Raw genomic sequence first — 50,082 nt, forward strand, 5'->3', positions numbered from 1 at the left:
GGCCGGGTGCGACGGTCATCGACGTCGGCATCAACCGCGTGCCGGCTCCCGAAAGAGGCGAGGGCAAGACCCGGCTGGTCGGCGACGTCGCCTTCGCTGAGGTCTCCGAAGTCGCCAGCACCATCACTCCCGTTCCCGGCGGCGTCGGGCCGATGACCATCGCCATGCTGATGGCCAATACCGTCATCGCCGCTCATCGCGCCGCCGGGCAGACCCCGCCGAAGTTTTGATTGGAATGCCGCCGGGCGGGCTTGCCATGGCGCGAAAGGCTTATATACTCAGGAAATAAATATTCCGTAGAAGAAATAAGAGGGAACGGAAATGGCTCTATCATGGCGTTTCTCCGTGTTAGCGGATCGGCATCGCGCTCTGGGATCGAAGCTTGAGGACTGGAGCGGCATGGGAACCGCCTGGACCTACGACAAGGACATGTCGGAAGAGCATGTCGCGGTCCGCACCAAGGCCGGCATCATGGATGTATCGGGCCTGAAGAAGGTGCATCTGGTCGGCCCGCACGCCATCGCCGTTCTCGACGCCATGACCACCCGCGACCTGACCAAGATCTACCCCGGCCGCTCGGTCTATGCGACCATGCTGAACGAGCGCGGCCATTTCACCGACGATTGCATCGTCTATCGCACCGGCCCGAACGCCTGGATGCTGGTACACGGCTCCGGTTCCGGCCACGAGGAGATCGTCAGGCAGGCGGCAGGCCGAAATTGCGCCGTGCTCTTCGACGACGACCTGCATGACCTGTCGCTGCAGGGTCCGCTGGCGGTCGACTATCTCGCCAAATACGTGCCGGGTATCCGCGATCTCAAATATTTCCACCACATGCAGACGACACTGTTCGGCGCACCGGTGATGATTTCGCGTACCGGCTATACCGGCGAACGCGGCTACGAGATCTTCGTGCGCGGCCAGGACGCCGTCATGGTCTGGGACCGGATCGTCGAGGAAGGCAAGGAAATGGGTATCCTCCCCTGCTGCTTCTCCGTACTCGACATGCTGCGCGTCGAAAGCTACCTGCTGTTCTACCCCTACGACAATTCGCAGATGTATCCCTTCGCCGATCAGCCGCCCGGCGACAGCCTGTGGGAACTCGGCCTCGACTTCACCGTCAGCCCCGGCAAGACGGGCTTCCGCGGTGCGGAGGAACATGCCCGCCTCAAGGGCAAGGAACGCTTCAAGATCTTCGGCATGCTGATCGATGCCGATGGACCCGCCGATCTCGGCGACGAGGTTTTTGCCGACGGCAAGAAGGTTGGCGTCATTACCTGCCCGAGCTATTCATCGCTGACGAAGAAATCCATGGCGATTGCCCGTCTCGACGTTGACAAGGCGGTGCATGGGACGAAACTCGAAGTCCGCGGCAAGACCGTGAAGGCAAGCGCCACCGCCCACACGCTCCCCTTCGACGACCCGGAGAAGAAGAAGAGGACTGCCGTAGGTTAAGGAGCACGCGAATGCTCGTTGCAGGCATCAAGAGCCGACCAGTCTATACGGGCCTGACCATCCAGCCGAACGCCCGGCGGCACATTTTCGCGCTCGAAGGGGAGGGTGCCAAGGCTCTCCTCGACCAGCGGGCAGCACTCGACGAAACCGCCCTCTCCCGCAGCGAAATCCTCTATGTCGCCCGCGGCTCGCAAGGCTCCGGCCTGGACGAGACACTGCGCCACCTCGGCGCCGACATGTTCTTCACGGCGCCGACGATCGCAACACTGCTCTTCCGATTGAAGGGCTCGCTTGCCACCGCCCATATGGGCACCCGGCTTTATATAGCGGGCACGGAAGGCTTCATCGGCCAGGCAATGCTGGTGGCGCTCGATTACGGCATGGACCACGCCTCCGTCATCACCGAACACCGCGGGTCGCTCGCCAGGCGCGTGCAATGCGTCCATTGCAAGGGCACGACCGACGACGTCACCGCCAGTCCCTTTACCTGCAGCCATTGCGGATTGACGCTTCTGGTGCGCGATCATTATTCGCGCCGGCTCGCCGCCTTCCAGGGCGTCAATATCGATGCGGAAGAACCGGGCAGCGCGCCCCACCCCGAGGAGTTGTTTCTTTGAGCGGCGGCACAGAAATTCCCGTCCGCGTGGCGCGGATCACCCCGATCGCCGAACGCGTCAAGCGTTTCCGCTTCGAGCGCCTCGACGGCAAGCCGATGCCTTATTTTTCCGGCGGCGCGCATATCATCGTCTCGATGAACGATGGCGGCCATATGCGCCGCAACGCCTATTCGCTGATGTCGCCCCCGCATGATTGCGCAGCCTATGAGATCAGCGTGCTGCATGTCGAGGATTCACGCGGCGGCTCCACCTTCATGCATGAGAAGGTCAGCGAAGGCGACGAGTTGAAGGTCAGCTACCCCGTCAACCTCTTCCAGCCGGACTGGCGCGGGCGCAAGCATCTTCTGATCGCCGGCGGCATCGGCATTACCCCCTTCATCGCGATGATGGAGCAGTTCTCACGCGAGGGCGCCAATTTCGAGCTGCATTATGCCATCCGCACGCACGACCGCGGCGCCTATTGGCGGGAACTGCTGGAGCGCTACGGTTCCCATCGCATCAAGATCCATTGCGACGCCGAAGGTGCGGCCATCCCGCTGGCGCGCCTGCTCGACAGCCAGCCGCTCGGCACGCATCTTTATGTCTGCGGCCCCACAGGGATGATCGATGGCGTGTTGAAAACCGGCGTCAATGCCGGATGGCCGGAACAGAACCTGCATTCGGAACGGTTCCTGTCGTCGCTGCCCGGCAAGCCTTTCACGATGGAACTGATCCGCTCCGGCAAGACCGTGAAGGTCGGCCATCACGAAAGCATGCTGGAGGCGATCGAAGCGGCGGGCGTCGACGCACCCTTCCTCTGTCGCGGCGGCGCCTGCGGTCAATGCGAGACGGGGGTCGTTACCTGCGACGGCAAGCTGCTGCACAATGACGTCTATCTGACGAGCGAAGAAAAGGCATCCGGCCGCAAGGTGATGATCTGTGTTTCCCGCTTCGAGGGAAACAGGCTGCATCTCGATCTCTGACGGCATCGGATCAAGCGGAACAAGGAGACCGAACATGGCAATCGCCTTCAAGCAGGAAACCTTCCGGAATGATTTCAGCTACGGCAACAGCCCCGAAAACATACGGCGCTTCCCGTTTCCCTTCGAGCGCGACGAATACATGTATTCCGTCAACATGGAGCCGCATGTGCGCGGCCGGGCGGGCACCGTCTTCGAAAACCTGATCGACGTCGACGAACATTATGTCGCCGAGATGCACGACCGGGCACTGGTTTTGAAGGAGGATCCGCTCCGCTATCAGGCGCTGCCGCACATGATGAGCGCGCAATGGGATACGCTGGAACTGCTGATGGAAGAGCAGGCGGCGGGCAATCCAGACCATTTCACGCTGATCCGCAATGGCGACCAGTGGCGCTGGATCAACCGCCCGCTCGGCATCGACGACAGCTTCACCTTCGGCGACACCTCGACGCTGCCCTATCAGCCCTTCGAATACATCACCCGCCAGGCCCAGGGCGACTTCTGCATCGTCGACCAGCGCGACGGCAATCTGTGGATGGATGCCGGCATGGTAACGACGCAGGCCGACTGGTCGCTCGATTTCGATATCGGCATGAATTTCATGGAATGGCATGGGCCGGTGCCGCTCGCCCATCAGATCGGCGTCTTCGACCGGGCGCTGAAATTCCTGTTGAACCTGCAGCAAGGCAAGCCGACACGGCGGTTCAACTGGACGATGACGATCAATCCGCGGCTCGATACCAGCCCCGAGAATTATCACAAATGGGGTCCGGACCGCACCACGGTGACATCGGGCAATGTCGGCGAGAAGGTGTATCTGCGCGTCGAGCTGCAGAGCCTCTGGCGCCTGCCGCGCTCCAACGCCATCTTGTTCGTCATCCGTTGCTACCTGATGAATATGGAAGAGCTCATCACCGTGCCGAAGTGGGCGCGCCGCTTCCCGCGCGTGCTGAAGACACTGCCGCCCGAGCTCATCGATTATAAGGGCCTCACCCGTTTCCGCGAGACGACGATCGACTGGCTATCCAAATATGACGATGGAACTCCGACCAGCCCCGGCATTTTTCCCGACTGACGCACCGCGATGCACACCAGCACCGCGCATCTTTCAAGCGCGAAAGACACCGTAACACTTTGAAATTTCGTCCTTAAATCGATACCGCATAATCAAGAGGGGAATGCTTCATGACAAGAGTAGCCGTCATCGGTGCCGGTCCTTCCGGTCTGGCGCAGCTGCGCGCCTTTCAATCGGCTGCCCAGAAGGGCGCCGAGATCCCGGAGATCGTCTGCTTCGAAAAGCAGTCGGACTGGGGCGGGCTCTGGAACTATACCTGGCGCACCGGCCTCGACGAATATGGCGAGCCGGTCCATGGCAGCATGTATCGTTACCTCTGGTCGAACGGTCCGAAGGAATGCCTCGAATTCGCCGACTATTCCTTCGAGGAGCATTTCGGCAAGCCGATCGCTTCCTATCCGCCGCGCGCCGTGCTCTGGGACTATATCAAGGGCCGCGTCGAGAAGGCGAATGTCCGCCATTGGGTGCGCTTCAGCACGCCGGTGCGTATGGTCCGCTTCGACGAAGCGACGAAGAAATTCACGGTGACGGCGCATAACCGCGTCGAGGACCGGATGTATGACGAGGAATTCGACTATGTCGTCGTCGCATCAGGTCACTTCTCGACACCGAACGTGCCCTATTTCGAGGGTGTGAAGACCTTCAACGGCCGCGTCCTGCATGCTCACGATTTCCGCGACGCGCTGGAGTTCAAGGGCAAGGATATTCTGCTCGTCGGCCGCAGCTATTCGGCCGAAGACATCGGCTCGCAATGCTGGAAATATGGCGCGAAATCGGTGACGACGAGCTACCGCTCGAAGCCGATGGGCTTCAAATGGCCGGAGAATTTCGAAGAACGGCCGCTGCTGACGAAGCTCGAAAACCGCACGGCGCATTTCCTCGACGGCTCGACCAAGGACGTCGATGCGGTCATCCTCTGCACCGGCTACCAGCACCATTTCCCCTTCCTGCCGGATGATCTCCGGCTGAAGACCGCAAACCGCCTCTGGGCCGACAGCCTCTACAAGGGGGTGATCTTCGATAAGAACCCGCAGCTCTTTTATATCGGGATGCAGGATCAGTTCTATACGTTCAACATGTTCGACGTGCAGGCCTGGTGGGCCCGCGATGTGATGATGGGCCGCATCACCCTGCCGCCGGAAGAGGAGCTGAAAGCCAATTTCGATATGTGGCGGGCCCGCGAGGAGACGCTCGAGGATGCCGAACAGATGATCTGGTATCAGGGCGATTATGTGAAGGAACTGCTTGCCGAGACCGATTATCCCTCCTTCGACATCGAGGGCACCAACCGGACCTTCATGGAGTGGGAACATCATAAGGCCCATAATATCATGGGCTTCCGCGACCATGCCTATCGATCGCTGATGACCGGCACCATGTCGCCGAAACACCACACGCCCTGGGTCGAGGCGCTCGACGATTCCAAGGAGGAATATCTGCGCAACTGACCAGACGGCGAGTGCTTTGCCGGGCGAAGGTATTCGTACACTTTCGTCCGGCATAGTATGACCGGCGCCTTTTGAAACGAGCCGATATGAATCCATCCGCAACTCTTCTCTTCTTATGTGGCCTTCATGGATTTCCAAACGAGCATTCTCGGACGCATGAACGGCTTTCTCTATCGCTGCCGTGCCGATGAAAACTACACGATGCTTGAGATGACCGACGGCATCGAGCGCATCTTCGGTTATCCCCCCGACGAAATCGTCGGCAACTGCACGCGAACCTTCACCTCGATCATGTACGAGGAAGACGTGCCTTTGATGGACGAAATCGTCGGCCGGGCGCTGGACAAGCGCGTGGACTGGACGATGGAATATCGCATCCGCCATGCGATGGGTCATCTGATCTGGGTGACAGAGACCGGCGGCGGCATCTGGGACCAGAAGGGCGAGCTTCTCTACCTCGAAGGCAGCATCATCAACATCGAATCGCTTTATCAGCGAATCGACGAACGAACCGCCGACATGCGCGTCACCGCCTCGAAGACCAACGAGATCCTGCAATCGCTGCGCTATCTGAAGCTGCTTGCCGTCAATGCCGGCATTGAGGCCGCCCGCGCCGGCACCGCCGGATCGGGCTTTGCCGTGCTTGCCGCCGAGATGCGCACGCTCGCCAACTCCTCCGAGGAGGCCGCGCGCGCCATTTCCGAGGCGCAACGCAAGGCGGAAGGCTGACGGTTTGCCCGGCCCACAAAATAATTGGCGCCGAGGTCGAAGGCTGGATCGTTAACCGTCCTATGCCTTTGTGATATTTATAAATACTTTCAATGATTTGCTGCATTTTTCGGGTGAAAAATCCTATCTCATTGTGGGGAATGTTAAGGCCGCGTTAACTTTTTGTTAACCATAGCCGCGCTAGACATGGTCAACGATTTCTTCACATAGATGACCAAAGTGCTAACAGACGCTCGCTCTATCCGCATCAAGGGCCGCTCTTTCCTCGCGGTCATGCTGTCCCCGGATCTTCCCATCGATGATTGGTTGATCCGGCTGGACGATCTGGCTGCACGTTCGGCAGGCTTCTTCCTCGGACGGCCTGTCGTGCTCGACCTGACGGACCTGCAAATCGACCGGCCGCAGCTGAAGGACCTGATTGCCGAACTTGCCAAGCGCAATGTCAGCATCATGGGCATCGAGGGCGCACGGCCTTCCATGCTCGGAACGGGCATGCCTCCGGCGCTCAAAGGCGGCCGCTCGGCTTCCGACATCGAGGTTCAGGCGAATGAGCCTGCCGACCCGGTTGGGAAACAAGCAGCGGCAGAACCCCGTCCGGCAATGCAATCGATCGTCATCCGGGAACCGGTGCGCTCCGGGCAATCGGTGATCTTCCCGGAAGGCGACGTCACGGTCATCGGATCGGTCGCCTCCGGCGCGGAGGTCATTGCGGGAGGATCGGTCCATATCTACGGGGCGCTGCGCGGTCGCGCCATGGCGGGATCCATCGGCAACGCATCGGCGCGGATTTTCTGCCGCAAGCTCGAGGCCGAGCTGGTTGCAATCGACGGCATCTACAAAATGGCCGAGGACATGGCCTCCGATCTTCGCGGACAGGCTGTTCAGCTTTGGCTGGAAGACGACGCGATCATGGCCGAGAAACTGATCTGACGACAGCGCCGCGCGTTTTCATCAGATGCGCAAAGGACGCTGAGACACTTCGAATTACTGCGGCAAAGGAGAGAGACATGGGGAAAGTGATCGTCGTCACGTCAGGCAAGGGCGGGGTCGGAAAGACGACCTCGACCGCCGCATTGGGAGCGGCGCTGGCGCAACGCAATGAAAAAGTCGTCGTCGTCGATTTCGACGTCGGCTTGCGCAATCTCGACCTGGTCATGGGCGCCGAGCGCCGGGTCGTCTACGACCTGATCAATGTCATCCAGGGCGACGCCAAGCTTACCCAGGCGCTGATCCGCGACAAACGGCTGGAGACGCTGTTCCTGCTGCCGGCCTCGCAGACGCGCGACAAGGACAATCTGACGGCCGAGGGCGTGGAACGGGTCATCACCGACCTGAAGCGCTATTTCGACTGGATCATCTGCGACAGCCCCGCCGGGATCGAGCGCGGCGCAACGCTTGCCATGCGCCATGCCGATGTTGCCGTTGTCGTCACCAACCCGGAAGTCTCGTCGGTACGCGATTCCGATCGCATCATCGGCCTGCTGGATGCCAAGACCGCCAAGGCCGAACGCGGCGAGCGGATGGAAAAGCACCTGCTTCTCACCCGCTACGATGCCAACCGCGCCGAGCGTGGCGACATGCTCAAGGTCGACGACGTCCTGGAAATCCTGTCCATCCCGCTGCTCGGCATCGTGCCGGAAAGCATGGATGTCCTGCGGGCGTCCAACATCGGAGCTCCGGTCACGCTGGCAGAAAGCCGCAGCCCGGCTGCAATGGCCTATTTCGATGCCGCCCGCCGGCTCGCCGGCGAGTTGGTGCCGATGGCGATCCCTGAGGAAAAGCGCAATATTTTCGGCAAGATCTTCGGACGGAGGGCGGCATGAATATTTTCCGTCTTTTCAACAAGCAGAGAACCGCACCGGCCGCTCGCGAACGCCTGCAGGTGCTTCTTGCCCACGAGCGCTCTTCAGCCGGGTCGGACCTGGTCACGCTGCTGCGCGAGGAAATTCTCGCGGTAATCGCCAAGCATGTACAGCTCGACCACGACAAGGTGCAGGTGACGATCGATCGCAACGAATACGTCTCGACGCTCGAGATCGATGTCGAAATCCCGTTGAATGCAGCCGTGCAGGCCGCTTGAATGAGGGCGCTGCCTGTTGTTACGACAGGCAGCGCTGACAATCACGACTTTCTGGCTTTTCGATTGGCGTAACGCAGGTCGCGTGCGGCCTTTCGGGCGGCTTCGTCGGCAATGACGCGAGCGATCCGGTCTTTGTCAGCCGCTTCGCGCGCATCGGCGTCGGCACGGGCTTCGGCCTCGGCGGCCGCCTGACGTTCAGCTTCTGCGGCTTGAGCCCGCTCCAGTTCCTCACGCTTTACCCGCTCCCGCTCGGCGCGCCGTTCTTCCCGGGCTTCGGCGACGGCTTGACGCTCCGCCTGCTTTGCGAGCCGCGTGGGTTCTGCCGCATCCTTGGCGGTACGAAACGCATTGAGGAGAGCCGCCTTGGCTTCGGAAGCGGCGCTGCGACGATCGGAGAGCTCGTTGTTTCTGGCGTGTTTCAAATCTCTTACCTGACTGTTTAGACTGCGACGTTAGAGCATGACGCCGAAACCGGTGAGGCTTTTCGGATGACCCTATGCTCTATTTCTCGATTTGGATCCGGACAGTATTATGCCAATCCGGCGTGAAATCATCTAGATCTTGAATCACATTTTCTTTTTTCGCTTCACAGCCGGGGTTGCGGCCGCCATCGAGCGATCCTGCAATTCCTTGGCTTCACGGGCTTCGCGCAATCTCAAGGTCTTTTCCTCGCGGGCGCGCACGGTCTGATCGATCTCTTCCACCGCGCGGCTACGCGCCAAGAATTGCGATTGTGCGTTTCCGAAAGCGATCTCCGCCTGCTGGCGTGATTTGCTGTGTGTATCTGACATATTCGTCCTGGATTTCATTTAAGCGCCGCACGTCACTTTAAGCAAAGGACGGTGGAACGCTTGGAATTGCTGCGTCATTCCTTAAACCGATTCCGATTTAAGGAATGATGCAGTGTTCGCTCAGCGAACGCAACAAAAAGGCCAGGCAACTTGCCTGACCTCGCCGTTATCACGCTTTCAACAGTGCCAGTACATCCGTGGTCAAAGGAAAGCAGATGTCAATTTAAGCAGCTTGAAGATTGCAAGCGGACATTTTGCCCGACTTGTTATCGCGCTCAAGCTCGTAGCCGATCTTCTGGCCTTCGACGATTTCGCGCATGCCGGCGCGCTCGACGGCCGAGATGTGAACGAAGGCGTCAGCGCCGCCGTCGTCAGGCTGAATGAAGCCGAAGCCCTTGGTGGAATTGAACCATTTAACTGTGCCAGTGGTCATAACAAACCCTTTCATAGCAATTGACAGGCCGCACGTGCGAGATGCACGACGGATGATAATCTCGATTTTGAAGAGGGAAGTTCGTCCAGGGCACGTTGTCGGCGTGCGATAACAAAAGTCAAACAAGCAATATCGACAAAGCGGATATAATCATTGAACTCGAATTTGTCAACTTTTAGTTCTTTGAAACTCGCTATTCTCTAGATGGTTGTATCTCGACGGCATTACACATCGCCGCAGAGCCGGCTCTTCTCCTGTGGTATCGGGCCGCACGCTTACGCAAAGGCCGGTCGGGCCGATGTTGGGCAGCAGAGAGCCGCTGCCCAACTCGGAGGAATGATGATCAAAGTTTGATGCAGCTACCGTCCGGAAAACTGGATCTGTGGGATCGGCTGACCGTTCCTTATAGCGGCAGTTGCAGCGGCCATTCCCTCCGCGCCATCCTTGGTGTCGAGGATGCCAGCGGTGACTTGGAGGGTAATGACGTCTGCGGCCGACACACCGCCCGACGACCAGGCCCGGATAAGCGAGCGCATCTTCCCGTAGGCGAGGGTCGGTCCGTTCGCGAGGCGCTGCAGGAGATCGTCCGTGACCTTTTCCAGTTCGGCGTCAGGAGCCAGGTGGGTTGCGACACCCAGATCCAACGCGGCCTTGCCGGATATCATCTCCGAGAGCAGGACCAGGCGCGTGGCGCGCGCACTGCCGACGCGATCGGCAAGTCGCTGCACTCCGCCGGTCATGGGAACCCCCCCGACCATTCCCTCCGGGAAGAAAAGGTGTGCCGACTCTGCCGCCACGAGAAAATCGCATGCGAGAAGCAGTTCAAAACCGCCGCCCAGCGCCATTCCGCTTACAGAGGCAACCGTCGGTATCGGCAATTCCTCAATCGCGCGCAACGAAGCCAAAACATCGGCGGCGAACGCTTCCAGGAATTTCGATCCCTTGCCTCCAATGTCACCCGGGTTATCCGCAATGGCGAAGCTGCCGGACGCGGACGTCACGTGAAGAACGCGGATGTCGCTCTCGTATGCCTGGCGCACGCCAGCCCTCAGCGAAGAGGGATAATCGGCTCCCGGCTCGCTGGCCGCGTCGCCGAGCAAGATCAGCTTGCCCACCATACCATGCTGCTCGAAACAGAACGAACTCATGTCTTATCTCCTGATTTACTGACACTTATAGCCAGGCAGGCAGAACGCCTGCTACAAAACAGCTGGGTACCGCACACCACACTTGGCGTCGGCTACCGAGCCAGTTATGTTACGTAGATTACAGAATGGTGGTTGGCAATGGCCCGTCCTCGCGCGTTCGAAGAAAGTGAAGTGCTGGATCGCGCGGCGGACGTGTTCGGCCGCCATGGCTATGACGGCTCAACCATGGCGGAGCTGACGGCCGCGATGGGCCTGAACTCACCCAGCATCTACGCCGCCTTCGGAAGCAAGCGCGGGCTCTTCGACGCCGTTCTCAGGCGCTGCGGCGCTCGCGAGGACGAGCACTGGGCATGGGCGCTCGCCGCGCCGACGGCCGAAGGGGTCGTCAAACGCTTGCTGACGACCGCGCCGGAGCAGACGTCGAGCCGCGTTCTCGTCCATGCGGGCCTGGCGATGGGCGCAGAGAATGCAGACATCCCGCCTGCGCTGCTGCATCGCCGCCAATCGGCAGAGCTGAAACTGCGAGACCGGTTCGAAGAAGCGAAGCGGGCGGGCAACCTCCCGGCAGAGGCTGACGCCTCACGGTTGGCGAGCTACGCAACGGCGGTGCTCGGCGGCCTCGCCATTAAGGCCGCCGGCGGGGCACCGCACGGCGACCTGCGAGAGGCTGCCGAGCAGGCCGTAGCGGCGTGGCGGGCAATCAGTGACGTCGCAGCCGCCACGAATATGGGGACAGGGGGATCGCCGCCGGCGGGGGAGCGAAGCCGCGACCCACGAAGGTTTAGCGCAGATGCGGCACTCGATGCTGCCATGAAGGTCTTCTGGACCAGAGGTTTCACCGGCGCGTCGCTCAGTGATCTCACCGAGGCGATGGGGATCACCCGCCCTAGTCTCTATGCCGCATTCGGCAACAAGGAAGCCCTCTTTTTCAAAGCTCTCGACCTCTACCAGTCTCTTCGGAAAGACTACATGACCGAGGCGCTCCAGACCCCGACGGCGCGGGGCGTTTTCGAAGCACTTCTCAGGGGAGCGCTACGCGACCAACTGGACGAGGAGCAACCGCGCGGCTGCCTGATGGTTCTTAACGCGATGCAGGGAGGTGACGAGGCTCAGGCGATCCGCAACGAGGTCCTCAGGCGCCAGGCCATCGGGCGCGAACTGCTCGCCGCAAGGTTTGAGCGGGCCAAAAGCGAGGGCGACCTGTTGCCGACGGTCAATGTCGACGGTCTAGTGCGCTTCGTCCAATCCCTGATGCACGGCATTCTCACGCAGGGAGGGGCCGGCGCAAGCCCAAGCGAGCTGGAGGCGCTCGTTGAGAGCAGCCTGACCATGTGGACAGCGTCCGCAGATTTATCGCTCGGTAAAGATTAGGCAATCGAAGGGCTGCCGGTATCTTTACCGATCGGTAGGAGGCCTAGGTGGACACATCATCGCGGTCTCAGGACCCAATCTGCGACACCAGCCTCGAATGCATGCATTACGAGCGCGGGCGTGTCTTCTGCGGGTCGTAGTGCGAAAGCGGCACGATTGTCGCCGGCAGGCGTTTCTGGTGGCCGTCGAGCTTGCCGATTTCGACCTCGGTGCCGGGACTTGCATGCGTGACGTCGATGCGGGCGAGCGCGATCGTCTTGCCGAGGATCGGCGAGCGGGTGGCGCTGGTGACGACGCCGACCTGGGCGCGGCCGATATGAACGCAATCGCCGTGGCCGACGGCCTCGTTGGCTTTGACGTCGAGGCCGACGAGCAGATGGCGCGGGTGTTCCTTGCGCCGGATCAGCGCGTCGCGGCCGATGAAATCGTCCTGTTTGGATTTCAGCGGCACGGTGAAGCCGATGCCGGCCTCGAACGGGTCCGTCTGGTCGGTGAATTCGTGATGGGCGAAGATCAGGCCCGCCTCGATGCGGACCATGTCGAGCGCCTCCAGCCCCATCGGCTTCAACCCGTGCGGCTGCCCCGCCTCCCAGACCGCGTCGAACACCGTCAACGCATCCTTCGGATGGCAGAAGATTTCGTAGCCGAGCTCGCCGGTATAACCCGTGCGCGAGACGACGACCGGGGCGCCCTCGAAACCGCCGATGCGGCCGACAGTGAAGCGGAACCATTCGAGCTCACCGATCGTCGGCTGACGCGGCGCCGTCCAGATGATCTCCTTCAGGATATCGCGGCTCTCCGGGCCTTGCAGGGCGATATTGTGCATCTGGTCGGTCGAAGAGCGAACCCAGGCCTTGAAGCCTTTCTTTTCGGCCTGCTGACGCAGCCATATGCCGCTGAAATCATCGCCGCCGATCCAGCGAAAATTCTTGTCGCCGAGGCGGAAGAGCGTGCCGTCATCGATCATGCCGCCGTTTTCATAACACATGGCGGAATAGACGACCTGGCCGGTCGACAGTTTGCGCACGTCACGCGTCAGGCAATATTGCAGGAGCTCCTCGGCATCCGGCCCCGTCACCTCGAACTTCCGCAAGGGCGAGAGATCGATGACGGCGGCATGCTCGCGGCAGGCCCAATATTCCTCGACCGGTCCTGCGGCGGAAAAGCGGTTCGGCAGCCAGTAGCCGCGATATTCGGCGTAATCGCGCGTCAGCGTCGACAGCCGGGGATGGAAGGCGGTTTCGCGCGTCAGTTCGGCGTCGGCGTCTGGGGTCATACGATAGGCCACCGCTCGTGAGAATTTTTCTTTTCCGGAAAAGGTGCGGACATGGATATCCGTCGGATCCCAGCCGTTCGCCGCGTCGATATCGTCGGGGCAGGACGAGGAGACGCAGACGAGATCGGTCAAGGCCCGCATCAGCACGTAGTCGCCGGGGCGCGACCAGGGCTCGTCAAGATAGAGCTGGTTGTTGTGGTCGATATTGGTGTTGTAGAAATAGTTCAGCGCTTCCCAGCCCTTGCGGCCGGCAATGCCGTAAGGCGCCAGCGCTGCGTTGAAATTGTCCGTGCAGTTGACGTGGCCGGGATAACCCATGTCGTCGTAATAGCGCGAATTGCAGGCGGTCGCGAAAGCATCGTGGCGCCCGACTGTATCCTGGACGATTTCGACCAGCGGCTCGAAGTCGCGGTCGAAGGCCTTGGAGGGCAGGCCCGGCATCGGATAGCTGCGGCTGAGCAGCGTGCGGGTCACCGTCGAATCCAGCGCGAGATCGAGGCCCTTGTCGACCTTGCGGGCGGCGAAAGCCTGGAAATCGGTGCACTGGCGCCCATAAACATCGATGATCTGGATGAACTCGCCGGCACGCACGAAATAGGCCGCGGCGGTCGCCGCCCGGGTGCGGATATCCTCGATGGGGTCGGCAGCCGGTTCCGGCAGGGCGGAGGCATAATCGCGGATCAGCAGGCTGCGCTTGATCCTGATCTCGATCGGCGTCGCCGTATCCTGCGCCTCCGGCGACATGGCACCGGCCGGTGCCGCGACGATCAGCAGACCCTTCATGGAAATCGTGAAATCCGCCCGGCTGCCCGGGCTCGATCCCGTCCCGAAGATGCGGAGCGCTCCGGCCGAGGCAAGATCGGCGCCGCGCCGCTCAAGCGCTGCGCGCGTGCGGGAAGCACTCTCATTTTCCCCTTGAAGAATGGCTTTCAAACCTTCGGCTGCATTGCTGAATCCCGTTCCGAGACCCGCCGCCAGGAAGCGTCCCTTTTCGTTGAGGAAAGAGACCTCGCAAACCTGTCCGCCCTCGCTGTCGATGACGGTGACGCAGTCGCCCGGCTCGACGCGCACCACGACCGATCCGCCGCCTTTTGCCCTGTAGCGCTCCGTTCCCTTCGGCAAGGTGGGAATGCCGGGATAGAGCACGAGGCTCGCAGCCGCCGGCCGCAGGTCCGTCATAGCAGGATGAAGTTCTCGCATTCTGCCCTCATGGGAGGATCGGCATGCCCTCTGGGCACCCACCCATATAGGTTACAAAATGGCGGAGGAAAGTAAAGTCGAGTTGACTAAAAAGAAAATATCTTCACTATGTATCAAGGGCTGAGACTCGGGAATCCGTCGGGAACACGGATCGCCAAAATCATCCGGGCGGGCTTGAGACGGTCAGGGAGACACGTTCAGGGAGACGTACAAAGATACGTCCGGGAACAAATAGAATGGGAAATTTCACCGATGACAGATGTTGTGGAGGCCGGAATTTCATCCGGCACCGAAGGTAAGCTTGTACGCGCGCTCGACTGGAAGGGCGCATTCTGGGTGGCTGCGGGCGTGCCGCCGCTCGTTCTTTTCTCCATCGGCGGCATTGCGGGCACGACGGGCAAGCTCGCCTTCCTCGTCTGGATCATTTCGATGGTGATGGGTTTCCTGCAATCGTTCACCTACGCCGAAATCGCCGGCATGTTCGCCAACAAATCCGGCGGCGCCTCGGTCTATGGCGCCACCGCCTGGCTGCGGTATTCGAAGTTCATCGCGCCGCTGTCGGTCTGGTGCAACTGGTTTGCCTGGTCGCCCGTGCTGTCGCTCGGCTGCGCCATCGCCGCCGGTTATATCCTCAATTCGTTCTTCCCCATCCCGGCGGCGGATTCGCAGATGGTCCTCGACTGGATCTCCGCGCATGCCGCTTCCATCACGGCCGATAGCCCCCGCGTCGCCGAATATATTGCCGCCCATGCCGGCACGACGCCGGATGACGCCGTCAAGGCGTTGCTGAGCACCGACGGCGTCGCCGCGCTGACGCCGTGGATTCGCAGCTGGTCGCTGGTCAGCTTCGGCATTCCCTTTCTTGCCACCGCCAACATCAACGCCACCTTCTTCATCGGCGGCATCCTGATGCTGATCATCTTCGCGATCCAGCATCGCGGCATCTCCGAGACGGCCAGCGTGCAGAAGTGGCTGGCGATCATCGTGCTGGTGCCGCTGCTGATCATCGGCCTCTACCCGATCGTCAGCGGCCATATTGTTGCCGCCAACGTTACCGGCCTGGTACCGCCGACAGCCGCTTATTCCGGCGCCGACGGCACCTGGAGCAATGGCGGCTGGACGCTCTTCCTCGGCGGTCTCTATATCGCCGCCTGGTCGACCTACGGCTTCGAGACCGCCGTCTGCTACACCCGCGAACTCAAGAATCCGAAGACCGACACTTTCAAGGCGATCTTCTATTCCGGCCTTGCCTGCTGCCTGTTCTTCTTCCTGGTGCCCTTCGCTTTCCAGGGCGTTCTCGGCCACGCAGGCATGCTCGCCCCCGGCATCGTCGACGGCACCGGCGTTGCCGAAGCGCTCGGCGGCCTGATCGGCGCCGGCCGGGTCGTCACCCAGTTGCTCGTCGTGTTGATGATCATGGCGCTGTTCCTCGCCATCATGACGGCGATGGCTGGTTCATCGCGCACGCTCTACCAGGGCTCGAAGGACGGCTGGCTGCCGAAATATCTCGATCACGTCAATGAAAACGGCGCCCCGACACGGGCGATGTGGACCGATTTTGCCTTCAACCTCTTCCTTCTGGCAATCGCCTCGGATACCGGCGGCTACTTCTTCGTGCTCGCCGTGTCGAATGTCGGCTACATCATCTTCAACTTCCTGAACCTCAATTCCGGCTGGATCCACCGGATGGACTCCGGCCATATCGAACGGCCGTGGAAGGCGCCGACCTGGCTGATCGGTCTCAACACCGCGCTTGCCTTCGTCAATGCGCTGTTCCTCGGCGCCGGCGCCAAGGTCTGGGGTTATTCCAATGCGCTCTGGGTCGGCTTCATCTTCGCCGCCCTGATCCTGCCGGTCTTCGCCTATCGCCACTATGTGCGTGACGGCGGCAAGTTCCCGGCAGGCGCGATGGAAGATCTCGGCCTCGTCGGCCAGGATCTCGGCGTCAAGAAGGCCGGCATGCTGCCCTATCTGGCACTCGCCGCCGGTCTGGCGATCGTCCTGACCGCCAACGTGATCTTCCAGCTTCCGGCTTAAAGTGCCTCCCAAGCAAAAAAGCCGCCATGAAAAAACATGGCGGCTTTTTGCATTTGTCGGCGAAGCTCAGCGGCCGCCTTCGATCTTGCGGTGGCGCTGGTTGATACCGCCCTTGCCGTAGGGGTAGTCGAAGGGCTGAGGCGCGCTGACCTCATCCAGTCTCGCCAGGTCATCGCCGGAGAGCTTGAGCTTCATGGCGCCAAGATTGTCGGCGAGTTGCTCCGGCGTGCGGGCGCCGAGGATGATCGAGGTGATCGCCGGCTGCGCCGCCGTCCAGCCGAGCGCCACCTGCGCCATGCTGACCCCATGCGCCTTGGCGATCTCCTCGACAACGCCGATGATCGCCCAGGTTCGCTCCATCGCATTGCGCGGCGCATAGGATTCACCGCCGCGATTGGGATTTTCGCCGAGGCGGGTGGCGCCGGTCGGCATCTCGTCGCGCTTGTATTTGCCGGTCAGCCAGCCGCCGCCAAGCGGCGACCACGGCAACAGGCCCATGCCGGCATCCTGGCAGGCAGCGACGATCTCGAGTTCGATGTCGCGCACCAGCAGGTTATATTGCGGCTGCAAGGTCACCGGACGCGTGTAACCGCGCGCCTTGGCGATCTCGGAGGCCTTGGCAATATGCCAGCCGACATAGTTGGAGAAGCCGTAATAGCCGATCTTGCCTGATGATACCGCATCGTCGAGGAAGCGCAGCGTCTCCTCGATCGGCGTCAGCGCGTCCCAGGCATGCATCTGGTAAAGATCGATCTGCTCGAGGCCGAGACGGCGCAGAGAATCGTCGAGCGCCTGGCCGAGATGCCGGCGCGACAGGCCGATATCGTTGGGACCGTTGCCCATCGGAAAACGGCCCTTGGTGGCGACGATCGCCTGGCGGGCTTCGGTCGGGCGCGCCTTCAGCCAGCGTCCGATGATCTCTTCCGACTTGCCGGCGCTGTAGACATCGGCGGTATCGATGAAATTGCCGCCCCAGGCGAAATAATCGTCGAGCAGCTTGTGCGAGGCCGCCTCGTCGGCCTCCGCGCCGAAGGTCATAGTACCCAGGCAATAGGCGGTGACGACGGTCCCGCTGGGACCGAGCTTGCGATAATCCATTTCTTCCTCCTCATGCGGACGCCCGCAGCCGACGCGCAAAATCGCCGGGGTAGAAGCCGGGGCTTCCGCAATCAATGACAATATTGTGCTTGAGGCGGCCGCTTGCCGCCGGATGACGTCTGGCGCCCTGGGCTCAATCTGGCGCAGGGGCGAGGGCAGCATAACCAATCCCGCCTGTGCCACAAGTGGGAAAACATATTCCCGCCTGCCGATGCAGCCGGCGGCGGCTACGGATTTTTCGGAAACGACCCGGCGATCAGATCGGCTGCGGTGACGCCGGTCTCGTAGGCGCCATGCGCCGTCGAATAACGCGCGCGCGAACAGGCTTCGCCGGCAAAGAAGATCCTTTCGTCATGTGGGGCTGCGAGGACCCCGCGCAGATCCGAGGCGCCGGGCTCGGCATAGGAATAGGAGCCGCCGATATGGGGTGCAGCGGCCCAGGCCGACATTGCCGCCACCGACAATTGCTTGCGGATATCGGCGCCGAATGCAGCCGCGAGTTCATCCCCAGCGAAGGCAAAGGCGGCCTCTTTTCCCGCCCGCTCCAGATCATGCGCGAGGTCGCCGGCAAAATAGGCCTCGACAACAGGAGCGCCGAATGGCCGGAGCTGATAGGTGCCGGTGGCAGCACGGCTGATGGAGCCGAGCATATGGGTATCGGCCGGCAGCGCCTGCTGATTTGCGAGCCTGAGAAAGAGCTTGTCGGCGAGCCCGAGCGGCAAACGGGACGCTGCCTCGATCTTCTCGGGCAAGGGAGGATCGAAGGCGATCTTTCCGGCGGCAAGCACATTCGTCGAAACGGTCACCAGCACCGCACGGGCACTGAGCTCACCCTGGTTCGTCTCAATGTCGATACGGCCGGCATGGCTGTGGTCGATGCGCGTGACCTCGACGCCAAGCCTTGCCGGAACCGGCCTGCCGTAACGGGAGATCAATGTTCCATAGCCCTCACGCACCCGCCAATCGGGGCCGGGGCCGGGGTCGTACCTGGTATAGTCGACGACCGATGAGCGCTCCAGTTCCGCACCGGTGATGTAGGTGCCGATCGCCCGGATCTGGCCATTCCAGGCATTGCCGGGTTCGAGCATTGCCAGATCGGTGTCATCGCCTTCATGGCTCTCCAGGCGTTCGAAATAGGCGCCGATCGCCTGTTGCGCGGCGTGCGTCTCCGCATCGTCGCGCTGCAGCCGCCTCCCGCCGTTCCAGGGCGCCGGTGTATGGTCGACCGTCAATCCGACTTCGTCGGCAATCGCGGTCCAGGCATTGGTCCGCGCCCCATGCAGCCAGCCGCAACCGAGATCGAGGGCAATATCGCCGGCTTCAGGCAGCCCGACGCTCCAGGCGCGGCCACCGAGACGACCGCCGGCTTCCAGCAGCAGGATGGAAAGATCGGGGCGGATCGCCTGCAGGCGACGGGCAGCGGCAATGCCGGCGGCCCCGGCGCCGATGATGACGACATCCTCTTCGGCGCCCCTGCTGTTGTCACCAGGCATGCATTCTCCTCCCGTCGTTCACCGCTCAGCTAAGCCACGGTGTCCTCGAAACGCAAGGGTGTATAGCGCCGCGCGCGATGGATTAAACCGCGTCTCCATGACATATAGATCTGATGAGCGTGAACAGAGATTCGCAACTCGACATGTTTGCCAAGGCATCGCCCGCGGTGGTCCAGCTGCGCAACCCGTCGCGCCAGCGGTTATCGCAGCCGGCCGCCTATTCCAACGAAGAGATGGCGCGGGCGCTTGAAGAGAGCGGCAACTACCGCATACTCAGGAAACTGACTGCCCGGCCGGTCGCAGCCGCCAGACGACCGGAGTTTTCGCGGCTCGGCATCATTCTCGATACGGAGACTACAGGTCTCAATCACCGCAGCGACGAGATCATCGAAATCGGCGCCGTTGCTTTCACATTCGACGATGGGGGCGGGATCGGCGACATCGTCGGCATCTATGGCGGCCTGCAACAGCCGTCGCGGCCGATTCCGGCCGAGATCACCCGATTGACCGGCATTACCGATGCGATGGTCGAAGGCCAGGTCATCGATATGAGATCGCTGAGCGCCCTGATCGAACCGGCGGATCTGATCATCGCCCACAATGCCGGTTTCGACCGGCCGTTCTGCGAAGCCTTCTCGACGATCTTCGCCGGCAAGGCCTGGGCCTGCTCGGTTTCGGAAGTCGACTGGAGCGCCCGCGGCTTCGAAGGCACCAAGCTCGGCTATCTCGTCGGCCAGGCCGGTTATTTCCATGACGGCCATCGCGCGGTGGACGACTGCCACGCTTTGCTGGAAATCCTCGATCGGCAGCAGGGCGACGGCGAAAGCCCGTTCGCGGAGCTTTACCGCGCCAGCCAGCGCTCGCGTATTCGCATCTTTGCCGAACACAGCCCGTTCGAGATGAAGGACCATCTGAAGGCGAGGGGGTATCGCTGGTCGGATGGAAGCGACGGCCGCCTGAAATCCTGGTGGATCGAGGTCGGCGAAGACGATCTCGGCGACGAACTGTCCTATCTGCGCTCGGAAATTTACCGGTGGAAAGAGGCGGAGCCGCCGATCGTCCGGCTGACGGCCTTCGATCGCTTCAAACTCTGACCGCGAAGCGGTTCGGATCTTGAGCAGAAATAACTCCCAAATCTGACGACCCATGCAAACGTCGCATAGGTGCAGTGATGCATTGGCGCTGCAACAATCAAAGGGCTTGTACTATATACAACTCATCGAAGCGAACGAAGCGCCAAGGACTGGCAGCTAGGCTTCGAAAGCCCATCGAAAGGGGATCATCATGAACGTAGCACGCTCTTTCAATAACTGGCGCAAGTATCGTCAGACGGTCGCTGAACTGGGCCGTATGTCCACGCGCGAACTGAACGACCTCGGCATCGGCCGCGGCGACATCCACACCATCGCTCGCGCTGCCATCGCCCGCTAACGGCCTGCACGGTAAGCACTTTTAAAGACTTGGCCAGCGCCTGCTTTCTCCGAAGCGGGCGCTTTGCTTTTGTGCTTCCGGCGAGACCGGATCACGGCGAGGCAGCCGCCCGCTTTTCGCATAACGCATAGCTGCCTTGCAAAGAAATGCCTACCAACTGAGCAAGAAATAAGTATGATTATTTCTATCGAAGCGATGCACCTCCTCCCGCATCCCTTCGATATGCAGGCGCCCCATCCTCCTCCCAGGGTCGTCTGCGGGAACGGCAGCACTCCTCCTCCCAGCTGTCGTTCGGTTTTTTTCGAAAGCCTGCCGCACCTCCTCCCGCGGCAGGCTTTTTCGTTTTTGGCCGATCGCGCCGAAAAACGCCGCTCGCGATCCATCGCCCGGCATTGATGACTTTTTCCTGCTTATCGCTGATTTTGCTCCCGATTCCTGCGGTCGCCGTCGGCTGCTGTCAGGTGCTGCAGAAACATATTGACTTCGAATTTGTCGTACAACTATGTAACCATTCGGTTCATTGCCGAGCGAAACGGCCGCCGAGCGGATCCGGCTTCGCTGGAACGACGACGCTTGACGACAACGAAACTGAAGGAATTTTGACATGCAGATCGACGTGAGGCACGCCTCCCATCCCGAGGCCGTGCGCGAATACGACACGGAGACGCTGCGGCGTCACTTTCTGGTGGAAACCGTCTTTGCGGACGGCGAGATCCGGCTGACTTATTCCCACTACGACCGCATGGTCATCGGCGGCGCGACGCCGCTGGCCGACGGGCTGCCGCTGACGGCGCCGACGGCGATCGGCCAGGAAACCTTCCTAGCCGAGCGCGAACTCGGCGCGCTCAACATCGGCGGCGCCGGCCGCATCGTCGTCGACGGCACCAGCTACGATCTTGCCAAGTATGATTGCCTCTATGCCGGCAAGGGCGCCAAGGACATCAGGTTCGAGAGCGTGGATGCCGCCAATCCGGCAAAGTTCTATCTGGTCTCAACGCCGGCACATCAAGCGCACCCGACTGTGTTGCTCACCCGCGAGAAAGCCCGCCACCTGACGCCCGGCGACGCGGCAACGGCCAACAAGCGGTCGATTTACCAGTTCATCCATCCTGAGGTTTGCCAATCCTGCCAACTGACCCTCGGGTTCACCATGATCGAGCCGGGCAGCGTCTGGAACACCATGCCGGCCCATACGCATGATCGCCGCATGGAAGCCTATCTCTATTTCGATCTCGAAGCGGAACAGCGTGTCTTCCACTTCATGGGCGAGCCGCAGCAGACCCGGCATATGCTTGTCGCCAACGAACAGGCGGTCATCTCGCCGCCCTGGTCGATCCATTCCGGCGCCGGCACCAAGAATTACAGCTTCATCTGGGCGATGGCCGGCGACAATAAGAGCTTCACCGACATGGATCATATCGCCATTGCGGATCTGAGGTGAGCGTGGTGGCAAACCCCTTCGACCTTAAAGGCAGGACTGCCGTCGTCACCGGCGCCAATACCGGCATCGGCCAGGCCATCGCGGTAGCGCTGGCCGGGGCCGGCGCCTCGATCGTCGCCGTCGGGCGCTCCTCGATGGATGAGACCGAGGCGCTGGTGAAGCAGGCGGGAAGCCGCTTGCATGTCGTCAAGGCCGATCTCGGCACGATCGAACCGGTCAAGGGGATCGTCGAGGAGACGATCAAGACCTTCGGCGGCCTCGACATCCTCGTCAACAATGCCGGCATCATCCGCCGCGCCGATGCGCTCGACTTCACCGAGGAGGACTGGGACGCGGTGATCGACGTCAACCTGAAGACCGCCTTCTTCCTGTCGCAGGCGGCCGGCCGCCATATGGTCGACAAGGGCAGGGGCAAGATCATCAACATCGCCTCGCTGCTCTCCTTCCAGGGCGGCATCCGTATCCCCTCCTATACCGCCTCGAAAAGCGGGCTTGCCGGACTGACCAAGCTGCTCGCCTGCGAATGGGCCGGCAAGGGCGTCAACGTCAACGCCATCGCGCCCGGTTATTTCGTCACCAACAACACCACGGCGCTGCGCGAGGATGCCGACCGCAACGCCGCCATCCTGGCCCGCATTCCGGCCGGGCGCTGGGGAACGCCGGATGAACTCGGCGGTGCTGCGGTGTTCCTGGCATCGTCGGCCTCCGATTACGTGCACGGCACGGTGCTGCCCGTCGATGGCGGCTGGCTGGCGCGGTGATCCGCATCATCAGGAGCTGCCGTGACTTACGTCGTTTTGCCTTTCCTGCCGGCATGCGTTAGCAAAAGGACATGAGGCTGGCGCAGCCGCATCGGGGGCAGGATCGACACAAGATGACGGATAGGGGCAACGCGGTTACCACCACTCGGCAATTGCCCAACCTGCGCAGCGGCCTTGCCGACACGCTGATGGCGCAGATCGAATCCGGCGATCTGAAACCCGGCCAGCGCCTGCCGACCGAACAGGCGATCATGAGGACGACCGGTGTCAGCCGGACGATCGTTCGGGAAGCGCTCGCAACGCTGCGCGCCAAGGGGCTGATCACCACGCGGCAAGGGCTTGGGGCGTTCGTCGCGAACGATCCGACGCCCTTCATTCCCAACGACCTGCAGTCGATCGATGAGGTTCTGCGCGTGCTCGAGCTACGCATGGGGGTCGAATACGAAGCCGCCGGTCTTGCGGCGCTGCGGCGCACGCCTGAGGATCTCGACCGCATGCAGGCTCGCCTCGATGCCCTCGACACGGCGCTGGAGGAGGGCGGATACGGGGCGCAGGAGGATTACGCCTTCCACCGGTCGATCCTAGTTGCGACGCAGAATTCCTATTACGGCCGCCTGTTCGATACGTTCGGCGATATCATGGTGCCGCGGCAATGGGCGCGCTTGGGCAAAATGACCGCTGCCGAGCGCAAGCGCCATGCGGCGCGCATGCGCCGGGAGCACCATGCCATATTCGCGGCGATCCGCCATGGCGACGAGGCGGCGGCGCGGCGCGCCATCCGCAGCCATCTGTCGAAGAGTGCGGCGCGCTTCGAAGAGCTGCGCGATGCCCGCACTTCGCCCTGAACTGTTACGCGTCGGACTTCCTCATCAGCCGCCGCCAGGCGGCATGATCCGTCCGCAGATCGACGGAGGCGTGAACCTCAGGCAATAGCGGTTTGCGTCTGCGCCGGCCGAAGCGCCGTTTGAAGCCGAGGATATTTTCGACGAAGCTCCTGGTGTAGAGCCCGGGGCCGCTTGAATAGATCCGCCATCCACCGTCGACGGCGATCTCTCCCGCCTTGACACGCGACCAGCCGGCCGCCGCCTGATAGCGGTCATGAAAAGCCGCATCGCTGCTGCTGAAATAGGTATTGCGCTGGCGCAGCGAAGCATGCGGCAGCGCTGTGGTGACAGCGATCGGGTTGACGACAGCGATCGCCTTCCAGAGTTCGTCGGCTTCGGCGTCCATTGCCAGCGTTTCGCAATAGCGCAGATGCGCATGCACATACATCAGCCCGATCTCGCGGCCGACGAAGGACGAGGATTCGGCGCGGCGAAACAGCGTCTCCGGTCCGCCGGCATAGGTCGCGGGCTTTTCCATCAGTCGCACGCCGTCGGGAAAGAGCAGATGTTCGTCGATCAGCTTCATGTGATCGCGTCGCTGATCCGGCGTGAACAGCCCGCCGAGCATCGCCTGCGTCATCGAGATCAGCGAGTAGGAGAGGCCGGTGCGCTTATCGCTCGGGTGCAGCAGCAATTCGACGCCGTCATGGGCGGGATCGAAGATGCCGTAGCCGGCAACGATGCCATCCCGCACCAGATGACGGTTGAAATCCCGGCGCATCGCCGTTGCGATTTTCCTGAGCGACTTTGCCTGATCGCCGTGGCCGAGGCGGCGCAGGATCGCGGAATAACGGACGATCTGCTCGTAAAGCAGGGCAACGGTCCAACTGCTGACCATCCAGTCGCGCAGATGCGGATCGGCCGGCTGCAGGGAATCGTTCCAATCTCCCTCGCCATAGCGGATCAGATGGGTTCCCGGGATGAAAGCTTCGCGGACGGTATCGAGCAGTTTTTCGACATGGATAGCGATCGTGTCGGTTTGGGCCGCCCTCTGCATGGTTTTTTCATCGCGCCAGGAGACCTTCTCGTCGAGAATGGCGAGATCGCCCGTCGCTTCGACATAGTCGCAGAGCGCCTTCAACGGCCAGACGATAACGTCGCCATGGCTATCGCCCGCTCTTATATTGGCATAGGGCTCCAGCATGAACCATTGCGGCCAGTCGCCTTTCTCAAGGTACTGCTCGCTGAAGACCGTTTTCACCACCTTCTTGGCTTCGCGGTCATGCTCGTAGGCGAGCAGGAATTCGATCGGCCCCTGGCAGGCGTCGCGTGTGCCCCAGGCCGCACCGGTATATTGCTCCAGGCCGTGCGGCACGCTCAGATGCACGACGGCGTCATGCGCGAGCCAGGGCAGCAGGGTCGTCTGCGCGGCAAGGTCGGGCGCCGCGCTATCGATCGTCAAACCACGCACTGTGTTGCGCCAGAATGTCGAGGCCGGCGCCAGCATGGCTTCATCGGTGACACCGCCCTGATACCGCTCTGCCAGCCGCTCGGCTTCTCCAGCATCGGTCATCGAACCGACGACGGCAAAGGAGAGCGCTTGCGTCGGCCGGGATCTGAGGGCGACGAAGGCGCCGTTGCGCGTGACGCCATCGCCATAGAGCAGTTCGTCGCCACCGATTTCCTCGATGGCATCGGGGGTCGCGCTGACCAGCCAATAGGCGGCCTCGGGATAACGTTCGCCCCAGAGCCAGGCCGGATCCGGCCGAAACAGGATGCGCCTGCCTGAGGTATCGAATGCGATCTGGCCGCCCGCATCGTATTCACGCTCGCCGAGCACGACATGGCCGAACACCAGGAAGCGGCACGGCTTGCCCTCGACCGAGACGGTCCACTGCATGGCCGCATCCTCGCCGGAGGCGACTGCCGTTACGATGATAGTGCGGTCGGAGCACTGATAGATCCAACGGCAATCGCTGAGCCCCATTTCGAAAGCCGACGGCACCGCCAGCAGCTGCCAACCGGCGCCGACATCCGCCATGATGCGCAGCCCGCTGGCGCGCGTCAGGTTATAGGGGTCGCGGGAGACGGAAAACAGCTTGTGGAAGGAGGTATTGCCGATTGTCAGCTGCGCGGCGAAAATGCCCTGCATCCAGCAGGTGGCGGCAAGCGTCGAATCATCGAGCAGCATATTCTGGCCGCTTCGGACGATCGCGCCGTGACGGCGCGCCACCAAAAGTTCTTTCTCGCGCAGGACGACATGGCGGTTCAGGACGCCGTCCGGCACGAAGAACGAGAGCAGCTTCCCGCCGGCGCGTTCCTCCAGGCTGCGCTGGGGATAGAGCCGGCCGATCGCCTTTTTGTCGAGCGACTCGACCTCCAACAGCGACGCGTCCTGCAGCAGGCTGCGCACCGGCACGGCCTCCTCGATATCGACAACCCCACTGTCTGCCGCCGCAAGCCCGTCAAGCAGCAAGAGATCGGCATCGCTCGACGCCTCGGGATGATCGGCGGCAAACAGCGCGAAAAAGGTCGCGGACGCGCCGCTTGCCGTGACGGAAAACGATTTCGACTGGATGGCTGGGCAGGCCGTCTCCTGCTGGCGCCGTTTGCTTGGCAGGCTGGCGCCGAAGGGGCCGACCAGCCGGTCGTCGAGGCGGTCTTTCGCCTGCACCAGCTGGATCGCATCCGTGGCATAGGCAGCAGCGCCATCGGAGCAACCCTGGACCAGCCAGGGATTGCGGCCGCCACCCTGCTTGAGATTTTGCCGGTTCATCACCACAGGTCCGAATGCCGGGTGATCGGCGATATGGTGGTCGACATATTGCGAGGCATAGGCCTCGCTGTTCATCAGGAAACCGCGATCGCCAAGACCGACATCCTGAATCAGCACCAGATCGACCGGCAGCGTTGCCTCCTTCCGATGCCGGATGGCGACACGCCAGAACCAGGCCGTCTCGGAAGGATGCAGCTCGAGCCGGACGTTATAGTGAAGATCCCCGACCTCACCACTCCACGAAAAACTCGTGGCGTCATGTCCGAAACTGCCATGGGCGCGCGGCCCGACGATTTCGACGACGTCGGCCGCCGCGCCGCCGATGCGCAGGTAAAGCCGGCCGATACCGCCTGACAGCGGCGAGCCCTGGATCTGGTTGATCTGCACCGATCCCTTGTCGTCGGCATATTCGATGGCAAACAGCGTGCCGTTCGGCAGCGCCGCTATCGACAGGCCGGAACCGTTGCTGATCGCAAGGAGGCCGAGATCGTCGCGTCGGGGCATTTGAAAACTGCGGTCAAGGTTCGGGGCCATTGAGATCTCGTCGATTGATCAGAGGGGAATCGAAGGATGACGCAAAAAGATTGAGAGAAATCTTACCGGCGTTCGACCGATCGGCAACATATCGCCATGTGTCACGTTGACGCCGGCCGCCTGACGAAGGGCACGCAGACGAGAGCGCAGCCGGTCAGGACGGCGACGACCATCCAGGCTTCGTTGATCGCCTGAACGCTGGCCGCAGTCGTGCCTTCCTGTGCCCCTTGTGGCGAGAAAGGCAGTAGACAATTCCGCTAGAACCGTGGCGCGCCGCTCACCAACTGCCGACAAGCGGATTGCCGACAAGAGGAACGCTTCTGGGCTTGCCTGACTGATTGTCCACGGAAATGGCGGCAGCCATATTTTTAGGAGTCTTTCGAAACCAAGTTGCTGCAACACTTGCAAGATCGCCGATCATCGCACTTTTGTGCCAATCCTGAAAACGAGCGGCGGTCGCGGCGGGTTCAGACAAATAGAAGAAGTCTCCGGAGTGATTCAAACCATTGATGCTGGACGCCATGGATGACAAGGGCCGTTGAAACATCTTTGACGGAACCTGGAGACCTGCCGCTGTCTCTGAGAACGCAGGGGCCATGAAATCAATGACCCAACCCTCTGCTTCGACCCAGCAATGGAAATTCTCACCAGCTCCTGTGACGTAACCATCCTCACGGTGGTCGGCAAACAGGATCATTGTTCCATCCAGATTATATGCCGCAAGGCCGCCTTTGGGCGTCGCTTTCACCTTATAGTGCCGTTCGAGAATGAACGAGCCGAAGGTAGAGAAGTACATGCAGGCGTGCGCGGGATTTCCGTTCTCATTCAGGATCAAGCTATTGATAACTCGATAAATCCGATGATAGTCGGTTTGCTTGATCAGCATGTCTGTTTACCTGTTTTTATTCAGTCAACCGAGGTCAGAGCGTGGTGAATGTGCAAATTCAGCTTGTTGACTGATTCTCTTTAAAACTAAAGCGGGTTCGTCAGCGACGGCCTTCACCCCGGCGCTGGCCGTCTGGCGAAGGGCACGCAGAGCAGGGCGTAGCCGGTGAGGACGGCGATGACCATCCAGGCTTCGTTGATCGCCTGCGCGCTTGCGGCAGTCTGGATCAGCGGATCGAGCAGCGCGGTGGTATCGGCATCGAAACTGCCGCTATGGCCCGATATGGCCGCAAGCGGAGCGCCGACGAAGGTCGCGGCCTCGACGTCGCCGGCCTGAAGGCGCGCCCAGAGGGCTTGGCCCAGCGGTTCCGAGCGGGTGTAGATGATGGTGTCGATCAGCGCGATACCGATGGCGCCACCGAGATTGCGCATCAGATTGAAAAGCCCGCTCGCGTCGGGAATGCGATCGGCCGGGAGCGTGCCGAGCGCCAGCCGCGTCGGCGGCAGCAGGCAAAACATGATGGCGACGCCGCGCACGATCTGCGGCCAGAACATCGCGTCATAGTCCGAACGCGGATCCTGAAAGGCGCTCATCCCGACGCCGATCGCAAACAGCGCGAAACCGGCGGCCGTCAGCAGCCGCACATCCAAACGTTTCTCCAGCGCAACCGCGACCGGCGCCGTCACCAATTGCGCGATGCCGGTGACCAGCATCGTCATGCCGATCTCAAGGGCGTCGTGGCCCCTGACGAAAGCGAGAAAGACCGGCATCAGATAGACCGAGCCGAACAGGCCGATGCCGAGCACGAAGCTTAAGGTCGAGCCGACGAGAAAGTTGCGATCGGCGAAATTGCCGAGATCGACGATCGGCCGACGCCGGCTGAGCGTGCGAGCTATGAACACACCGCCCGAGACAAGACAGATCGCCAGCAGGCTGAGCACATAGGCCGAGGTCCAGCCGCTGGTCGGCGCCTCTTTCAGGCTGAGTTCCAGCGTCGTCAGCGCTGACGCCATCAAGAGAAGAGACAGGCCGTCGAGATGCCGGAGTTCGGACGGGTCGGCCGCCTGCCGCGGCAGGAAGCGTGCCGCCAGGATTGCCGAGGCAATGCCCGGAAGGATGTTGATCAGGAACAGCCAGTGCCAGGAATAGGTCTCAGTCAGCCATCCGCCGACGATCGGCCCGACCGTCGGCGCCAGCACCGCCAGCACCCCGGCGATCGTCGTTGCCAGGGCCTGCCGCTCATTCGGGAACAGGATGAACACGGCTGAAAACACCGAGGGGATCAGGGTTCCGCCGGAAAAGCCCTGCAGCACCCGCCAGGCCACCAGCTCGCCGAAGCTGCCGCTGGCCGCGCAGCCGGCGGAGGCCGCGACGAAGAGGCCGATGGCGGTAACGAACAGCCACCGCATCGAAAGCAGCCGCGTCAGCAGGCCGGTGAGCGGGATCGCCACCACCTCGGCGATGAGATAGGCCGTCTGTATCCAGCTCATCTGATCGGGATCGATGCCCAGCGCCGACTGGATGGTCGGCAGCGACGTCGCCACCACCTGGACGTCGAGGATCGCCATGAACATGCCGATGCACATGGCGATGAAGCCGAGCCAGATGATGGCGGGCCTTGCATCGGGGTGGGCAGGCTCAACTCGTTCCATGCGATGATCCTGCGCGCGCGGCATTTCTGCCGCGGTTGAGAAGATCGATCATGTTTGCGGTGGAGACGATCGACATGTCAACCGGCATGTCAGGGCAAGAGGTGTCCGAAATGCAATCGAGCCCGACCGGGGAAGGCCAGGCTCGATCGTTGATCGGCGGAGGGGAGCCGGGTGTTTTAAGCGCCCGGCTCCCTTTGCGTCTTTGATTGCGATTAGCCGCGGAAGAGCGACAGGATGTTCTGCGACGACGAATTGGCGATCGACAGTGACTGGATCGCCAGCTGCTGTTGTGTCTGCAAGGCCGACAGCTTGCTCGATTCTTCCTCCATGTCGGCATCGACCAGCCGTCCGACGCCCGAGTCGATCGAGTCGGACAGCGCGCCGACGAAGTCTTCCTGCAGTTCGATGGCTGCCGAGAACGGCTCCGGATGCCGCCCGCAAAAATTTGAGATCGGCAATTGACGCACCGGCCGGAAACTGACTATCAATATTAAATCAATTTGATTGACTTCAAAAACAAACAACGAGGGAACGTTGGAATGAGATCGAGCAAACGCATTTTTCGCCACATTTCCGTGCGCGCCGGCTTAGCCGCGGCAACCGCGCTGACGGCGCTCGTCGCTTTCGGGACGGGCAGTGCGGCCGCTGAATCGGTGCTGACGATGCACATCGAAGAGCAAACCAGCTGGGTTCAGAACTTCAACCCGTTCGATCTTGCCGGCCGCCGGCAGAGCACGATGGATTTCATCTACGAGCCGCTGGTGATCTTCAATGCCGAGGATGGCGGCAAGCCGGTCTTCCGCCTGGCGAGCGCCTATAAATTCTCCGAGGACATGAAATCGGTCACCTACACGCTGCGACCCGGTGTGAAATGGTCCGATGGCCAGCCGCTGACCTCGGCCGATGTGAAATATACGATCGACCTGATGCTGAAAAACGCAGCCCTCGACACGGTCGGCGTCGGAGAGACGGTTGCCTCCGTCGAGACGCCGTCGGCGACCGAGGTGAAGATCGATCTCAAGGCCGTCAACTCCGATTTCCCGGAAACGCTGGCGGACCTTGCCGTCGTTCCCGAACATATCTGGAAGGACGTGTCCGATCCGGTCGCCTTCAAGAACAAGAAGCCGGTCGGTTCCGGCCCGATGACCGAGCTGCGCCGCTTCACGCCGCAGGTCTACGAGCAGTGCCGCAACCCGAACTATTGGGACGCCGCCTCGCTGCATGTCGATTGCTTGAGACTGCCGCAGATCTCCGGCAACGACCAGATGCTTGCCATCCTACCTGAGGGTAACATGGACTGGATCGGGTCCTTCATTCCCCAGATCGACAAGACCTTCGTCGCGCTCGATGCCGACCATAACGGCTATTGGCAGCCGCCGGCCGAAACCGTCGCTTTCCAGATGAACTTCAAAAGCGGCAATGAAGGCAATCTCGAGGCCTATAAGGACCTGAACTTCCGCCATGCCTTTAGCCTCGCCATGGATCGCAAGTCCATGGTCGATATTGCCGGCTTCGGCTATCCCGTCGTCAACGAGCATGCGACCGGCCTGCCGCCGCGCTTCGAAAGCTGGCGCAACAAGGATGCCGAGGGCGGCAAGGACGCCTTCATAGGCTTCGACACGGAGAAGGCGAGCAAGATTCTCGACGATGCCGGCTACAAGAAGGGCGCCGACGGCTTCCGCACGACGCCGAGCGGCAAGCCGATCGCCTTCCCGATCATCGTTCCGAACGGCTGGACGGACTGGATCGATGCCGTCCAGATCGCGGTCGAAGGCCTGCGCGCCGCCGGCATCAATGCGTCGGTCGCCACGCCCGAATACGAACAATGGCGCAAAGAGATCATCGACGGCAGCTTCGAAGTCGTCATGAACTCCCGCGCCGACGGCGCAACGCCGTTCCGCGGCTATTACCAGAGCCTTTCCACAGCCTATGGCGGGCGCATCACCGGCGCGCCCTCGCGTTATTCGAACCCGAAACTGGACGCGCTTTTCGATCAATATCTGCAGGCGACGTCGGACGACGATCACAAGAAGATCTTCAACGACATTCAGCTGCTGATCGCCGACGACTTCCCCGTCGTTCCCGTCTTTAACGGGCCGACCTGGTATCAGTTTTCCAGCAAGCGCTTCACCGGCTGGGTCACCGACAAGGATCCGGTGATGAACCCGGAGGATCACGACAACAACCGCATGCGCCTGATGCATCTCTTGCGTCTCAAGCCGGTCAGCTAACCCCAACGAGGGAGCGGAAATGCGCATTTCGAGCCGGCGCCTCGGCGTCTATGCGGTCGCGCTGGCCTTTGCCATCGTGGTGAACTTCATCCTGCCCCGGCTAATGCCGGGGAGCCCGGTCGATGCCATGGTTGCCCAGCTCGGCCCGCGGGCAACGCCTGCTGCCGTCGAGGCGATCAAGGCGCGCTTCGGCGCGGTCGACCAGCCGATGCTTTGGCAATTCGTCGATTACCTGAAGGGGCTCGTGACCCTCGATCTCGGCGTCTCGGTCAAATATTACCCCCAGACCGTCGTCCAGGTGCTCGGCCGCTCGACGCTCTGGACCATCGTCCTTGTCACCACAGCGATTATCTTTTCCCTCTGTGTCGGTGTCGTGCTGGGCGCTGTGTCGGCCTGGCGGCGCGGCGGGCGTTTCGACACGATCGTCTCGCCGCTGTCGGTGATCATGATTTCGGTGCCGCCGGTCATCGTGGCGCTGACGACGCTTTTCGTCTTCGCGGTCTCGCTGCGCTGGTTTCCGGTGGGTTATGCCTATGATCCCAATCTCGATCCCGCCTTCAATTTCACCTTTGTCGGCAGCGTCTTTGCCCATGCGATCCTGCCGGTGCTGACGCTTTCGCCGTTTCTGATCGGCGAATTCCAGACGACGATGCGCTCGTCGATGATCTCGGTGCTCGGCGAAGACTATGTGACCATGGGCCGAGCAAAGGGGCTCAGCCACCTCACCGTGATGTTCGGCTACGGCGCCCGCAATGCCATGCTTCCGGTTCTGACCAATCTGGCGCTGATGCTCGGCGCCGTCTTCGGCGGCTCGATCGTCACCGAGATCGTCTTCAACTATCCCGGCCTGGGGCTGACGCTCTATACCGCGAGCATCGCCCGCGATTACCCGGTCATCCAGGGGCAGCTGCTGCTGATGACGCTCGCCACCCTTTGCGCCAACTTCCTCGTCGACATCATTTACGGCTTCGTCGATCCGAGATTGCGGGAGGCCGCGTGATGAGCTTTACGCTATGGCCCATCTTTAAGCAGAAGAAAGCGCTCGCCGGCCTGATCATCATTGCCATCCTGTGGCTGATGGCGCTGTTTGCGCCGCTCGTCGCCCCCGGAGAGCCCGGAGCGCGTGTCGGGCGCTCGCATCAGCCGCCGTCGATCGAACATGTTCTCGGCACCACGAAGATGGGACGGGACGTCTATCGCCAGTTCGTCTGGGGCGCCCGCAGCTCTCTTTCCGTCGGCTTTGCCACCGGCATTGCCATCACCGTTCTCGGCACGGCGATCGGCCTCGTCGCCGGTTATGCCGGAGGCAGGACGGATGCCTGTCTCGACCTTGCGACGAATGCCGTGCTCGTCATCCCGAACATGCCGCTTCTGATCCTGCTCGCCTCATTCGCCGGCACAGTGGGGCCGATGACGATCATGACGATCATCGCGCTGACCTCCTGGCCGTGGGGCGCCCGCATGACCCGGTCGCAGACGATGGCGCTGCGCAATCGCGATTTCGTCACGGCGTCGAAGATGATCGGCGAGCCGGCCTGGCGCATCATCTTCGTGGAGATCCTGCCGAACCTGACGACGCTGATCGGCATCAACCTCGCCGGCAGCATCATCTACGCCATCGTTGCCCAGACGACGCTCGAATATCTCGGCTTCGGCGATCCGCTGAAAGTCTCCTGGGGCACGATGCTTTACAACGCCCAGAATTCCTCGGCGATCATGGTCGGCGCATGGTGGGACATCGGGGTGCCCGCACTCGGCATCGCGCTCACCGGCCTTGGCCTTGCGCTTTTGAATTTCACCTTCGACGAGATCGCCAATCCGCAGCTCCGCTCCGGCCCGGCGCTGACCCGCTGGTTCCGCCTCAACCGCGCCCGCAACAGAGAACTGGAGCTTGGCCGATGAGCGACAATCTTCTGGAAATCGAAAAGCTCAATGTCGACTACCTCGTCGACAAGGGAGAATTCCGCGCCGTGAAGGACGTCTCCTTCACGATCGGCCGCGGCGAAATCTTCGGGCTTGCCGGGGAATCCGGCTGCGGCAAGAGCACGATCGCCTATGCGATCACCCGTCTTTCCAAAGCGCCCGCCTGGATCAGCGGCGGCAGCATCCGGCTCGCCGGACAGGATCTTTTGAAGCTGCCGGAACGCGAGATGCAGACAATCCGCTGGAAGCGCATCGGCATGGTCTTCCAGAGCGCGATGAACTCGCTCAATCCGCTGATGCGGGTCGAGGCGCAGTTCCACGACGTTCTGCGCCGGCACACCGGCTGCTCGCATGCGGAATCCCGGGCGCGGGCCGAGGAGATGTTCCGCCTCGTCGGCATTCCCACGCATCGCATCGGCGATTACCCGCACCAGTTCTCCGGCGGCATGCGCCAGCGCATCGTCATCGCGATCTGCCTGGCGCTGAGACCGGAACTGATCATCATGGACGAACCGACGACGGCGCTCGACGTGGTCGTGCAGCGGGAGATCCTCGAACAGGTCGTCGACCTGCAGCGGAGCTACGGCTTCTCCGTGCTCTTCATCACCCATGACCTGCACCTGATGGCGCAGCTCTGCCGGCGCATCGGCGTCATGCTGAAGGGCGAACTCGTGGAAGTGGGCGACGTCAGCCAAGTCGCGCATGCGCCGCGGCACGAATATACGCGGAAGCTCTGGAATGCCATTCCGCAGCTTCCCGACAATCGGCATCTATCGGGAGTGGTGGCATGAAAGCGGAGGCAAATCCCGTTGTTGCTGAAGCGGTGATCCGGCTCGAAGGAATAGAGCGCAATTTCGGCGCGGTCCGCGCGCTGAAAGGCGTGTCCTTCTCGCTCTTTCCCGGCCGGGCTTTGGCGCTCGTCGGCGAATCCGGCTGCGGCAAGACGACCTGCGCCCGCATCATCGCGCGCCTGGACAGACCGACCGGCGGCAGGCTGTTTTTCCGCGGGGAGGAGCTGACTGCCCGCGGCCAGGCTGGGGCTGAGCATCGCTACCGCCGGGAGGTGCAGATGGTCTTCCAGGATCCGTTCTCATCGCTCAACCCGGCCTTTACCGTCAGCCATCATCTGGCGCGGCCGCTGCAATTGCATCGGCCGAGCGGCGCAAAGGCTGACCTCGTCGAGGAGATTACCCGGCTGCTCGCAAGCGTCGGGTTGGAACCCGATGTGACCAGGCAGAAATTCCCGCATGAACTTTCGGGCGGGCAGCGCCAGCGCGTCAACATCGCCCGGGCGCTTGCCGTCGCACCGAGCGTGCTGGTGGCCGACGAGCCGACCTCGATGCTCGACGTTTCCATCCGCAAGGATATTCTCGATCTGCTCGCCGGGGTGAAACGGGAAAACGATCTCGCCATGCTCTATATCACCCACGATATCGCAACGGCAGCGCATGTGGCCGAGGAGATCGTCGTGATGTTTGCCGGCCAGATGGTCGAATGGGGCGACACCGAGAGGGTTCTTTCCGACCCGCGCCATCCCTATACAAGGCTGCTGCTTTCCGCCGTTCCGGACGGCAGCAGGCCGTTCGTGACGGGCGGAAGCGCGCGCTTCCTCGAACAGGCCGAAAAAGTGCGGTCGCTGAGCCGCCCTGAATCGGCTGACATCGAGCAGGTCGGCCCCAACCACTTCATCCGCGCGCTCGGCGTTTCCAACGCCGGAATGCCCAAAAGCTGATTTTCAAAGCCCGATTCACAACAGGAAAGAGTGACCATGTCCACACCGCGACCGAAAACCCTGCGGCTTGAAACCCTTTGGAACCCGCCGGCCGACGGCAAGGAGTTCTCCTATGTCCTGCGCCTCAAGAACCTCGGCAGCGAGCCGCTTTCGAATTTCTCCCTCTGCATCAGCGGTCCGGGCCGGGTCGATCCGGCCGGACGGGTCGAAGGCGCCACGGTCTCGAAGCGGCTCTCCAATTTCACCGAATTCCAGCCGCCGGCCGATTTCGTTCTCGGCGCCGGCGAGACCTGGACGATCTCGGTCTATGCGCTGAGCTGGCAGTTCCGCCATTGGACGGATGGCGCGACGAGCGCCTATCTCGCGCTTTCCGACGGCAGCACCATCGTGCTCGGCATCGAGCCGACGCGCTCTTCAGTCAGCAATGCGCCGCTGAAACGCGGCGCCGAGATTTATCCGGTGCCCGTCAACGCGCCCGTCCAGGTGTCGATCATTCCCTGGCCGAACCATGTCGCCGTCACCTCGCGCCAGCCGCTGCCGGCCGGTTTTGCACCGCGGGCGCAGAGCGCCGAAGGGGAGGCGGCGGCGCAAAACTTCGCGGCGCTGGTCGATCATCTCTTCGCCGTCGAAGGCATCGTGCGCACCGAGGCGGAGGGTGCGGTGCCCGTCGCCCTAAAGGATGCCGCCAGCTTCGGCCCCGAAGCCTATCGACTGAGCTTCGAGGGTGAAACGATCGCGATCGAGGCGAGCGGCCGGACCGGCTTTCTCTACGGCCTCGTGACCCTCGGCCAGATCTGGCGCGGCGCAAGGCTGCATCCCGGCGTTTTCCAGTTTCCGGCATCCGGCGAAATCGTCGACGAGCCGGCGATGGGCTGGCGCGGACTGCATCTCGATGTTGCCCGCCAGTTCTACGGCGCAGCCGAGGTCAAGAAACTGATCGCGGTGCTTTCCTGGAACAAGCTCAACCGCTTCCACTGGCACCTTTCCGACGACGAAGCCTGGCGCGTCGAGATCGACGCCTATCCCGCCCTGACCGAAATCGGCGCCTGGCGCGGCCATGGCCTTGCCGTTCCGCCGCTGCTCGGTTCCAGCCCGGCCCGCACAGGCGGTTATTACACCAAAGCGTCTATCCGCGAGATCGTCGCCCACGCCAAGAGCTTCGGCATCGAGATCGTGCCGGAGATCGATGTGCCCGGTCACTGCTACGCGATGCTGCAGGCGATACCGGAGCTGCGCGATCCGGCCGAGGTCGGCAGCTATTATTCGGTTCAGGGCTTTCCCGACAATTGCATCAATCCGGCCCGCGAGAAGACCTACGAGATCATCGAGACCATCCTCTCGGAACTCATCGAGCTTTTTCCGTTCAAGACGATCCATCTCGGCGCCGACGAAGTTCCCCTCGGCGCCTGGTCCGGCTCGCCGGAAGCGCTCGAACGTCTGCGCACGGTCGCCGGCGGCGAGCTTGCCGATGCGCATGCCAAGCGGCTGAACGTCGTGACCAACACCCATGGCGCCGACGATATCCACGGTTCGGGTGCGGCCATCCTGCAGGCGGAGTTCCTGAACCGCGTCCAGCGCTTTCTGGCAAGCAAGGGCTGCATCACCGGCGGCTGGGAAGAGGCGGCGCACGGCGATGTCATCGACAAAGCGAAGAGCTATCTCTGCAGCTGGCGCAATGTCGAGGTCTCGGCCGAACTCGCCGAACGCGGCTACGACATGGTCGTCTGCCCCGGGCAGGTCTACTACCTCGACATGGCGCTGAGGCCGGACTGGGACGAGCCCGGCGCCAGCTGGGCGGGGACTTCGGATGCCGAGAAGCTCTACACGTTCGATCCTATCGGCGGCTGGACAGCGAGCCAGAAACAAAAACTGCTCGGCATCCAGGCCTGCATCTGGTCGGAACCGATGACGGATCGCGCCGTTTTCGACCGTCTGGTTTTCCCGCGCCTTTCGGCACTGGCCGAAACCGGCTGGACGAAGCCGTCATCGAAGTCATGGGAGCGCTTCAAGGCGCTGGCAGGGCTGATGCCGCTGCTTTATGGGCTGCAACAGTCGTAAGGCAGGACCGGGACCGTAATGGAACGGTCCCGGTCGGCCCTTGGGGCACCCGATCGGGTTAGCGTGGTAAGTCTTGTAGAATATGCGAATGCACGCATAATTCCCGCGGCTGGCGCTGCCAGGCAAGACCGATCGAAGGCTGTTGGGGGATACCATGGAAACGATCGCCGAGGACGCCGATGCCGGCGTCGTGTCGCCTGAACTCGTGGTCGATGCACTGTTTGCCTGCCGAAAGACGGCAGCGATCAGGGCGGCCATCGAGCTCGATCTGTTTACGCATATCGGCGAGGGCAAAACGGCAGCCTTGCTGGCGTCGGCAACAAGCGCCTCGGAGCGTGGGGTGCGCATCCTCTGCGACTACCTGGTGGTCCATAGTTTCCTGACAAAGGAGAGCGGACAGTACCGGATGACGCCGTCGACCCGGATGTTCCTCGATCGCAATTCGCCGGCCTATATGGGCTCCGCGGTCGAGTTCGTTGCTGCACCCGAAATACTGGATAATTTTCTGCGCGATCCGGCCGCCGTCGTGCGAAACGGCGGTTCGCCCGGGCTCGCGAACATGTCGCCGGACAATCCCGTCTGGTTGAAGTTTGCGCGCGGCATGGGCTCCTTTACCGGCCTCAGCGCCAAAATACTGGCCGACGAAATCTCCGGCTTGGGAAAGCCCTTCAAAAAGGTTTTGGACATTGCCGCAGGTCCGGGCCTGTTCGGGATCGAAATTGCAAAAGCCTTGCCATCAGCGGAGATCGTCGCCGTCGACTGGGCGGCGGTCTTGGAGCTGTCGCGGCAGAATGCGGATAAAGCCGGGGTGGCTGACCGGTACCGGACGATCGCCGGCAGTGCCTTCGATGTCGATTGGGGCACGGATTACGATCTCGTCCTGCTGCCGAATTTCCTGCACCATTTCGATCTGCCGACATGCGCGGGGCTGTTGCGAAAGATCATCGCGAGCCTGGCAGAGGGCGGCCGGATCGTCGCCGTCGATTTCGTGCCGAACGAAGACCGCGTGTCGCCGCCTTTTCCGGCGGCGTTCTCCTGGGAAATGCTCGCCGGCACGCCGGCGGGCGACGCTTATACGCAAAGTGAGCTGACCGAGATGGCAAGACAGGCCGGCCTTGCCGGCGTCACAGTCAAACCGATGCCGCCGACGCCGGCGAGCCTTATTCTGTTTGAGTAGCCGCTCGACCGTCGTTTAGCCCACCGGCTTTTGCAGAACGTCGAAGCGCGGGTTGGTTTCGGAAAAGATCGGTAGCGCCGCGGCGCCGAGGATGGCGGTATCCTTGCCGGTCATGCCGATCATCACCCGGGGCACGCTGCGGGTCCGATTGGGGTCGATCGGGACGTGCAGCGGCTCCAACCGGTCTGCGAGCCGGCGCATGAGGGACGTCGATATGCTGCCGCCGAACACGATGGTCTGCGGATCGAAGGCAAGTTCGAGGAAGTCGAGCGTCTGCCGCAGCGGCTGGACGGCCTGGTCGAGCCAGGCGTCCAGACCTTCGCCGCCCTTGGCGATCCGCGCGTCGAGATCGTCTGGCGACAGCTCCTCGGCATTGGCAATGCCCATGAATTCGTAAGCGACGGTCGGTGAGATGTAGCGGTCCAGGCAGCCGCGCTTGCCGCAGCTGCAGAGCTTGCCGTGCGGCTCGACGATGATATGGCCGATCTCGCCGGCATTGTTGCGGCTGCCCTTGTAGAGGTGGCCGTCGAGAAACATTCCGGCGCCGATGCCGCCACCGCCGGCGAGAAACAGATAGACGAAGCTGCTCAAACCGCGGGCGACGCCGTGGAGGCGCTCGCCGATCGCAGCTGCGGTCGCGTCGTTTTCGACGAGCACCGGCACCTTAACCCGCTGCTCCAGCGCATGCCCGACGGGAAAATCCTGCCAGCCGGGCAGATTCTGTGGGCTGAGAGAGGTGATGCCGCCATCGGCATAGCGGCCGGGCAGGGCCATGCCGACGCCGAGCAGCCGGTTTCGGTCGAAGACGAAGGCCTGCTGAATGTCCTCGACAATCGATTGCAGAACCGGCATCGCCCGTTGCGGATCGGGATGTTCGACGTGGCGCTCGATGCGCGCGCAGACGGCACCGGAAAGATCCGTCAGGACTCCGCTGGCGCGCTGGCGGCCGAGTTCGAGACCGATCGAATAGGCGCCGGCGGGATTGATCGAATAGGGGATGATCGGCTGTCCCCGCGCCAGCTTCTGCGCCTCGGCCGGAACGAGCAGATGCGACCGCTCAAGTTCCTCGACGATATTCGACACGGTCTGGGCGGTCAGCGCCGTCATCCGGGCGATCGCCGCACGCGACAAGGGACCGCTGGTCCGCACGGCCTCGATCACCACACGCCGGTTGTGAGACTTGGCCTGCTCGAGATTCGTGCCGGAGATTGCCTTCATGTCGCCTTCAAAGGAAATGGTGCACCACCCTTGTCACAAGACGGATAGTGATGAAAGCCACATTTTTCGGCAGATTTTACTGAACCTCGGCGTCGACAGGCGCAACGGCATTGCGCCTCTGCAGCAGGCCGAGGATTGTGATGCCCGACAATCCGGTGACGGCGCCCAGCATCGCGGTTCCGGAATAACCTGTCGCCCAAGTGCCGGCGGCAAAAACCAGTGCGCCGATCCCCGCACTCGCAAAGATATTGACGGAGATCAGCGCACTGCCGAGGCCCGGCCGATCGGCGATGAGATCCTGCAGATAGGTGATCGGAAAGCTGATGATCGCCGCAGCACCGATGCCGGCGAGCAAGGTCAATGCATAGAGATGCCATGGCTCGGAGGCAAAGCCGAGAAGGCTGAGGAATAAGGCATAGATGATGGTGCCGGCGGCAAGCGCCGTCATCTGCCCGGTCTTCCGCGCGATCCGCGACCAGACGATGATGAAGACGATCTCCAGCAGGGCGACGATGCCGACGAGAATACCGACATCGCTGAGCGCGCCGTGGGCAGCACCAGTGGCGATCAACGGCAGAAGGGCGTCGTTCAGATGCAGCGTGCTGGTGATCAGCGCGACGCCGGCGATATGCGCCGAAATCCGTGGCGACACCACCTGCCTGAGCGCACCGAGATAGGAGAGATGATGCGCCGCGGCCATCTCCGTTCCCGCCCGCTTCGGCAGGGAAAAGACGATGATCGCCTGGCAGAGCAGGCAGGAGATGGCGGCAAAGAGATAGGCCGGCAGCATGCTCGATGCCCCGGAAAGCACAAGGCCCGTTATGCCCGGGATCAGCACCCAGGAGAGCGAGATCATCGCGCGCACGCCTGAATTGGCCGTCACCATGTCATTCCGGTTCATGCCGTGCATCGCCGCGCGTGCATTGGCAAACAGCAGCGAATTCAGCGCCCCGTAGATCGGCAGCGGCAGCAGCCCGCTGATGATGAAAACCGTCGCGCTCGGAAAGGCATAGACCATGCCGTAACCGACGATGCCGAAGATGCAGGCGCCGATCATCGCCGAACGATACTCGCCGAGCCGATCGGCGAGGTTGCCGAGCAGAACGCTGATGACGACGTTTACCGCCGCCGAGGCGAAGGCCAGGACGGAATAGAGACCGTCGCTCAAGCCCAGTTCGCGGATGCCGACGATGGATCGATAGGGGGCGGTCATCGCGCCCGCCATGCCGAAGGTGAAAATGGCGATCATGCTGGCGCGGATCGCCGGATTGCGGAAGACGTCGGGGAAGAGGCGGCTCATGGGGTCATCAATCGTCAGGAAAATCGGCAAGCGCGGCCGCGGCGGGCAGTCTCGAAAATCATGTCATGTTTCGGTTCGGAGATCGGAGCCTTAAATTTCAATAATGCTCCGATTGCGAGAAGGTTCTCGCCAGTTCGGCCTGGCCGGCCGTCAGGCCGCAATCGACCGGCAGGCAGACCCCTGAGATGGCAGCGGCCAGCGGACCGGCGAGGAAGGCAACCGCATTGGCGACATCGAGAGGATCGACGACCCGCTGCAGCGGATACCAGCGGCGCGCTTCTTCGAAAACATTCGGATTGGTGGCGGCGCGTTTCTCCCAGGCCTGCGTCTTCACCGTGCCGGGTGCAACCGCGTTGGAGCGGATGCCGAACTTGCCGTATTCGACGGCGACCAGCCGGGTGAAATGCAAAAGGCCGGCCTTGGCGGCGCTATAGGCCGGGTGTCCGAAGACATTCATGCCGTTGACCGAGGCGATGTTGACGACGGAGCCCTTTGAAACCTTCAGCATCGGCTCGAAGGCGCGGAAACACAGGAATGCCGCTTCGAGATTGAGCGCATTATCAGCCCGCCAGATTTCGGGCGTCGTCTCGTGCAGGCTGGTGGCCCGCGCCGCACCGGCATTGTTGACGAGGGTCCGCACCACGCCGACGTCGGCAGCCCGTCTGACCAGTTCGGCAATGCTCGCCTCGCTGGTCACATCACATCCGGCGGCCACGAAGCGATCGTCCGGCCCGAGCTTCGAAGCGACGGCAGAAGCAGCGGCAGCATCGATGTCGGCGAGAAACACGACATCGTGCTCATCGGCGAGCCGTGTGGCGATCGCAGCGCCGATATCACCCGCAGCGCCGGTGACGATCGCTATCGACTTCGTCATTTTCTGTCGCTCCCGTTCATGAACCTCAATCTCCAAGCAATTGCCGGTCGTCGCCGTCGCGGTGAATGACGAGCTGCTGCTTGATGCGCCGCAGCGTCGTCGTCGCCTTTGGCTGCACCGCATAAGCGACCAGGCTCGACAGAATATCGACCGTCGCGATGTAGGCGATGCGCGTCGAGGTCGGGCGATAGATATTGTTACCCTCGGGAAGGTCGATCGGCACGACGATTTCGGCGGCCTTGGCAACAGGGCTTGCCGTCTGGGTCAGGGCGATCGTCTTCACCTTGGCGCCGCGGGCGAGCTCGAAGGCCCGCACCAGCTCCAGATTGCGCCCTGAGAAGGACGAACCGATCAACACGTCGCCCGGCCTTGCCGCCGCCGCCATCATCAACTGCATGCTGTGATCGGAGCTTGCGGTGATGCGAAGCCCGAGACGGAAGAGGCGGTTCTGCAGCTCGTCGGCAATCATCGACGAATTGCCGCCCGAGCCGAAGGCATAGATCATATCGGCCTTGGCGATGTGTGAAACGGCGGCTTCGATGGCGGCAAGATCGAGCGACCGGTGCAGCAGGAAGAGCGCGTTCTGGGCCTTGGTGATGATATCCTGGGCGACATCGGCCGGGTCGGTGCTTTTCGATTCCGGTTTCAGATAACGCACGCCGATATGGGCTGTGCGGGCGAGCTGCACCTTGAAGTCGGAAAAGCTCTCGCAGCCCAGCCGGCGGCAAAAGCGGGTGACGGTCGGCGGCGATACCTTAGCCCGTTCGGCGAGCTCGATGATCGAGGCATTCACGGCGAATTCGAAATCGTTGACGATGATCTCCGCGATGCGGCTTTCGGAGGGAGAGAGCCGGCCCTTGTCTTCCTGCAATGTCGAAAAGATATCCAAAGCCGCTCCCGCCCTTATTCCTCACCCATCCTTCTTCTTATAGGCCACGCAGTCGATCTCAACCTTGCAATCGACCATCATCGACGATTGCACACAGGCGCGGGCCGGTGGATGTTCGCCGAAATACTCCTGATAGATCTTATTGAAGGTCCAGAAGTCGCGCGGATCGTCGAGCCAGACGCCGACGCGCACAACATCCTCGACGCCGTATCCAGCCTCCTCGAGGATCGCCAGAACATTGGCGATCGTCTTGTGGGTCTGGGCGATAATGTTGCCGTCGATGATCTCGCCATCTTCCATTGCAACCTGCCCGGAAACATAGAGCCATCCGTCGGCCTCGACCGCACGCGCGAAAGGCAGCGCCTTGCCGCCGGCCCCCGTTTGAACAGTGCCATAGCGCTTGATGGGCATGCTGATGTCCTTGCAAATTATTTTCTTGATAAGTTGACAAAGGACCATAGAAAGCAGAATTTGGCCAGTGAAAAACAGAAATTATGAAAAGAATTTCAATCCGGGGCCGATATGCGCGATCCTTTCCAGAATCCTTTCCCCTCCGACAGCGCCCGGCAGGCGATCTGGGAAATGCTCGTTTTGCGCGATATCGACGCCTTTCTCGCCGCCGACTGGTCGAAGGTGGAGCATGATTTCGTCGAAGAGGGCTTCATCGGCATCGATGCCCAGAAGCAGGTCAGCCCCGACAGGTGGCGGCTGGCCTTTCCGACGCTGTCGGCCTATCGCCAGGAATGGCTAAAGCAGGCACAGGATTTCGCCGAGCAGAGCTTTGCGGAAGATGCACGCACGGCGATCTTCACCACGACGACGCTCGAAGATATCGAGATCGAAGGCGAGATGGCGCTCGTGCGCAAGAAGTTCGACGGCGGCATTACCAAGGCGGACGGCACCCGCGACATCCTGCAATGGCAGACGCTCTATTATTGCAGGCTTCACCAAGGACGCTGGAAAATCTCAGGTTTCACCGGCTACCTGCCGAACCCGATGGGGTAAAGCGGGGCCGACAACACGAAGGCGACTTTTTTGCGCATTTTCACGGCAGCATTGGCGACCGAGACCAATACTTTTTCCCCGATCTGCGTGGATCGCCGCGCATTCGAAGCCTCGCTTTATGCGCCGCCCGGCCAACATCCCGACACCCCGACGCTCTGCACCGCGCCGATCACCGTCGGACGGCGCGTCACCAAAGAGAAAGGTTGGCAGCTGATCGAGGGAACGGCGACCTGGGCCGACCCTGCAGGCCTGGTCAACCGGGCGACCTACGAGGAATTGCGCGACGAAATCCTCGGCCAATTGAGAGCGGCAATGCCGGTCGATGCCGTCGTCATGGGCCTGCATGGCGCCATGGTGGCCGCCGGATACGAAGATACGGAAGGTGATCTTCTCTCCCGTATGCGCGAGATCGTCGGCCCCGACGTGCTCATCTGCGCCGAACTCGATCCGCACAGCCATCTGACGGCAAAACGCGTCGCGGCGCTTAATTTCGCCGTCTATTTCAAGGAATTTCCGCATACCGATTTCGTCGACCGCGCCGAGGACCTCTGGCGCATCGCCGTCGATGCGCTCGAAGGCCGGGTCAAGCCTGTCATCTCGGTGTTCGACTGCCGGATGATCGACGTCTTCCCGACATCGCGCGAACCGATGCGCTCCTTCGTCGACAAGATCATGCGGATCGAGAAGGATGATCCCGATATCCTGTCGATCTCGGTGATCCACGGCTTCATGGTCGGCGACGTTCCCGAAATGGGAACGAAGCTGCTCGTCGTCACCGACGACAAGCCTGAAAAGGGCGCTGATTTGGCGCGCGAGCTCGGCCTCGAATTGTTTTCCAAGCGCGGCACCTTCATGGTCCCGCAGATCGACGAGAAGCAAGCGGTCGCGCGCGCGATGGCTGCAACCGCATGGCCCGTCGTCATCGCCGATGTCTGGGACAATCCGGGCGGCGGCACGGCCGGGGATGCAACCGTTGTTCTCGCCGAACTCATGGCCCGCGGCGTCACCAGTGCGGCGATCGGCACCATCTGGGATCCGGTGGCCGTGCAGATCTGTTTTGCGGCAGGCGAGGGGGCGGAAATTCCGCTGCGCTTCGGCGCCAAATCGGCGCCCGGCACCGGCAATCCGATCGACGGCACGGTGAAGGTCGTCAGGCTGGTGAAAAATGCCGAGATGCAGTTCGGCGAGAGCCTGGCGCCGTTCGGCGATGCCGCCCATATCGTGCTCGATGGCATCGACATCATCCTCAATTCGACCCGCGCCCAAAGCTTCGATCCCAGCCTGTTTTCGGTGATGGGCATCGATCCCAAGAAGCAGAAGATCCTGGTGATCAAATCCACCAATCACTTCTTCGCCTCCTTCTCCCGGATTGCCGCCGAGATCCTTTACTGCTCCGCCGGAACGCCCTATCCCAATAATCCGGCGACGACGCCGTACCGGCGGGCGCCGAAGACAATCTGGCCGATCGTGGCCGATCCCCATGGACGAGAACGCGGAGCCGCCTAGATGCATGATGCCAGCTTTGCCGTCGTCGCCCGGGCAGGAGACAGGATCGCCGATCTCTCGACGCCGCGTTCTGTGATCGACGAGGACAGGCTGGCTGCCAACATTGCCCGCGTTCAATCCTATATGGACGAGCACGGCCTGAACTTCCGCCCGCATATCAAGACGCACAAGATCCCGGCCTTGGCCGTCGCGCAGGTCGCCGCCGGCGCCAAGGGCATCAACTGCCAGAAGGTGACGGAGGCCGAGGTCTTCGCCGAAGCCGGCTTCGGCGACATCCTGATCACCTTCAACATAATCGGACAGCAGAAGCTCGAGCGCCTGGCCAGGCTGAACGAGAAAATCCCGGCCCTCAAGGTCGTCGCCGACAGCGAAACGACGATCGATGGGCTGGCAGCCCATTTCTCCGGCCACAAGCCGCTGACCGTGCTGGTGGAATGCGACACCGGCGGCGGCCGTTGCGGCGTGCAGACGCCTGAAGAAGCTGCCGCGCTCGCGAAACGCATCACTGCTGCCGACGGCCTCACCTTCGGCGGCATCGTCACCTATCCGAAGCCGCAATCGGCCGCCGCCGTCGAAGCCTTCATCACCGATGTGCTGCAACGCCTGCAAGCCGATGGCGTTGAATGCCCGATCGTCAGCAATGGCGGAACGCCAAGCCTGTTCGAGGCGCATCTCGTCAAATCCGCCACCGAACACCGCGCCGGCACCTATATCTACAACGACCGCCAGATGGTGCGCATGGGCCATTGCACCGAGAACGACTGCGCCATGCATGTGCTCGCAACCGTCGTCTCCCGCCCGACCGCCGACCGCGCCGTCATCGATGCCGGCTCGAAGGCGCTGACCTCGGATCTCCAGGGCTTCAGCGATTACGGCCTGATCGTCGGTTTTCCCGAAGCGCGGATCAGCAGCCTGTCGGAAGAACACGGCGTGATCGATCTTTCAAACTGCACCGGTCCCCGGCCGCAGATCGGCGAGAAGCTGTTCATCATCCCGAACCATACCTGCGTGGTGTCCAACCTGTTCGACACGATGGTGTTTCATCGGGGTGGCGTGGTGACGCGCGTCGAGGAAGTCGCGGCCCGCGGTCTCGTCTGGTAAAGGTTGGCTTCGGTTGAGGGCGAAATGAGACTGATCGGCGAAGGCCACGGTATCAGCAAGGATGCAGCCGCTAGTATTGCAAAACGTGCACAGTAGATGACTTCGTTGCGCCAAAGGCGGACACGGACTCTACGCGCGAGTGTCTGCTTGGGGTCAGAAGCGGACTATTGCTTTTTGCTTCCGAGACGGCGGTAGCGGACGTTCTCCTTGCCCATTTTAACAGCGATATGAAATTGCCTTTGGGCCTGGAGGGAGCGCCCACCATCGGTCCGAGATCACGATCATGCCGATGTTTGAGCGGGTTTAATCGTCAAACAAATCTCTTGGACGAGGAGGGGGCACAGAGGGACCTTCGCGTCTCCGACGCTCAGCATCTTCCGCCATCTCTTTCAACAAAATCTGACGCGCTAGTTCTCGCGATTGCAAGAATATCTCTACGGCCGCATTTAGATCCTGATCTTCTAAAAGATCATAGTCTCCGCGTTTCCAGACTTCGGCCGTTCGCTTTACCTCGCTGCCGTCATCCACCTTGGGGAAGAATAGAAATTCGGCGGGTGAGCTTTGATAGTCGGTAAGAGATAGAAAGGCGTCTTCGCAGATTGTTACAAGGAGCCGCCGCTGAAAATCAGTGAGATTGAGTTCGCTCCATCCGCATACGAACAATGGAACAAATTTCCCTTGCTCTCGAATGACACACAGCGGTGATATGGGAACTGCAACATCTCTGGAAACGCGGAACCATTCCTTGCCAAACTCCACAAAGTTATGAGCCGCGTAGCGACGCTCTTCGTCATGCTCAAAGAATGATTTGACTAGGTCTTCGTTCTGCTTCCGCCCAGCAGGAGCGCCCGAATGAGTTGCTACAGCGAGCGCCGTCTCTAAATTGATACCAAGCTGAATACGGTCTTTAATCGCAACATAGCCGGACGAGTAGGTGAAACGAGGTGAACCTTTCACAAAGGAAACAATTGACTTGGTTGTTCTGACCACATCGTCCTGAACGAAACGAACCCAGTTAGGTCCAGAAGGCGGCCTGTCGAGCTTAGCAAGCAGCTTCAAATAGTCGAATGCCATTAGTGCTTTACCGTCCTTTCATACCAACTTTTGATTGCCTCGTCGGAAATCTTCATCGAGGCGTTCGTCTTCGTCTCATGGTTCCAAGTCCTATCCCATGGGCCGCCCTCTATGTGAGATTGAGCGACTAAAGCGCCCGGCGTCATGGAAACATATTTCCTTACAAGCTCTCTTAGAAATTCCTCCTCCTCGCAGGTGAAATGCCACTCTGCATTTTTCTTTCGCCCTGTTTCCGGGTCGAGGTATCTGGCTCTCCCAACTATAGACGCATCGCCGAACTCTCTAAACTCACGGTATAATTCGCGAAATACCGGGCCATATGTCCAAGCTTCAATTTTCGCGGTGACTAACGGACGCGAAAATGCAACCAGAAAGTCTGCATGCAGAAAGTACACAATTTTATTGATATGCAGATTCGAGACATTTCTGCCATGGGCCTCTGCAACATCTAGAACGAAGTTAGCAACCGCGCGAACGTCATACATATTTTAAACTACTTCATTCTCGTTTTGTTCACAATGAGCAAAGCCGTTTTCCCCAAAAATGCTGCCTCTCGTGTTACTGAAACCAACGCCCCTACAAATCGCAGTTATCCGCCGGAAGTGCTTAGGGTCTTCTGACGCGGAATATAGCCGTAACGCCATAAAACGACAAATTTTTATGAAGGGGTATTTAAGTTTCTACGTTTCGGAAGACCCCGTACCGCCATGAGTTGTTCCGGTTAAGCGCAAGCTGCTCAGGGCGGATCTGATGTTCATATTACAACGAGGATCTAACGACGGCCGAAAGGGGTAGCACCCTTCTACATTCACACCGACCGCCCTGCGGAATATAGGGTTTCAGACCTGGTCATTATCTGAGGCGAAGTCTAGCGCGCCGGTAGCGTCCAGTGTGTGGCTTGTCTCGAAGGCATCGGCAGCAGCTTGCCATTGGAACGATAGTGCATCTTGAGAGCCATAAATACTGAAAGCGCTGAGTGCACGCAGAAGCCACGGCAGGTAGACGCCGAAGGTATACTGAGTCACATCAACAAATTTGTCGTACTGAGAAGCGACAGACTCGGAGTCCCTCTCTCCTTTTATCCATTCATCCGGGCGCACGGCAGATTTGCTCTCTTTCGCTTTAGGCAATGCCAAGAACGCTTCCGTAAGGGCGGCTCCCCGCAACCAACATGCCGCTACGGCGGGTATGTCGTTCGCCTTCATAAAGAATCGATTCTTCTTCAACGAAGCAATCTCTCGGACAAGCTGGTTTTCTTGTTCATCCATTGCACCGAAAGCTAGCACGAGATCATACGCTAACGTCGATAAGTCATCCTGGATTTCAAAGAATTTCACATAATCAATCAAGGCGCGGCAGGTAAGTGGGCCGAAACCGGTGCGGTTTGCAGCTTCGCCCAACCTAGTAAGTCGCATAGGGCTTGCAGCCCTCGCAAACGGCTCCCCGTGCGCGTCGCTTAAAAGTTCCTCTCGGGCCTTTTCGAACAATTCATTTGGTGCGGTGCCAAGCGCCGCCGCATAGCTTTGTCCCGCAAAGACGTGTTCCAACTCGTCGACCTCAGTGTTTTCGGGAATGCTTGCAAGCAGCTGTGAGGCAGCAACAGCCATTACCGCCCGTTTGTCGAGTACCTTTGCATTATCATTGGCGAAGACGCTTGCGACCGGCGGCGGGTCTGCGAAAAGCCTAGTTTGAGATCGCCTACGGGTTTGCTCGCTGGTATATTCGAGGCGACCAAGTTGATTGTCGAAGATGATGGTGTCGCCCTCGGTAAACTCGCCAGCTCGACCACATCGCCCAGCGATATTTCGAAACAATAGAGCTGGCATCGGAGCTTGGGTCTCACCAAAGCCGGTTAGCCATTCGAAGATGATAGTGCAACGAAAAGGCAAATCCACGCCCTCGGCGAGTGTCGTTGTCGATGTAACATAAGCCACTTTCCGATTTTTTACTGCATCCTCAATTGCTTCTCGCACTTCAGGGGGAAGAGAGGCGTTATGGTAGGCAACTCCTTTATCCGCCATGTCGGACAACGGTTTCAGGTGAGGGTGGCGTCGACGTATAAATTCCGCGAGGTCTGAAGATGGTTGATCGTTGCCTGTCGGATGTGCCGCTGCGATGGCAGCCGCTAGACCACGCGTACTTGCCTTGGAGCTGCACGCGAGAAGAATTGGACCGCCGAGGGTGTCGTGAAGATATCGCGCTAAATATGCTGCATTTGAGAAGTTTGCTGATCGCTGTGCGTTCATAAGGCCGTACGCTTCTGCGGGTCTCACAAAATGGGGTCGAGGGACATGTTTACCGCCAAGCGGGTCAACCGATTGCTTTCCCTGCGGACGAAGTGGGTCTGTTTGACCTGCCACTGAATTTTCATCCGGCGGCGATTAGAGCCTCGGCGGTTTTGAATACGCCAAGTGGCGCGGTGTGAGCAACCGGCGGAAACGCGAAGCTTTCATCTCGCGCAGCGTTGGAGCCGGTT

The 50,082-nt window shown here is 61.2% G+C and carries 44 protein-coding genes and 2 pseudogenes; 27 read left to right on the forward strand and 19 right to left on the reverse strand.

The window, feature by feature from the left end; all coding sequences use genetic code 11:
• The 10 genes and pseudogenes from GR197_RS29065 to minE form a co-directional block, all read left to right on the forward strand.
• A pseudogene (locus GR197_RS29065) lies at window positions 1-230 on the forward strand (bifunctional methylenetetrahydrofolate dehydrogenase/methenyltetrahydrofolate cyclohydrolase); the annotation flags it as partial.
• 91 nt (window positions 231-321) lie between these two features.
• Entirely contained in the window at window positions 322-1,455 is a 1,134-nt protein-coding gene (locus GR197_RS29070; RefSeq protein ID WP_164015900.1) for an aminomethyltransferase family protein, read from the forward strand.
• A gap of 11 nt (window positions 1,456-1,466) precedes the next feature.
• A complete protein-coding gene (locus GR197_RS29075; RefSeq protein WP_164015902.1) occupies window positions 1,467-2,072 on the forward strand; it encodes a dimethylamine monooxygenase subunit DmmA family protein in 606 nt (201 codons plus the stop codon).
• Window positions 2,069-3,034 (forward strand): PDR/VanB family oxidoreductase, encoded by a 966-nt coding sequence (locus GR197_RS29080; RefSeq protein ID WP_164015904.1) that lies wholly within the window; start codon window positions 2,069-2,071, stop codon window positions 3,032-3,034. Before GR197_RS29075 ends, GR197_RS29080 begins: the two co-directional genes overlap by 4 nt.
• 34 nt (window positions 3,035-3,068) lie before the next feature.
• Entirely contained in the window at window positions 3,069-4,109 is a 1,041-nt protein-coding gene (locus GR197_RS29085; RefSeq protein WP_164015906.1) for a heme-dependent oxidative N-demethylase family protein, read from the forward strand.
• A 110-nt stretch (window positions 4,110-4,219) separates the two neighbouring features.
• Complete coding sequence (locus GR197_RS29090; RefSeq protein WP_164015908.1) at window positions 4,220-5,557, forward strand: NAD(P)-binding domain-containing protein; 1,338 nt, start codon at window positions 4,220-4,222, stop codon at window positions 5,555-5,557.
• A 126-nt stretch (window positions 5,558-5,683) separates the two neighbouring features.
• Window positions 5,684-6,286, forward strand: a complete 603-nt coding sequence (locus GR197_RS32695) for a methyl-accepting chemotaxis protein (RefSeq protein ID WP_164015909.1) — start codon at window positions 5,684-5,686, stop codon at window positions 6,284-6,286.
• A gap of 210 nt (window positions 6,287-6,496) precedes the next feature.
• Complete coding sequence (gene minC, locus GR197_RS29100; RefSeq protein ID WP_164015911.1) at window positions 6,497-7,216, forward strand: septum site-determining protein MinC; 720 nt, start codon at window positions 6,497-6,499, stop codon at window positions 7,214-7,216.
• Between the two features lie 77 nt (window positions 7,217-7,293).
• A complete protein-coding gene (gene minD / locus GR197_RS29105; protein WP_007627974.1) occupies window positions 7,294-8,109 on the forward strand; it encodes a septum site-determining protein MinD in 816 nt (271 codons plus the stop codon).
• Window positions 8,106-8,366 carry a cell division topological specificity factor MinE gene (minE, locus tag GR197_RS29110; RefSeq protein WP_003548116.1) on the forward strand — a complete coding sequence of 87 codons (261 nt, stop codon included), beginning with the start codon at window positions 8,106-8,108 and terminating at the stop codon, window positions 8,364-8,366. Before minD ends, minE begins: the two co-directional genes overlap by 4 nt.
• Window positions 8,367-8,407: 41 nt before the next feature.
• Here minE and GR197_RS29115 read toward each other — a convergent pair whose 3' ends face one another.
• From GR197_RS29115 to GR197_RS29130, 4 genes are all read right to left on the reverse strand, one after another.
• Entirely contained in the window at window positions 8,408-8,788 is a 381-nt protein-coding gene (locus tag GR197_RS29115) for a DUF6481 family protein (RefSeq protein WP_164015913.1), read from the reverse strand.
• A gap of 144 nt (window positions 8,789-8,932) precedes the next feature.
• The gene (locus GR197_RS29120; protein ID WP_164015916.1) at window positions 8,933-9,157 is read right to left on the reverse strand and encodes a hypothetical protein; all 225 of its coding nucleotides are present in this window, start codon (window positions 9,155-9,157) and stop codon (window positions 8,933-8,935) included.
• Window positions 9,158-9,380: 223 nt separating this feature from the next.
• The gene (locus GR197_RS29125) at window positions 9,381-9,590 is read right to left on the reverse strand and encodes a cold-shock protein (protein ID WP_003548109.1); all 210 of its coding nucleotides are present in this window, start codon (window positions 9,588-9,590) and stop codon (window positions 9,381-9,383) included.
• A gap of 359 nt (window positions 9,591-9,949) precedes the next feature.
• Entirely contained in the window at window positions 9,950-10,738 is a 789-nt protein-coding gene (locus GR197_RS29130) for an enoyl-CoA hydratase/isomerase family protein (protein ID WP_164015917.1), read from the reverse strand.
• 138 nt (window positions 10,739-10,876) lie between these two features.
• Between GR197_RS29130 and GR197_RS29135 the strand changes: the two genes are divergently transcribed.
• On the forward strand, window positions 10,877-12,109 hold the full coding sequence (locus tag GR197_RS29135) for a TetR/AcrR family transcriptional regulator (protein ID WP_164015919.1): 1,233 nt from the start codon (window positions 10,877-10,879) through the stop codon (window positions 12,107-12,109).
• A gap of 106 nt (window positions 12,110-12,215) precedes the next feature.
• Here the strand turns inward: GR197_RS29135 and GR197_RS29140 are convergent, their stop codons facing one another.
• Complete coding sequence (locus GR197_RS29140; protein ID WP_164015921.1) at window positions 12,216-14,585, reverse strand: DUF1989 domain-containing protein; 2,370 nt, start codon at window positions 14,583-14,585, stop codon at window positions 12,216-12,218.
• Between the two features lie 252 nt (window positions 14,586-14,837).
• Between GR197_RS29140 and GR197_RS29145 the strand changes: the two genes are divergently transcribed.
• Complete coding sequence (locus GR197_RS29145; protein ID WP_164015923.1) at window positions 14,838-16,622, forward strand: APC family permease; 1,785 nt, start codon at window positions 14,838-14,840, stop codon at window positions 16,620-16,622.
• A gap of 66 nt (window positions 16,623-16,688) precedes the next feature.
• On the opposite strand, the gene GR197_RS29150 is transcribed toward GR197_RS29145, so the two are convergent.
• Window positions 16,689-17,720 carry an aldo/keto reductase gene (locus tag GR197_RS29150; RefSeq protein ID WP_164015925.1) on the reverse strand — a complete coding sequence of 344 codons (1,032 nt, stop codon included), beginning with the start codon at window positions 17,718-17,720 and terminating at the stop codon, window positions 16,689-16,691.
• 227 nt (window positions 17,721-17,947) lie between these two features.
• Window positions 17,948-19,213 (reverse strand): flavin monoamine oxidase family protein, encoded by a 1,266-nt coding sequence (locus tag GR197_RS29155; RefSeq protein WP_164015927.1) that lies wholly within the window; start codon window positions 19,211-19,213, stop codon window positions 17,948-17,950.
• A 113-nt stretch (window positions 19,214-19,326) separates the two neighbouring features.
• Between GR197_RS29155 and GR197_RS29160 the strand changes: the two genes are divergently transcribed.
• The 5 genes from GR197_RS29160 to GR197_RS29180 all read left to right on the forward strand — a co-directional run bounded on the left by GR197_RS29160 (window position 19,327) and on the right by GR197_RS29180 (window position 23,691).
• Window positions 19,327-20,307 carry a 3'-5' exonuclease gene (locus tag GR197_RS29160; protein ID WP_164015929.1) on the forward strand — a complete coding sequence of 327 codons (981 nt, stop codon included), beginning with the start codon at window positions 19,327-19,329 and terminating at the stop codon, window positions 20,305-20,307.
• Window positions 20,308-20,497: 190 nt separating this feature from the next.
• On the forward strand, window positions 20,498-20,644 hold the full coding sequence (locus tag GR197_RS29165) for a DUF1127 domain-containing protein (RefSeq protein WP_164015931.1): 147 nt from the start codon (window positions 20,498-20,500) through the stop codon (window positions 20,642-20,644).
• A gap of 604 nt (window positions 20,645-21,248) precedes the next feature.
• Entirely contained in the window at window positions 21,249-22,085 is an 837-nt protein-coding gene (kduI, locus tag GR197_RS29170; RefSeq protein ID WP_164015933.1) for a 5-dehydro-4-deoxy-D-glucuronate isomerase, read from the forward strand.
• The gene (kduD, locus tag GR197_RS29175; protein ID WP_348643313.1) at window positions 22,082-22,846 is read left to right on the forward strand and encodes a 2-dehydro-3-deoxy-D-gluconate 5-dehydrogenase KduD; all 765 of its coding nucleotides are present in this window, start codon (window positions 22,082-22,084) and stop codon (window positions 22,844-22,846) included. The genes kduI and kduD overlap by 4 nt, the downstream gene beginning before the upstream one ends.
• A 113-nt stretch (window positions 22,847-22,959) precedes the next feature.
• Window positions 22,960-23,691 (forward strand): FadR/GntR family transcriptional regulator, encoded by a 732-nt coding sequence (locus tag GR197_RS29180; protein WP_164015935.1) that lies wholly within the window; start codon window positions 22,960-22,962, stop codon window positions 23,689-23,691.
• A 4-nt stretch (window positions 23,692-23,695) separates the two neighbouring features.
• On the opposite strand, the gene GR197_RS29185 is transcribed toward GR197_RS29180, so the two are convergent.
• From GR197_RS29185 to GR197_RS29200, 4 genes and pseudogenes are all read right to left on the reverse strand, one after another.
• The gene (locus tag GR197_RS29185; RefSeq protein ID WP_164015937.1) at window positions 23,696-26,980 is read right to left on the reverse strand and encodes a GH36-type glycosyl hydrolase domain-containing protein; all 3,285 of its coding nucleotides are present in this window, start codon (window positions 26,978-26,980) and stop codon (window positions 23,696-23,698) included.
• Between the two features lie 277 nt (window positions 26,981-27,257).
• Window positions 27,258-27,866, reverse strand: a complete 609-nt coding sequence (locus tag GR197_RS29190) for a DUF2026 family protein (protein ID WP_164015939.1) — start codon at window positions 27,864-27,866, stop codon at window positions 27,258-27,260.
• A gap of 113 nt (window positions 27,867-27,979) precedes the next feature.
• Complete coding sequence (locus GR197_RS29195; protein ID WP_164015941.1) at window positions 27,980-29,518, reverse strand: DHA2 family efflux MFS transporter permease subunit; 1,539 nt, start codon at window positions 29,516-29,518, stop codon at window positions 27,980-27,982.
• Between the two features lie 212 nt (window positions 29,519-29,730).
• A pseudogene (locus tag GR197_RS29200) lies at window positions 29,731-29,934 on the reverse strand (flagellin); the annotation flags it as partial.
• 123 nt (window positions 29,935-30,057) lie between these two features.
• Here GR197_RS29200 and GR197_RS29205 point away from each other — a divergent pair.
• The 7 genes from GR197_RS29205 (at window position 30,058) to GR197_RS29235 (ending at window position 38,639) form a co-directional block, all read left to right on the forward strand.
• Complete coding sequence (locus tag GR197_RS29205; RefSeq protein WP_164015942.1) at window positions 30,058-31,749, forward strand: ABC transporter substrate-binding protein; 1,692 nt, start codon at window positions 30,058-30,060, stop codon at window positions 31,747-31,749.
• Between the two features lie 19 nt (window positions 31,750-31,768).
• Window positions 31,769-32,749, forward strand: a complete 981-nt coding sequence (locus GR197_RS29210; RefSeq protein WP_164015945.1) for an ABC transporter permease — start codon at window positions 31,769-31,771, stop codon at window positions 32,747-32,749.
• Window positions 32,749-33,651: an ABC transporter permease gene (locus GR197_RS29215; RefSeq protein ID WP_164015947.1), complete on the forward strand. Its 903-nt coding sequence runs from the start codon at window positions 32,749-32,751 to the stop codon at window positions 33,649-33,651. The genes GR197_RS29210 and GR197_RS29215 overlap by 1 nt, the downstream gene beginning before the upstream one ends.
• Window positions 33,648-34,463 carry an ABC transporter ATP-binding protein gene (locus GR197_RS29220; RefSeq protein ID WP_164015949.1) on the forward strand — a complete coding sequence of 272 codons (816 nt, stop codon included), beginning with the start codon at window positions 33,648-33,650 and terminating at the stop codon, window positions 34,461-34,463. The genes GR197_RS29215 and GR197_RS29220 overlap by 4 nt, the downstream gene beginning before the upstream one ends.
• Window positions 34,460-35,404, forward strand: coding sequence for an ABC transporter ATP-binding protein (locus GR197_RS29225; RefSeq protein ID WP_164015951.1), 945 nt, complete (start codon window positions 34,460-34,462; stop codon window positions 35,402-35,404). The genes GR197_RS29220 and GR197_RS29225 overlap by 4 nt, the downstream gene beginning before the upstream one ends.
• A gap of 36 nt (window positions 35,405-35,440) precedes the next feature.
• Complete coding sequence (locus GR197_RS29230) at window positions 35,441-37,462, forward strand: beta-N-acetylhexosaminidase (RefSeq protein WP_164015953.1); 2,022 nt, start codon at window positions 35,441-35,443, stop codon at window positions 37,460-37,462.
• Window positions 37,463-37,616: 154 nt separating this feature from the next.
• On the forward strand, window positions 37,617-38,639 hold the full coding sequence (locus tag GR197_RS29235; RefSeq protein ID WP_164015955.1) for an SAM-dependent methyltransferase: 1,023 nt from the start codon (window positions 37,617-37,619) through the stop codon (window positions 38,637-38,639).
• A gap of 15 nt (window positions 38,640-38,654) precedes the next feature.
• Here the strand turns inward: GR197_RS29235 and GR197_RS29240 are convergent, their stop codons facing one another.
• From GR197_RS29240 to GR197_RS29260, 5 genes are all read right to left on the reverse strand, one after another.
• Window positions 38,655-39,857, reverse strand: coding sequence for an ROK family transcriptional regulator (locus GR197_RS29240; RefSeq protein ID WP_164015957.1), 1,203 nt, complete (start codon window positions 39,855-39,857; stop codon window positions 38,655-38,657).
• Between the two features lie 76 nt (window positions 39,858-39,933).
• Window positions 39,934-41,157 (reverse strand): MFS transporter, encoded by a 1,224-nt coding sequence (locus GR197_RS29245; RefSeq protein WP_164015959.1) that lies wholly within the window; start codon window positions 41,155-41,157, stop codon window positions 39,934-39,936.
• Window positions 41,158-41,254: 97 nt separating this feature from the next.
• The gene (locus GR197_RS29250) at window positions 41,255-42,031 is read right to left on the reverse strand and encodes an SDR family oxidoreductase (protein WP_164015961.1); all 777 of its coding nucleotides are present in this window, start codon (window positions 42,029-42,031) and stop codon (window positions 41,255-41,257) included.
• A 25-nt stretch (window positions 42,032-42,056) separates the two neighbouring features.
• Complete coding sequence (locus tag GR197_RS29255) at window positions 42,057-42,920, reverse strand: MurR/RpiR family transcriptional regulator (protein ID WP_164015963.1); 864 nt, start codon at window positions 42,918-42,920, stop codon at window positions 42,057-42,059.
• Between the two features lie 21 nt (window positions 42,921-42,941).
• Window positions 42,942-43,331, reverse strand: a complete 390-nt coding sequence (locus GR197_RS29260) for a RidA family protein (RefSeq protein ID WP_126824305.1) — start codon at window positions 43,329-43,331, stop codon at window positions 42,942-42,944.
• 111 nt (window positions 43,332-43,442) lie between these two features.
• Between GR197_RS29260 and GR197_RS29265 the strand changes: the two genes are divergently transcribed.
• The 3 genes from GR197_RS29265 to GR197_RS29275 are packed head-to-tail and all read left to right on the forward strand — an operon-like array spanning window position 43,443 to window position 46,532.
• On the forward strand, window positions 43,443-43,925 hold the full coding sequence (locus tag GR197_RS29265) for a hypothetical protein (RefSeq protein ID WP_164015965.1): 483 nt from the start codon (window positions 43,443-43,445) through the stop codon (window positions 43,923-43,925).
• A gap of 30 nt (window positions 43,926-43,955) precedes the next feature.
• Entirely contained in the window at window positions 43,956-45,431 is a 1,476-nt protein-coding gene (locus GR197_RS29270) for a M81 family metallopeptidase (RefSeq protein WP_164015967.1), read from the forward strand.
• Window positions 45,432-46,532: a D-TA family PLP-dependent enzyme gene (locus GR197_RS29275; RefSeq protein WP_164015969.1), complete on the forward strand. Its 1,101-nt coding sequence runs from the start codon at window positions 45,432-45,434 to the stop codon at window positions 46,530-46,532. It abuts the gene before it with no gap.
• 303 nt (window positions 46,533-46,835) lie between these two features.
• Here GR197_RS29275 and GR197_RS29280 read toward each other — a convergent pair whose 3' ends face one another.
• From GR197_RS29280 to GR197_RS29290, 3 genes are all read right to left on the reverse strand, one after another.
• Complete coding sequence (locus tag GR197_RS29280) at window positions 46,836-47,606, reverse strand: hypothetical protein (RefSeq protein ID WP_164015971.1); 771 nt, start codon at window positions 47,604-47,606, stop codon at window positions 46,836-46,838.
• Window positions 47,606-48,091 carry a Panacea domain-containing protein gene (locus GR197_RS29285; protein WP_164015973.1) on the reverse strand — a complete coding sequence of 162 codons (486 nt, stop codon included), beginning with the start codon at window positions 48,089-48,091 and terminating at the stop codon, window positions 47,606-47,608. The genes GR197_RS29280 and GR197_RS29285 overlap by 1 nt, the downstream gene beginning before the upstream one ends.
• A gap of 354 nt (window positions 48,092-48,445) precedes the next feature.
• On the reverse strand, window positions 48,446-49,852 hold the full coding sequence (locus GR197_RS29290) for a helicase-related protein (RefSeq protein WP_164015975.1): 1,407 nt from the start codon (window positions 49,850-49,852) through the stop codon (window positions 48,446-48,448).
• Window positions 49,853-50,082 lie beyond the last annotated feature (230 nt).

The sequence above is a fragment of the Rhizobium phaseoli genome, assembly GCF_010668805.1.
Classification (GTDB): domain Bacteria; phylum Pseudomonadota; class Alphaproteobacteria; order Rhizobiales; family Rhizobiaceae; genus Rhizobium; species Rhizobium phaseoli_A.

What these genes read in the sequence shown, in the direction of transcription:
- GR197_RS29070 (WP_164015900.1), top strand. Translation starts at nt 322, where the DNA reads ATGGCTCTATCATGGCGTTTCTCCGTGTTAGCGGATCGGCATCGCGCT.
- GR197_RS29075 (WP_164015902.1), top strand. Translation starts at nt 1,467, where the DNA reads ATGCTCGTTGCAGGCATCAAGAGCCGACCAGTCTATACGGGCCTGACC.
- GR197_RS29085 (WP_164015906.1), top strand. Translation starts at nt 3,069, where the DNA reads ATGGCAATCGCCTTCAAGCAGGAAACCTTCCGGAATGATTTCAGCTAC.
- GR197_RS29090 (WP_164015908.1), top strand. Translation starts at nt 4,220, where the DNA reads ATGACAAGAGTAGCCGTCATCGGTGCCGGTCCTTCCGGTCTGGCGCAG.
- GR197_RS32695 (WP_164015909.1), top strand. Translation starts at nt 5,684, where the DNA reads ATGGATTTCCAAACGAGCATTCTCGGACGCATGAACGGCTTTCTCTAT.
- minC (WP_164015911.1), top strand. Translation starts at nt 6,497, where the DNA reads ATGACCAAAGTGCTAACAGACGCTCGCTCTATCCGCATCAAGGGCCGC.
- minD (WP_007627974.1), top strand. Translation starts at nt 7,294, where the DNA reads ATGGGGAAAGTGATCGTCGTCACGTCAGGCAAGGGCGGGGTCGGAAAG.
- minE (WP_003548116.1), top strand. Translation starts at nt 8,106, where the DNA reads ATGAATATTTTCCGTCTTTTCAACAAGCAGAGAACCGCACCGGCCGCT.
- GR197_RS29120 (WP_164015916.1), bottom strand. Translation starts at nt 9,157, where the DNA reads ATGTCAGATACACACAGCAAATCACGCCAGCAGGCGGAGATCGCTTTC.
- GR197_RS29125 (WP_003548109.1), bottom strand. Translation starts at nt 9,590, where the DNA reads ATGACCACTGGCACAGTTAAATGGTTCAATTCCACCAAGGGCTTCGGC.
- GR197_RS29130 (WP_164015917.1), bottom strand. Translation starts at nt 10,738, where the DNA reads ATGAGTTCGTTCTGTTTCGAGCAGCATGGTATGGTGGGCAAGCTGATC.
- GR197_RS29135 (WP_164015919.1), top strand. Translation starts at nt 10,877, where the DNA reads ATGGCCCGTCCTCGCGCGTTCGAAGAAAGTGAAGTGCTGGATCGCGCG.
- GR197_RS29140 (WP_164015921.1), bottom strand. Translation starts at nt 14,585, where the DNA reads ATGCGAGAACTTCATCCTGCTATGACGGACCTGCGGCCGGCGGCTGCG.
- GR197_RS29145 (WP_164015923.1), top strand. Translation starts at nt 14,838, where the DNA reads ATGACAGATGTTGTGGAGGCCGGAATTTCATCCGGCACCGAAGGTAAG.
- GR197_RS29150 (WP_164015925.1), bottom strand. Translation starts at nt 17,720, where the DNA reads ATGGATTATCGCAAGCTCGGTCCCAGCGGGACCGTCGTCACCGCCTAT.
- GR197_RS29155 (WP_164015927.1), bottom strand. Translation starts at nt 19,213, where the DNA reads ATGCCTGGTGACAACAGCAGGGGCGCCGAAGAGGATGTCGTCATCATC.
- GR197_RS29160 (WP_164015929.1), top strand. Translation starts at nt 19,327, where the DNA reads ATGAGCGTGAACAGAGATTCGCAACTCGACATGTTTGCCAAGGCATCG.
- GR197_RS29165 (WP_164015931.1), top strand. Translation starts at nt 20,498, where the DNA reads ATGAACGTAGCACGCTCTTTCAATAACTGGCGCAAGTATCGTCAGACG.
- kduI (WP_164015933.1), top strand. Translation starts at nt 21,249, where the DNA reads ATGCAGATCGACGTGAGGCACGCCTCCCATCCCGAGGCCGTGCGCGAA.
- GR197_RS29180 (WP_164015935.1), top strand. Translation starts at nt 22,960, where the DNA reads ATGACGGATAGGGGCAACGCGGTTACCACCACTCGGCAATTGCCCAAC.
- GR197_RS29185 (WP_164015937.1), bottom strand. Translation starts at nt 26,980, where the DNA reads ATGGCCCCGAACCTTGACCGCAGTTTTCAAATGCCCCGACGCGACGAT.
- GR197_RS29190 (WP_164015939.1), bottom strand. Translation starts at nt 27,866, where the DNA reads ATGCTGATCAAGCAAACCGACTATCATCGGATTTATCGAGTTATCAAT.
- GR197_RS29195 (WP_164015941.1), bottom strand. Translation starts at nt 29,518, where the DNA reads ATGGAACGAGTTGAGCCTGCCCACCCCGATGCAAGGCCCGCCATCATC.
- GR197_RS29205 (WP_164015942.1), top strand. Translation starts at nt 30,058, where the DNA reads ATGAGATCGAGCAAACGCATTTTTCGCCACATTTCCGTGCGCGCCGGC.
- GR197_RS29210 (WP_164015945.1), top strand. Translation starts at nt 31,769, where the DNA reads ATGCGCATTTCGAGCCGGCGCCTCGGCGTCTATGCGGTCGCGCTGGCC.
- GR197_RS29215 (WP_164015947.1), top strand. Translation starts at nt 32,749, where the DNA reads ATGAGCTTTACGCTATGGCCCATCTTTAAGCAGAAGAAAGCGCTCGCC.
- GR197_RS29220 (WP_164015949.1), top strand. Translation starts at nt 33,648, where the DNA reads ATGAGCGACAATCTTCTGGAAATCGAAAAGCTCAATGTCGACTACCTC.
- GR197_RS29225 (WP_164015951.1), top strand. Translation starts at nt 34,460, where the DNA reads ATGAAAGCGGAGGCAAATCCCGTTGTTGCTGAAGCGGTGATCCGGCTC.
- GR197_RS29230 (WP_164015953.1), top strand. Translation starts at nt 35,441, where the DNA reads ATGTCCACACCGCGACCGAAAACCCTGCGGCTTGAAACCCTTTGGAAC.
- GR197_RS29235 (WP_164015955.1), top strand. Translation starts at nt 37,617, where the DNA reads ATGGAAACGATCGCCGAGGACGCCGATGCCGGCGTCGTGTCGCCTGAA.
- GR197_RS29240 (WP_164015957.1), bottom strand. Translation starts at nt 39,857, where the DNA reads ATGAAGGCAATCTCCGGCACGAATCTCGAGCAGGCCAAGTCTCACAAC.
- GR197_RS29245 (WP_164015959.1), bottom strand. Translation starts at nt 41,157, where the DNA reads ATGAGCCGCCTCTTCCCCGACGTCTTCCGCAATCCGGCGATCCGCGCC.
- GR197_RS29250 (WP_164015961.1), bottom strand. Translation starts at nt 42,031, where the DNA reads ATGACGAAGTCGATAGCGATCGTCACCGGCGCTGCGGGTGATATCGGC.
- GR197_RS29260 (WP_126824305.1), bottom strand. Translation starts at nt 43,331, where the DNA reads ATGCCCATCAAGCGCTATGGCACTGTTCAAACGGGGGCCGGCGGCAAG.
- GR197_RS29265 (WP_164015965.1), top strand. Translation starts at nt 43,443, where the DNA reads ATGCGCGATCCTTTCCAGAATCCTTTCCCCTCCGACAGCGCCCGGCAG.
- GR197_RS29275 (WP_164015969.1), top strand. Translation starts at nt 45,432, where the DNA reads ATGCATGATGCCAGCTTTGCCGTCGTCGCCCGGGCAGGAGACAGGATC.
- GR197_RS29280 (WP_164015971.1), bottom strand. Translation starts at nt 47,606, where the DNA reads ATGGCATTCGACTATTTGAAGCTGCTTGCTAAGCTCGACAGGCCGCCT.
- GR197_RS29285 (WP_164015973.1), bottom strand. Translation starts at nt 48,091, where the DNA reads ATGTATGACGTTCGCGCGGTTGCTAACTTCGTTCTAGATGTTGCAGAG.
- GR197_RS29290 (WP_164015975.1), bottom strand. Translation starts at nt 49,852, where the DNA reads ATGAACGCACAGCGATCAGCAAACTTCTCAAATGCAGCATATTTAGCG.